Origin of the sequence: Pseudoalteromonas sp. A757 (genome assembly GCF_004103285.1) — a bacterium.
Lineage (GTDB): Bacteria > Pseudomonadota > Gammaproteobacteria > Enterobacterales > Alteromonadaceae > Pseudoalteromonas > Pseudoalteromonas galatheae.
Genome location: NZ_QNQN01000049.1, coordinates 1 through 51,176 on the forward strand (window position 1 = coordinate 1; position 51,176 = coordinate 51,176).

Below are 51,176 nucleotides of genomic sequence, written 5' to 3' on the forward strand. Positions count from 1 at the left end.
AGTGGCGTCCCCTAGGGGATTCGAACCCCTGTTACCGCCGTGAAAGGGCGGTGTCCTAGGCCTCTAGACGAAGGGGACACAATAATAAACAACTTCGCACTCGAGGCGTTGCCATTTGAATTATGTACTAGGACATATGCACTAACGATAAATTGGTGGAGCTAGACGGGATCGAACCGTCGACCTCTTGCATGCCATGCAAGCGCTCTCCCAGCTGAGCTATAGCCCCATAATAGTCAGACCTGAACTGCTAGCCTGTATCGCTGAGTGCGGGGCGCATTCTATGCAGGAGCAAAAATAAAGTCAACAACTTTTATGAAAGTTTTTTCTAACTGATTCATTTTAAATCAAGAAGCGTAGAATATAACCAAACGCCTCCCGTTTGCAAGCCTAACACCTTGAATTGGATTATTTATTACACAATTTAAAACGCATAGTTATCGCACCTCAGCCTTTTTGTTTTAAATCCAATTAGGTCAGAGTGATTTATGGCTCTTTTCTTTTTCTGCATGTTATCCAATCCCGCGTTATAGCATGCAAAGCTCAGCAACTTATTTTCCCCAAAATAAGGTGGCTTTTGGATCAAACATACAAGACCACTCTCTCCCTTCTATAATGAAGAACTTAAAGCGTTGAGCATAAAAACATCACACAGTATAGTTTTTTAAAGTTAAGTGTTGACTCTTTTCAAACTAAACCTATAATACCGCCCCACAACGGCAGACGTTGTAATACAAGTTGGGTTGTTAGCTCAGTTGGGAGAGCATCGCCCTTACAAGGCGAGGGTCACTGGTTCAAGTCCAGTACAACCCACCACTTTATTTTCTAGATAGAGTGGCCTATGCCTAAACAAGGCTAAGATCTCAGATTCAAATCCAGTATAAGAAACCACTTCACTTTCAGTACAATCGTTATTACTTTTTACATACTCAAAAACCACATCAAACTGAATAAACTTAAACCTGCCATAAAGTCCATAGAAACAACCTCGTTTTTCTCATTTATTAACTAATTAGTTACTCTTCTCAGCCTCCCAAATTTTTGTTATACCCTTAACTATTTTGCCGCTAACCTCAGTAAATAGTTGGAATAAGCTAAATAGACTAACCTACTAAAAATGAGTTAATTTTTGTTTTCAAAACTACACCTAAGTACTAGACTAGAAGCAAAGCCATTGCCTAAAAATTGTTTCTATGTCAGCTCCATCTATTCAAAATGCCAAAATGTTAATCGTTGAAGATCAACCATTAGCATTGAGCTATATGAAACAATCTTTAGAACAGTTAGATTTCAGAAATTTAAAATTTGCAGAGAGTGCAGACAGTGCAAAAGAGCTTTGTACCATCAATAAGTTTGATCTCATCGTATGCTCTTTTGGTTTAGCAAAAAAGCAAAATGGCTATCAATTTTATGAAGAATTACGCTCCAAACAGTTAATTCGCTCAAGTACCGCTTTTATTTTTATTTCTTCTGAAACTAGCCCCGAGTTAGTCCATAGTATTATCGAACTCCAGCCCGATGACTTTTTAGTTAAGCCCTTTTCAATAAAAGAACTACAAAACCGTATAGAACGAGTTTTAAAGCGTAAACAGGCATTAAGACACATAAACTTGCTTGTAGACGATAAAAACTACTCAAAGGCCTTAAAAGCGCTAGATTTAGAACTAGATAACAAAGATCATAACTACACTTCCCTACTTCTAAAGCTAAAAGGAGAACTTCTACTCAGGCTCAATCAATTAGAGGAAGCAAAGTCTTTTTACAAATCGGTTTTGGCTCTGCAAAAGTTTACCTGGGCAAAGCTAGGCTTGGTCGAGGCGCTCATTACCAACAATGAAGATGTTATCGCTCAAAAGATGTTGAAAACTTTAATAGAGCGACCGGAAACTCGTCTTCCCGCGCTCGATTTATTGAGCAAACTCGAAATAAAGCTTAACCAATATGAGAATGCCCAACAATTGTTAGAGCAAGCAATTGAAATGGCGCCCAGAAATATAAATAGACAACAGTCACTTGGTCGAGTTGCGCAAATCAATCACGACTATGAGGCCAGCTATAAAGCACATAAAGATATAGCAAGTTTCGCGCGTTACTCGATCCATGACAAACCAGAGGTATATTTGAATGCAGCACGCGCTGGGATAGACTTTGCTCTGAGTACCGATCAATCAGACCAAGTCACTCGTCTCACAAGGCAAACGCAACAATACTTGAGTGATTTAAAACAGCAATTTCCAAATGCACAAACCCAAGCGCAAATCGATGTACTCAACGCCCGTGTCCATTATCTAAAAGATGAGCATAAAAAAGCGAAACAACTGCTCGAACAATTAGAAGATGAGCCCGTTATTCGCTCGGTAGATTCCACTTTAGACAAAGCAAAAGCACTACATGAAGTGGGATTAAACCACAAGGCTCAAGAGCTGTTTAGCCAAGTAATTGCACACTGTGAGCGCCACAACTCAAGCGCAGATCCCGTCACAATGCACTATCTATATCAGCAACAGCAAGAGAAAAAAGAGATCACCATGGGTCCTAGAGAGCTAAATAACCATGCGGTTACTCAGTTTAACAAAGGTCATTATGAAACCGCTTTAGAGGCATTCACTCAAGCGTTTAGAATTATGCCTAAAAACTCAGGGATAGCACTGAATTTGCTACAATGTATGAGTGATAGTTGCGCTAAGTCAGGGAGTACTTTTAATTCCAATTTAGCAAAGCGGTGTACTACCTTGCTAAATCAGTCTGAGTTGGACAGTGAACAGCAGATCCGCTTCGGTAAACTCAAAGCGAAACTAAGTGAAATGAAACTCGACTTTGAGTAATCGATTATTTTATCGCAATTGGGCTATTTCTTTTCCATTGCAAGAGCATTAACGCAATAACGCAGTCCACTTGGCTCAGGGCCATCAGGGAATACGTGACCTAAGTGGCTATCACACACGTTACAAGTGATTTCAACGCGCGTCATTCCATGGCTCTTATCGCTATGATAAGCCACCGCTTCCACTGCTGCAGGCTGTGTAAACGAGGGCCAACCAGAGCCACTATCAAACTTTTCTTCAGCATCAAATAACAACTCGCCACAGCATACGCAGTAGTATTTACCAGGTTCAAAAAGCTGACAACTTTGTGAACTAAACGGTCGCTCAGTCCCCTTTTTCCTAGTGATTATATAAGCTTCTGGAGCAAGTTCTGATTGCCATTGCTGGTCCGACTTTTCAACTCTGCGAGGAGCAACAGGATTACCATTTCTGGCAAAGTTTAGTATATCTAACCACTTTAACATCTCAATTCTCTCTCTTGTTTACTTCTGTCTTTTGCTCTTCAACAGGAAGTGGCCAATCACCAAAAAAGCAACTTAGATAGCGGCTTTTAATTAAATATAAAAGTACCCAACTCACCAACACAATTTGTACGGCAATATAAGGAGAAAAACTATAATGGGTTTTCCCAGCTTGCAGGATCAACCACGCTAAATCGAGTACCGCTGTTAATATAAGTGGCAAACGCATATAACGCCAGACGGCAGCGAGCTTTGGAGAGCTTGTTGGCCGCCTAAGAGAAAACACAACGGTTGGTATGAGCGCGATACAAGCGATCCCTGTCGCGACAAAAAAGTGAAACTTAGACTCAAAGAATAGTGACATCAAATCCAAGTCTGGGCGTCTTGCAAGCGCAGAAAACACCCAAATAAGTAGCGGGCGGAGCAACACGACCAGCGCTAAATTAAAAGCGATTGGCGTACGATAAACGCCATATTTATCCCAGTATTCAGGGCCGTATCGTGTTACTGATTTCATTTTACTACTCGTATTTGTTTAACAGTGCGATCAGCGCCTCTTCATCAAACACCTCAACACCTAACTCCTGTGCCTTAGTGAGCTTAGAGCCTGCTTTTTCGCCGGCATAAACCGCATCTGTATTTTTCGACACGCTACCTGCGACCTTAGCGCCAAGTGCTTGCAACCTCGCTTTAGCATCGTTGCGGTTCAGTTGGCTCAAGGTTCCAGTCAACACATAAGTTAGCCCAGCTAAAGGTTGTGCATCCTCTGACGGTGCAGCCACATCTTGCCAAGTTACACCCACTTCAATCAATGCAGTTACCACTTCTTGATTGTGCTGCTCGGCAAAAAAGCTATGAATATGCTGCGCAACAACAACACCAACATCACTTACTTGCTGTAGAGTATCAATGGAGGCGGCCATCACTTTTTCAAGCGTCAGGAAGTGATTTGCCAAGTTTTGTGCTGTCGCTTCCCCAACTTCTCTTATTCCAAGCGAATACAAAAATTTAGCTAACGTTGTTTGCTTTGCTTCTTCAAGCGCCGCAACCAAGTTTTTAGCAGACTTAGGCCCCATACGTTCAAGAGACTCAAAATGACCCTGCTTTAGAATAAACAGATCGGCAGGGGTTTTGATAAGCCCTCGCTCAACTAACTGCTCAACTATTTTGTCGCCAAGACCATCTATGTCGAGGGCCTTTCTCGATGCAAAGTGCTTAATTGCTTCTTTACGTTGTGCACGGCACACTAAACCGCCAGTACAACGCGCAACCGCTTCTCCTTCAACGCGTTCAACATGAGAATCACACACCGGGCAGGTATCTGGAAACTCAATCTCTTTGGCTTCATCTGGGCGCCTATCTAACACGACCTGAGTTACCTGAGGGATCACATCCCCAGCTCGGCGTACAATAACGGTATCACCAATCTTTACACCTAAACGCGCAATTTCATCACCATTATGAAGCGTGGCATTCGATACCGTAACACCACCAACAAAAACAGGCTCTAAACGTGCAACGGGCGTGATAGCCCCAGTACGGCCGACCTGAAACTCAACATCAAGCAGCTGAGTGATCTCTTCTTGTGCAGGGAACTTAAATGCAATCGCCCAGCGCGGCGCGCGAGCAACAAAACCAAGCTGCTCTTGCTGCGCTTTATCATTCACTTTGATCACAACGCCGTCAATTTCATAGGGAAGCTCAGCACGGCGCGTCATGATATCTTGATAATAAGCCAAAGCTTGCTGCGCATTATCGACAAGCTTTGTCTCAGGGCTCATTGGCAAGCCCCAACCTTGTAATTGCTGTAGCTGCGCATAATGTTCGTTGGCCAGCTCACCGCCTTCAACCAAGCCCATAGAATAAGCATAAAACATCAACGGACGCTTAGCGGTAATTTTCGAGTCTAATTGGCGCAGACTTCCCGCTGCCGCATTTCTTGGGTTTGCAAAGGTCTTATCACCTTTCGCTTGTGCCGTTTCATTTAGCTTAATGAAACCCGCAGTATCCATAAAGACTTCACCACGCACTTCTACTTCATGCGGAATATGTTCTCCACGTAGTTTCAGCGGAATATTGCGAATGGTTTTGACATTCTCAGTGATGTTTTCCCCAACTTGACCGTCTCCCCTTGTCGCCGCTTGAACCAGTACACCATCGCGATACAAAATAGATACGGCCAAGCCATCTAACTTTGGTTCACAGCAAAAAGTAACATCTTTACTTGTCAGTAGGCGCTCTTTTAAACGGCGATTAAATGCCGTAAATTCACTCTCGTCGAAGGCATTATCAAGCGACAACATAGGTACTCTGTGTGTTACTTGCTCAAACTTGCTAAGCGCTTCACCACCCACTTTCTGCGATGGGGAATCAGGACTTTGTAACTCAGGATGCTGCTGCTCAAGCGTCATCAACTGGCGCATCACACGATCATATTCCGCATCAGGCACACTTGGGTTATCTAAAACATAATATTGGTAATTGTAATCTTCGAGTTGCTGCCTAAGGGCTGCAACTTGGCTTTCAATGTTGTCTGACATTTAAACCTCTAAACGTAAAAAGCCACCAGCAAATGCCAGTGGCTTAAAAATGACTCTAAGTAGCGATTAAGCGGCGAATTCACGCACTTTTTCAACATAACCACGCACGGCTTCAACCGTTAACGGTTCGCGGTCTTTATCAAGTACAGTTGCGCCAAACTCTTCAGCTAGTTTTTTCGATGCACTGTGAAGCATATTAAATGCAGCCAAGTTATCGCCTTCACAAGGTAAGGTCATAAATAGGCTAATGCCAGCGGTGCTAAATTGCTCCATGTTATCGATATCAAACGTACCTGGGTTGTACATGTTTACCAATCTAAATAACACAGGACCGTTTCCAGACGGCTCTAAATGGCGATTAAAGAAGCCCTCATCAGAATATTTAAATCCAAGGCTTAACACGGCAGGCAATAGCCTTGAACCAGCCATTTTCAGGCCTTCAGGCATGTCAACATGAAGAATAATAAAGTCTTGTGGCTCTATTGCTTTCTTTTCAGGCTCAGCCTCTTCAGATCCACTGCTCTCGGTTTGCACCTCAGTTTCAGGCTCTTCCGTCGCTATAATGCCCTCAGTCGCAGGCTCATCATCCACCGCACTAAAGGTCATCTCTCCAATTTCAGGTTCGTCAGGCTCTTTATCGTGATTCGGCGTTTGCTCTTTGAGTTCATTGGGCTCCTTTTTTGAAGCTTTATCGCTGTTCTTCTTACGAACAGACCAAAGTCCATGTATGAGTAACCCGCCTATGACCAACGCACTGATCACGATTAATGCCCATCTTAACTCTGTGGCCATTGCTCACCTTTTTTGTTGTTATGCCTGTGCCATTTGCACCGCTTGTTCTATATCTACGGCAACCATGCGCGATACCCCGGGTTCTGCCATGGTTACCCCCGTCAGTCTACCCGCCATTTCCATAGCGACCTTATTATGACTGATATAAATAAATTGCACTGTTTGCGACATTTCTTCAACCAAACGACAAAATCGTCCTACGTTTGCGTCATCAAGCGGTGCATCTACTTCATCCAGCATACAGAATGGGGCTGGATTAAGCCTGAATATTGAGAACACCAATGATAATGCGGTCAGCGCTTTTTCTCCACCACTTAACAGATGAATTGTCGAGTTTTTCTTACCAGGCGGCCTTGCCATGATAGAAACACCACTTTCAAGCAGGTCATCGCTAGTCAATTCCAGGTACGCATTTCCCCCGCCAAACACTTTAGGAAATAACTCGGCTAAATCTTCATTCACTTGATTAAAGGTGGCACTGAAGCGGGTTTTGGTCTCTTTATCAATTTTTCTGATCACCGCTTCTAACGTTTCTAACGCATTAGTGAGATCGTCCAGCTGTGTATCTAAATAGGTTTTGCGCGCCTTCGCTTCTTCAAACTCTTCAATTGCGGCTAAGTTCACAGCCCCTAACTTACCAAGATCATTACTCACTCGACTCAAATTAGCTTGATACTGACCCAAGTTTGCATCCTCAGGTAATTGTGCCAGCTCCGCTTTTAGTGTCCGACCAAGCTCCTGTAAGGGTTCAAGTGCCGCTTGTGCTTTAATCATCAAGCTTTGCTCTTCAAGTTTCACTTGTTGCAAAGACTCATTGAGTTTACTCACTTCGCCTTGTGCATCTTTTAATGCCGCTTGTTTTTGGGAGAGGTTTTCCTTAGCTTGGTTGAGCGTATCCAACATCGTTTGCTTTTGCGCTTTGGCTTCTAGATGTTGGACGAGCAATAATTCTATGTCTTTATGCGCCTCCGCGAGCGGCTCTTCACAAAGCAAAATATCTGCTTGCGTTTGCTCGATGCGCTGGTTTATTTCATCGCGACGATGTTGCAAGTGTTCCAACTTAGAATTGCTGAGCTGTAGTTCACTTTCTGCCTGCTGCGATGCAAGTTTTGTAGTATGAACTAATTGCTGCGCGTCTTGTAATGCGGCGCGCCGAGATTGACTATGTTGTTTAAACTCGGCCAACTTAGCCTCGGCCAGTTGTTGTTTTTGTTGTACTTTCGCTAGCAACTCATCACGTTGTAATTGCTGTTCAGTATCAAGTTCAAGTTGTTCAATGACCTCGCTTCGTTCTTGAGCAATGGCATCAAGCTGTTCTTGAATTTTTTGTCCTTGCTCACGCCAAGCGCTCAGATTCTCATCCAGCATTTCAATTTTGGTTTTATGGCTGGCGATTGCTTGTGCTTTTTCGTGAACGCATTGCTGTGTTTCTAATAAGTCAGCTTGTGTGTCTTCAAGGGCAATACGCTTTTGTGCTACAACCTGCTCAGCCTCTTCGGCGAGTTGTTGCAAATGAGGAAGCTGAGTATGGCATGACTGCAATTGGGCATAGCGTTTTAATGCGCCACTCTCTTCATTGCTTTTCGCCTTGGCCTTAAAGTTATCCCCCACAATAATGCCACTGACCGTCACGCCGAGAAGGAATTGTTCACACGATTGAAAGTCTGTAGATTCAGCACATAATTTTATTTTAGTTAAAAAGCTGGGGAACAGTCCTGAGCTTATTTTTGTCGCGACGGAATCAACGGGAACTTCGAGTTCAATGGGCCATAGCGTATTCATTTCGCTTTGCTCAACGACTAAATGCGTCAACCCAAGCAGTGCCGCTTCCACGCATTCTTCATACCCTGACTCAACAACAAGTTGCGATAACATAGTCGCAGCAGAAGCCTCCGACGCTTCATCTGCCCAGCGTGATAACGCTTTTATTTCAGATTGCACTTCTTGTAGCGCCTGAAGCGCTTTTTGAGCATGAGTCTGCGCCTGTAAGATTTCTTCTTTATTGGTTTGCTCTTGGCCTTGCAACTTACCAGCTTGGCTTTGTAATTTGGCCATCGCTTGAACTAGCTGATGATGTGCATCCTGAGCTTCAATCAAGTCACTTTCCAACATAGATGCGTGATGCGTATCAGCCTGTTCCAGCAGCTCAGCCTGACGCTTATCTACGTGCAGTTTAGCTTGCTGTTGTTGCGCTAATTGGCTTGCCCCTTGCTGTACCTGAGCATGTATTTGTTGGTACTGCTTCTGTGCGCCACTATACTGCGCTTCTAACTGAGCCAGCTCTGTGTCACTTTGCTCATTTGTGAGTTGAATTTCTTCCAGTTGCAATAGCGCAATTTCAAGTCGTTCAGAAACTTCAGCGACTTTTTCTGCGCTGCTCGCCACATACTCGGCTTGCTCGTCTTGCGCCTCAATTACTTCTTGCTGTTGTGATTTCAGTATTTGAGACTGCTCAATTAGCAGACGCTTTTTATCTGTTAGATTGACTTTCTGTTGCTCAAGCGTTGCCAACTGGGTTTCAATTCGGTGCACGCTATGTTGTGCTTGCTCATAGCCATCATTGAAATGCTTAATTTCATGTTCTAGCGTTGCCAAAATGCTGTCATGGCCACTGTGAGCTTCATTAAAAAATGCTAATTTCTCATTGAGTTTGGCAATTTCTTTGGCTTTGATTGCCTGCTTTTGCTCAAGGCTTTGCCATTTTAAAATTGCTATCCACGACTTTAGGTCTCGCTCTTGCGACTTTAAAGACTTATATTCGCTCGCCTGTTGTGCTTGAAGTGCCAGTTTATCTAGCTGACTCTGTAGCTCTTGCCTAACATCGAGCAAACGCTCCATGTTTTCGCGGGTACTCTTGATGCGAGTTTGGGTTTCTCGTCGACGCTCTTTATATTTTGAAATTCCGGCGGCTTCTTCTAAAAAAACTCTTAACTCTTGCGGCTTACTTTCAATCAAGCGCGAGATCATTCCTTGCTCAATGATTGCGTAACTGCGAGGACCTAGGCCAGTACCTAAAAAGATATCTGTGATATCGCGCTTACGGCACTTACTACCATTTAAAAAATAAAGAGATTGGCCATCGCGCGTTACTAAGCGCTTAATGGCAATTTGATTACGATCTGCAAACGTGCCGGGCAACCGGCCTTGAGTATTATCAAAAATCAGTTCTACAGAAGCTTGCGAGATAGGTTTACGTTTGGTTGAACCATTAAAAATAACGTCTGTCATGGCATCGCCACGGAGGTTTTTCGCAGAGCTTTCTCCCAGCACCCAGCGAACCGCATCAATAACATTAGACTTACCACAGCCGTTTGGCCCAACCACACATGTCATCTGGTCAGGAAACGGGATCTTGGTTGGCTCTACGAAAGATTTAAAGCCGGCCAGTTTGATGCTACTCAGTCGCATAGCTTATTATTGTTGTTCGCGGTTACTTTTGAGAATAAGACAATTCATTAGTAAGATCTATGCGTTAGCAATGACAGCGTTTAATATTATCCAGAATGATCCCAGTAGCCATCGCCACATTTAATGACTCAGCACCACCAAACGCAGGAATAGTCACCTTTTTATTGATGTGAGCCGCTATGGTATCGCTAATACCATGAGACTCGCTGCCCATTACCAACACGGCATTACGACTAAATTGACACTGATGCACACTTTCACCACCAAGGAATGCACCATAGCACTCGCCTTGATATTGCTTTAAAAAGGCCTCAAGATCGGTTCTCACCACATTAACACGCACAAATGAGCCCATGGTGGCACTGATCACTTTAGGGTTAAATTGATCGGCGCAGTTTTCGCTCACCACAAGCTGCGTCAATCCATACCAATCAGCAAGACGAATAATGGTACCGAGATTACCTGGGTCTGAGACTCCATCTAATGCTAACACTAACCCAGCAGTATTAATTTCTTCTGCCGGCGGCATTGCAACGACCGCTATCGCTGCATTATTTGACACTAAAGTGCTCACCTTACTCAGCACTTCCTCTTCTGCTTCGACACAGGCAATATTAACGAGTTTGGATTTATACTTTGTCATGAACTCATTGGTCGCGAACAGCTGTTCAACGGCCAACCCAGCATCAACTAACTCAATCACATTCTTCTCGCCTTGTACCAAATACAGGCCATGTTGTTTGCGATATTTTTTTTGCCCTAAAGCACGAAGTAGTTTTTGTTGATTCTTGGAGATCATGTGCACCTCAAAAGTTGGATTTATCATTATACCTGTTCAGTATCAGATAAAAAGCGTTTCCACGAGGCATTAAGCTAAGAAATTATGTTATCTTGTGCCGAATGACACACAAGGCATAGAGGTAATCATGTCACCTGAGCTAACGCTTATTTTACTCAATTTTATTCTCCTTTTTGTGGCCTACGTATTCGTTTACCCAAAGTTAAAAGAGAAAAGCCTCGCCAGTATCAGCAAACAAGATTTATTGGTTACTGCGGTTTCTTTAGTCGTGTCTGGAAGTTTGTACTATGGCAAGGGTATCGAATTTTCGTTAGTGTTTTTTGAGAGTAACTGGGTGGTGTTTACGATTGTCGCATTTAGCGTGATTGAAATCCCATTTCTACTGTGGTTTAAGCGTCGCTATAACATGAAGTTTGGAGAGTAATAGAGAGGTAACTACGCCTCTCTATTCGCTTATCACTCAGCTCGCTTTTCGCGACCGAGTAACGCCATTGCGGCTTCTTTCACATCTTTTTGCTCATAAAGCACTTGATAGATCTGCTCAGTGATAGGCATTTCAATACCAGTGCGTTTGGCAAGTAGATAAACTTCTTTGGTATTACGATAGCCTTCAACCACTTGACCAATACTCGACATCGCCTCATCGACCGACTTTCCCGAGCCAAGCGCAAGACCAAAGCGGCGATTACGCGACTGGTTATCCGTACAAGTGAGAATCAGATCACCAAGCCCTGCCATACCCATAAAGGTTTCAGAGCGCGCGCCTAACGCACACCCTAAACGACAAAGTTCAGCAAGTCCTCGAGTAATAAGCGCCGTTCTGGCATTCGCACCAAAACCAAAGCCGTCAGACATGCCCGCGCCAATTGCGATAACGTTTTTAACTGCGCCACCAAGCTGAATACCAATAAAGTCTTCATTGCTATAGACCCGAAACGAGCGGCCGCAATGTAACAGCTCAGCGAGCTCTTCACGAAACTTTGCACAAACCGAAGACACAGAAATAGCAGTGGGTAATCCCGCGGCCATTTCTTTTGCAAAAGTAGGTCCACTTAGCACCGCCAGCGGTACATTGTCACCCAACACATCCAGCGCAACTTCTTGCAATAGTCGCCCAGTATTTGGTTCAAGCCCCTTAGTTGCCCAAGCTACTTTTGCATTCTCAAGTAGCATAGGTTTAATCTTCTTCAAAGTGTCTGCGAACGCATGACTTGGCACAACCACCAAAATACGCTCGCTAGACTTAACAGCCGTTTCTAAATCGGCCTCAAGTTCAAGCGTGTTTGGAAACTGGATGTCAGGAAGATAACGTTGGTTTTTGCGCTCAGCTGCTAGCGCCTCAACGTGTTCGCTATTGCGTCCCCACAGTGTCACTTGATGACCATTTCGGGCGAAACAAATAGCAAGGGCGGTGCCATAAGACCCCGCCCCTAATACAGTTACAGCTGATTTTGCTGTACTCATCAATTATGCGTCAGCAGTTTGCTCAGGCTGTGCTTGAGCCGCACGTTGCTGCATATACTGAGCGAATAATGCGTCAAAGTTAACTGGCGCAAGGTTTAACTGCGGGAAAGTACCACGGTTAACTAGACTAGCTACCGCTTCACGCGCATAAGGGAATAGGATGTTAGGGCAGAATGCGCCTAGCATGTGTGCCATTTGCATTTCTTCAAGATCTGCAATGGCAAAGATACCAGCTTGTTGGATTTCACATAGGAATGCAGTTTCTTCACCAATCGTTGCCGTTACTGTTAGTGCTAGAACAACCTCAAATACGTTTTCATCAAGCTTTGCTGAACGCGTGTCCATGTCTAGCTTAACTTCTGGTGTCCACTCTTTCTGGAAGATACCTGGTGAGTTTGGCGTTTCAAACGATACATCTTTAGTGTAGATACGTTGAATGTTGAACTGAGCGCCTTCTTGTTGTTGTTCTGCTGCTTGGTTTTGTTCTGCCATGATAATTTCCTAAATTCTGTTGTGATCCTGCTAAATTCTTAGCAGTCATTATAAAAAGTAAGCTGAGCTAAAGCTCAATCAATCTTATGCTTGTAATAGCTTATCGAGTTCGCCTTGCGCTTCAAGCGCCATCATATCGTCGCAACCACCAATATGGCGCTCAGCGATAAAGATTTGTGGAACGGTATAGCTACCGTTGGCTTTTTCGATCATCTCGTCACGAAGCTCAGGCTGTGCGCCAATATCATACTCTGTGTATGTGACACCTTTTGCATCTAATAATGCTTTTGCGCGATGACAAAATGGACAATAGTCTTTGGTATAAATTACGACTTGGCTCATCATAGACCTCAGTTATTTTCCGTTAGAGATTGGTAAACCCGCACTTTGCCATGCGCCAATACCACCTGATAATACGAACACTTGCCCGAATCCAGCTTTGTGCATGTTATCAGCAACAGCAGATGCCGTCATACCTGTGTTACAGACCAATATAATGGGCTTAGATTTATGTTTTTCAAGACCAGCAAAATCTTTTTGCTTGAGTTTTTCCGCACTCACCTGCTCAGAACCTGCAATGTGACCTTGGTTAAACTCTTTTGCTGCACGCATATCGAGTACCTGACCATCTTGGCGGTTAACTAGCATGGTTAGCTGCTGAGGATTAATTTGTCTAATTTTCGAAAACTTACTCTTAAACCAACTACTCACTAACATCGCGGCTAACACAACCCAAATGATGCTAAGTACCGGATGGTTACCTAAAAACGCAACGTATTGTTCCATTAATTTATCAACCAAAAATTATTAAACGATAAAGTGGCAGCAAGTATACCTGCTTTATTCTCGACAAAACAGACTTGTTCAACATGAGCAAATATCAATCTCAAAGTTGATAATTCATCACTGTGGGGCTGAATATTCATACAAAAAAAGGTATTCTACTTGTCAGCAACCAGAGCAAACTTATAGTGACGCTGCAAAGCTCGGCATTGTAGCGCTTGTTATAAGATTTCAACATCGTGCCTAATTCAGGATTTCAGGAGCGCAAATGACAGCTAAGAAAAAGCCATTGGTATTAATGATTTTAGACGGTTGGGGCTATCGCGAAGAAAGCGAGAGCAATGCTATTTTAGCAGCCAATACCCCAGTATTAGATGAACTATGGCGCTCTGCTCCGCACACCTTGATTTCAGGTTCAGGTCTTGATGTTGGTCTGCCTGATGGGCAAATGGGGAATTCCGAAGTTGGCCACGTTAACCTCGGCGCGGGGCGTGTGGTTTATCAAGACTTCACGCGGATCACTAAAGCGATTGATGATGGTGAGTTTGAGCACAACCCAGCTCTGGTTGAGAACATAGACAAAGCAGTAGCAAAAGGTAAAGCCGTTCACCTGATGGGATTATTGAGCCCAGGTGGCGTTCACAGTCATGAAGACCACATAGTTGCGGCAATTAAATTAGCAGCTGAGCGCGGTGCAACCGTTTATTTGCACGCATTTTTGGATGGCCGCGATACACCACCTCGCAGCGCACAGGCGTCAATTGAAAAAATGGAAGCTTTGATGCAGTCACTCAATTGTGGCCGACTAGCGTCTATTATTGGTCGCTACTATGCTATGGACCGTGACAATCGTTGGGACCGCGTCGAGTCTGCATACAACCTGATGGTAAGTGGCGACGCTGATTTTACTTATAGTAATGGCGTTGAAGCGCTACAAGCAGCTTACGCGCGTGATGAAAACGATGAGTTTGTTAAAGCATCGGTGATCACCGAAGAAGGGCAACCAGCCGCTACTATCAATGATGGCGATACGGTTATCTTTATGAACTTCCGTGCAGACCGAGCGCGCCAAATGACCCGCGCTTTTGTTGATGCTGACTTTAACGGCTTCGAAAAACGTAAAGCACCGGACCTAAGTGCGTTTGTTATGATGACTGAGTACGCTGCCGACATCAAAGCCCCTATCGCTTTTGCGCCTGAAGCATTGGTTAACGTGCTAGGTGAATGGCTAGCTAAGCACAACAAAACTCAGCTGCGTATTTCAGAAACGGAAAAATATGCTCATGTCACTTTCTTCTTTAGCGGCGGTCGCGAAGATCTCTTTGAAGGTGAAAAACGTGAACTCATTCCTTCTCCACAGGTTGCCACTTACGACTTACAGCCAGAGATGAACTCAGAAATGCTAACTGATAAGTTAGTTGAAGCCATTCATAGCGGTGAATTTGACGTGATTATCTGTAACTACCCAAATGGTGACATGGTTGGGCACTCTGGTGTATTCGAAGCTGCTGTAAAAGCATGTGAAGCCGTTGATAAGTGTATCGGTCGTGTTGTTGCTGCGCTAAAAGAAAGCGGTGGCGAAGCTCTTATTACCGCTGATCACGGCAATGCAGAGCAAATGCTTAACCCTAAAACAGGTCAAGCTCATACCGCTCACACCAGCGAGCCTGTACCATTTATTTATGTAGGTCGTGATGCAGAGCCACAAGCAGGAAAAGCACTAAGCGATGTTGCACCAACAATGCTGCATTTACTCGGTATGGAGCAGCCTAGCGAGATGACTGGCACTCCAATTATGCGTTTAAAATAACGGCCTGCCTGTATGCCGTTAAAAACGACATTTCACTATGCTGCACTTTTCGGTGCAGCGTTACTCATGGCAACAGCGCCCGCTGTTGCCAACGAATCTAGAACCAAACAAGACTTAAACGAAGTCCAGCAACAGCTTAAAGCTAGCCAACAAGCATTAGAAAAGCAGCGCGGTGAAATTAATCGTCACGAAGCGAAGCTCAAAGCCTTTGAACTTGATATTGCCAAAAGTGCCAAAGCAATCGCACTCACAGAAGTAGGGATCAAAGAAAACCAAACTGAGCAGGCTGAACTTAAAAAGCAAGAAAGCACGCTGCTAAACGACAAGAAAAAATTTGAAAAGATCCTCGCGGCTCAGCTAAAAAGTGCCTACATGACAGGCTCTCATGATTATTCCAGAATGTTACTTAATCAAGAGCATGCCACAAAGCTAGAGCGCACCATTGCCTATTATGATTACCTAAATAAAGCACGGATTAAACAGCTCGAACAACTGAAATCTATCGGCAAAGAATTGGCGCAGACTCAAGCAGAGTTAGCACGAACACAAGCACGCTTAGAAGCGCTACAAAACCATCAGAACGAACGCTTGGAAGCGCTCAAAAAGGCGCAGCAAGAACGTCAAAACCAGCTTGCAAACCTAAATAACAAACTCAGTGAAACACGCTCTGCTATCGCATATTTAAAAGAAAATGAGCAAACCTTAATCCAAACCTTAGAAGAGCTTGCCAAGGCCCAGAGAGAAGCCGAAGTACGCTTAGATGGGTTAGCCAAACTCAAAGGCAAAATGAGTTTACCGACCAGAGGCCGAATTAAGCATAAATTCGGCCAAAGCAAGCATGCTGGAATGAATTGGAAGGGTGTTCTCATTGGTGCAAAAGAAGGTGCTGAAATTGCGAGTGTCGCTCCCGGTCAAGTCGTATATGCAGATTGGTTAAACGGCTTTGGCTGGGTTATTGTGCTCGACCATGGTCATGGTTTTATGAGCCTATATGGCCACGCACAAACGCTGCTTCGCGATGTTGGCGATCAAGTTCGCAGTGGTGAAGTGATCGCTTTGGTAGGACAAAGCGGCGGACAAAGAGATTCTGGTCTATACTTTGAGATACGGCATAAGGGAAGCGCTGTAGATCCGATAAAATGGTGCAGATCCAGTTAACTGAATAACCCGTGCTGCGCCTTGATGAGGAGCAGCACATGAATAGACAAACCCGGTTTTACGCGCTTGCAGCGCGCTATGTTGCATTATTAAGCTTCCTGCTTTTGTTAAGTTTTAGCGCTTTTAGTCACGCGTCGACACAAAAGTTTTCAGCTCAAGAAATCGATGAAATCCTGTATCATATTCACACCTATTACGTTGAAGACTTGCCTCTGAGCCGTTATAACGCAGGCAACCTGTCGAGCCTTTTTGATAATTTAGATCCCTACTCTAAATACCTCAACGAGGAAGACTTGGAATCCATCTTCAGTGCAGCAAATGGACGCTACACGGGGCTTGGTATCGAAGTCGAGGAACAAGATAATTACGTGATTATTTTAGATACTCTGCCCAATTCACCTGCGGATCAAGCCGGAATAGAGAGCGGTGATAAACTCCATGCAATCAATGGGGCTAATGTCGTGGGTAAGTCGATAGAAGAAGTATCTGCCCTACTCAAAGCTGCAAATAAAAATCTCATCAATTTAGTGGTATTAAGACAAGACGAGCTGGTTGCACTTGAGCTTAAACGTCAAGAGATAGTCATCGAAAGTGTCGCTAGTAAACTCTTAAATGACGGTACCGGTTTTTTAAGCGTCAACAGCTTTAATCACCACACCTATCATGATGTAGCAAGACAAATAAACCGACTACAAGTACAGTTAGGCAGTCCATTAAAAAAGCTGGTTATTGATTTACGTGACAATCCGGGTGGCACACTTAATAGTGCAGTGGCAATCTCAGATCTTTTTTTAGATAGTGGCACAATCGTCACAACCAAAGGTCGCTTCTATGACGCCAATCAGGCGTACATTGCAAAGCGAGGAGATATTTTAAATGGTGCGCCTATTTTGGTATTAATCAATAATCGTTCCGCTTCAGCGGCCGAGATCTTAGCCGCCGCACTTAAAGATAATAAACGTGCCTTAGTCGTTGGCTTACGCTCTTATGGTAAAGGCTCAGTTCAATCCTTGATCCCGATTGGCAATGGTACTACTGCATTAAAGTTAACGACAGCGAGATACTACACACCAGCAGGTACATCAATTGAAGGTAAAGGTATAGAGCCCGATGTATATTTTACCAAACAAGCGCTTTCCCTGCTCGATAAAAGCGCTATAATCACTGGTGAAGAATCAATCAAAACAACCGGTATTGAACAGCTAGCATCGCATTGGCCTAAGGCGCTGGCGTTAGTTCAATCACAGTAAATAAAAAGCGGTCCTGTAGGGCTGTAAACTATAATAATAATTTGTGTGCTAAAAAAAATAATCGGGATAATACTGGCGTGCATGACCTTTGCAGTGCCGGCAAAACAATTTGCCATTGTTATAGACGACATTGGCAATCACCAACGTGACTTAGAGTTACTGTCTTTACCGGGTGGGATCACTTTTTCGATCCTGCCCCACACGCCTTTTTCTCAACAATTTGCCTTTGCAGCCAGCCGCCAACAACGCGAGCTTTTATTACATGTGCCAATGCAGGCACAAGACTCGGAAAAGGCGCTTGGTCCGGGCGCATTAACCACCGATATGGAAAAATGGCAGTTGCAAATGACACTTGGCAACGCGCTGTCGACGCTGCCCCAAGTTAAAGGCGTAAACAATCACATGGGCTCAGCACTAACCGAACAAATAGAGCCAATGAAATGGACTATGGAAATATTAAAAAAGCGCGGATTATACTTTTTAGATAGTCGCACCACTAGCCACAGCCAAGCCCAATATGCAGCCAACCTTTACGGCGTGAAAAACGTCGCTCGACAGGTCTTTCTAGACAATGACATATCCACAGAGGCACTTAACGAGCAGTGGCAGCATATGCTTAAACTACTTGATAATCATGAGCATGTGATTATTATTGCACACCCATATAAGGAAACTGCCGCATTTCTTGCAACCAAGTTAGCAGAACTTGAAAGTACTGATGCCAAACTGGTTCCGGTGTCTCAACTGATTGAACAAAAATACGTACGACTTGCAGAAATTGCAGAGCAACCTGCTATTTCCGGACAATTACGACTCCAAGAATAAAGGCTAACAATGATTATCATCAGACCGTTTCAAAGCGGCGAAGAAGCCGCGCTACACAAGCTTATGTTTGACACAATACGCTCGGTAAATATACAGCATTACTCCGATAAGCAAGTTAATGCGTGGGCACATAGCGACATTGCCGAGAAAGGCTGGCAAGACCGATTAAGGAGCAATCAACCCCTTGTCGCCGTGCTAAATGGTAAAATTGTTGGCTTTGCCGATATCCAAGCCGACGGTCTTATTGATCACTTTTTTTGCCATGCCGAACATCAAGGCCAAGGCATAGGTAAAGCACTTATGCTCGCACTTTTAGAACACAGCAAAACAACCAACACAATGCGCTTATTTTCCCATGTTAGCAAAACGGCTAAACCTTTCTTTGAACATTTTGGTTTCCGAGTGATAAAGGAGCAACAAGTGAGCGTTCGTGGTGAAGTGTTAACCAATTACCTAATGGAAAAGGATATGCCCGCCTGCTAGCAGACATACGGGCTACCTTCCCTAGTCAATGGGCGCAAACTGCGTTGGTAAAGCACTAAATTGCAAAGATGGATTTTGCTTCATCCACTTTTTCTTATTAGGGATTTGGATCTTAAACTCATCATCGGTTACAAACTTTTGGGTTTTACCTGTTGCATCCACAAACTGAATTGATGCAGGTTCGGTAAATGTAAACTCTAGTTCATCAAAGCTTGGAGCAAACCAAGACAAGCTACCAGCCATCAACTCAACAAAAGCGTCCATGTCCTCTAAAAGGATGAACAAATCGCGATACATAACCTGCTGCTTAGTCAACGGCGCTATATCCGTATTGACCATAATCGCAACGGCGTCTTTTTCTTGATTGATTACTAAGTTGACTTTATCTGCGCGTGACTGTGATAAAATAGGTAAATCAATATTGCCGTCTTTATCTATGATACCGTTGGCAATGATCTTGCCATCTTGCTCCAACCAAAGTTTAACATCCTCTAACGCGATATCAGGCTCCTTCACTTCCACTGTAAATTTAGACAAGATATATTGCGACTGCGCTTTGTTGACAATTAAATCTAGAATTTGATTAATTTCTCCATATTCAACACTTCGCTCTGCAGCAAAAACAGAATTACAAAGCAAGCTCACGACAGCACCTAACATCAACAGTTTTTTCATTGGGTTATCCTTTTAATTTTTATATTCATAAGAAGCCCACTGCAAAAAATAGTTCAAAACTTGATCTCAATTCCATACATCCCGAACAGATCAGGCTAAACTCAAAATAAGCATATGGATTGAAAAGGAGTAACAGATGACCCAAACCGTAGCTGATTTAATGACCCCAGATCCTTTTGCAGTAATTGCTGAAAATACCTTGCAAGATGCGCATAATTTAATGAAAGAAAAAAACGTTCGTCACATCCCAGTAATTGACGAAGCGGGAGTCTTGGTTGGTATGCTCACGCAAAAAATTATGATCGCCAAGGTAATGGGGATAATGGCAACCTACGGCGCAAATGCGCTTGCAAGAAAAGAAAAGCAAACAAAAGTACGAGATATTATGGCGACCGATTTTGCGAGCGTGCGGCCGGGTCAATCATTACAAGATGTGGTGCGCTTTTTTGTCGATAATCGCCATGGCTGTATGCCTGTGGTGGACGAACAAAACAAATTGGTTGGAATACTGACTTCATCAGACTTTGTGCGGCTCGCAGCGGCACTATTGTCTTAAACGTGGTAATAAACCGAGTGTATTCCGCGGAATACACTCAGCTAACCACATGATTACGCTTTTTCTTGAAGCGTTCTCGCTACGGTTCTCATGCCTAAGGTCGTTGCACCTGCAGCCCATTGACCACCTGCGCTATTTTGGAAAGAAGCTGCAAGGTCGATATGTACCCAACCTTGACCTTCGTTTGGTACAAAGCGAGATAGGAAGCCTGCAGCATTCGATGCACCACCAAAGCCGCCACCTTTTTGTGCTCGGCTGTTAGCTGTATCCGCATAAGGCGATGGACAGTTATTTTGGTGCCACTTTTCAAGAGGTAACGGCCACGCGGCTTCAAATTCGTCACTCGCGTACTGCTGTACATCGCCGACAAGTGCTTTATCTAAGCCAAATAGTGCATTGTACTCTTGACCTACCGCAACGAGCGCAGCGCCCGTTAACGTAGCAGCATCAATGATAAGCTCAGCGCCTGTTTCACCGGCAGCCATCAACCCATCAGCCAATACTAAACGTCCTTCAGCATCGGTATTCACGATTTCCACTGTGGTGCCATTTTTGTAGGTAAGAATATCACCTAACTTATAGGCATGGCCTGAGATAAGGTTCTCAGCACAACATAGGAACAACTTAACACGACGGTCAAAACCACGTTGAATAGCCAGCGCTAAACCAGCCGTTACGGTTGCCGCCCCGCCCATATCACACTTCATCGTAAGCATACCTTCGCTTGGCTTAATCGAGTAACCACCTGAGTCAAACGTGATCCCTTTACCCACAAGTGCAGCGCTAACTGGAGCGTCATCATTACCCGTCGGATTGTAGTCAAGCTCAAGCAGTACTGGTGGACGCTCACTGCCGCGCCCAACTTCATGAATACCGATCCATTGCTGCTCTAACAACGCGTCGCCTTTAATGATTTGATAACTAACATGCTCAGGTGCCAATGACTGAATAAACTCAGCCGCTTTTCCAGCAAGGCTTTCAGGGTAAATGTCTTCGGCCGTACCGTTGATCATCTGACGCATCCATGTTGCCGACGCTTTTAGTGCATCAAGCTCTTTTAGATCTGATTGGTCGTTGTCAACAAACACCACACCATCTAATGCTTTTGGTGACACAAATCCTTGATAAAAAGCCCATTGAGATTCAGTACACCACAAGTCACCCTCTAGATGAACTTGCTTAATCCCTTGTTGTGCGATGCTACGAGCCGCTTTCTGAATATTCTTCAGCGTTTCGTCTTGTTGTAAATGGATAAAAGCACCGTCCTTTTCAAACGACAATGCAGCACCAGCAGATAAATACTCTGGTTTAGCGTCTTCACTCAGTCGTACAATAAATTTCTCTGACATTCTCTTTTCACTCTTGTGCTTGTAAGTGTGGTTAAGTGTACACTAGCCACTAAATACACCCAACCTAAAGCGACCAATGAAGTTTTCTAGGCAATTACAACAAGCAACCTTGCTCAAACGATATAAACGCTTTCTTGTCGACTTACGCGCCCCAAGTGGTGACGAATTCACCGTACACTGCGCCAATACTGGTAGAATGACCAATTGTGCAGACCCGGGATTTACAGCCTATTATTCCACCAGCGATAACCCTAAGCGAAAGTACATTCATTCGTTGGAGCTGACGCAAGATAATGATGGTCATTTTATTTGTGTAAATACAGCGGTGGCCAATAAAGTGTCTGTTGAGGCCATTGAGCAAGGAAGAATAACGCAATTGCAAGGCTACAAAACACTTCAAACTGAGGTGAAATATGGGGCTGAAAATAGCCGAATTGATATTTTGTTGAGCAACCTCGAAAATGGACAATCCTCGCAATTCTGCTACGTTGAAGTAAAGTCGGTGACGTTGCTCGAGCAACAGCAAGGTTTTTTCCCTGATGCTGAAACCTTAAGAGGTCAAAAACATCTTAGAGAATTAATCCACATTAAACAGCAAGGTCACCGTGCGGTATTACTGTTTGCCGCGCTCCATACAGGGATTAATTGCGTCAAACCAGCCAGTCATATAGATCAAAGATATGCAGCGTTAGTGAAAGAAGCAATTTCTCATGGGGTAGAAATCATTGCTTACCGAGCGCATATTGACGACAACCAAGTACAATTAATTGAAGAAATTCCTTTTGATTACGCTTGACTTTTTTCATGTCGCCCACATATAGCCGTGATAGTTTTCTCCCCCAAAATAGTTAAACATTGAAAAAGTGGCTGACATTTGCAGCAAAAAAGTGTTTGCTAAGGGGTAAAGATTTTGCTATTTATACCCGCCGGCGAAAGCTGGGGTTATGTATTAAGGATTTAGGAGAATGGTATGCCAGACCAGAAAAAACTAGGGTTATTGGCTCAAGCCGGTGTAGAACCTTATCAAGAAAAGCCAGGCGAAGAATACATGAATGAAGCACAACGTGCTCATTTCAAAGCGATATTAGAAGCATGGCGTGCCGATCTACGTAATGAAGTAGACCGTACTAAGACACACATGCAAGACGAAGCGGCAAACTTTCCTGATCCTGTGGACCGTGCAGCGCAAGAAGAAGAGTTTTCTCTTGAACTGCGTACTCGCGACCGCGAGCGTAAGCTAATCAAGAAAATTGAGAAAACACTTCAACTTATCGAAGATGATGACTTCGGCTTTTGTGAGTCGTGCGGTATTGAAATCGGCATTCGCCGTTTAGAAGCGCGTCCAACAGCTGATCTTTGCGTTGATTGTAAATCTCTCGCAGAAATCAAAGAAAAACAACAAGGCAGAGGATAATCTCAGCCCTGTGTCCCCAAGCTTAAAGCAAACTGGGAGCTATCGCGGTCGATTTGCTCCCTCGCCTTCCGGTCCACTTCATTTCGGCTCTCTTGTAGCCGCCCTGAGTAGCTATTTAGACGCAAAAGCTAATCAAGGTAAATGGCTCGTTCGCATCGAAGACATAGACACACCGCGTGTAGTTATGGGTGCTGCCGACAATATATTAACCACACTTGAAGCATACGGCCTTTACTGGGATGAAAAGGTTGTCTATCAATCACAGCGCCATGCCCTATACCAAGCCTATTTGACGACACTAAAATCAGACTCCCTTGTGTATCCATGTCAATGTACAAGAAAGCAAATTAAAGCAATGGGTGGCTTTTACAATAACCATTGCCGAGCTTTAGCGCTAAGTTGGCAAGATAACGCTTTGCGCCTACAGCAGCGCTGTCCAGTTACTGAATTTAATGATGCAATACAAGGCATGGTTGTCATTCCCTCAGCAATTGCGCATGAAGATTACATCGTTAAACGCCGCGACGGCTTATTTGCTTATCAATTGGTGGTGGTAGTTGACGACATAGAGCAAAAGATTAGTCATATCGTGCGTGGTGCCGATCTGCTAGAACCCACAGCAAGACAAATTAGTTTATTTCGACAGCTCAATCAGCCATTACCTGAGTACGCTCACGTGCCTCTGGCTGTCGCAGAGCCCGGATTTAAGTTATCTAAGCAAAATCATGCTCCAGCTATTGATAACCGCAACCCGCTACCAACCCTTTATGCCGCGCTGCGTTATTTGCATGTGCCGGTTGATTCTCTCCATAATTATCAAGATGTTGACGCATTACTGACTCACGCTATTGATATTTTTAGTCTTGATCACGTTCCTAAAGTACAGGAAATTCAACTAGACTCTCTAGAAAATGGCGATTTTGCTTTTCGTCCACTGTTTTCAAGTACTTCAATTTAGTCTCATTTGAGTATATGATAGCGAGCCTTAAATGCGACCTGTTTTAAGACAAAAGCAGTGGTTCACAACGACTAGAATAGAAAACTTGATTGCTCAGGAGACGAGTTATTATTTCCAAGCTTGTAAACTTTTGCCGCCAGTTTGTAACTGGAAAAGGCGATGAGACGGTGAAAATGGCCAGCCCGACACCTGCGATAATTCCTCGCAGCGAGCATGGTATATCTCGTAAACAATTTAGCCCTAACGCTATCAAAGTGCTCTATCGCTTAAAAGACGGTGGCTATGATGCCTACCTAGTTGGTGGTTGTATCCGCGATATCATGCTAGGAATAGAGCCTAAAGACTTTGATGTCGTTACCAATGCAACACCTGAACAAATCAAAAAGCTTTTCCGTAACTGTCGCTTAATAGGTCGTCGTTTCCGCCTTGCGCACATTGTTTTTGGACGGGAAATTATTGAAGTTGCCACCATGCGTGGCCATCACCAAAGTGATGACTCTTGTGCCACGACAAGTCAAGCCAGCGAACACGGGCAGCTATTACGCGACAATGTCTACGGCAGTATTGAAGAAGATGCCGAGCGCCGCGACTTTACTATCAATGCGCTATATTATTCGATCAATGACTTTACTCTACGCGACTTTGCGGGTGGTGTTGCTGACATTAAAGCGCGTAAAATTGAGTTGATTGGCGATCCTGAAACTCGCTATCGCGAAGATCCGGTACGCATGCTCAGAGCCATCCGCTTTGCAACCAAACTAGATATGGAGATTGCTACCCCGACCCGCACTCCGATTAAAGCACTAGCGCCGTTACTTGGACATATTCCAGCTGCACGCTTGTTCGAAGAAACGCTAAAGCTATTTTTAAATGGTAAAGCGGAAGAAAATTTTCTTCAGATGCGTGAATACGGCTTATTTGCGCAGTTATTCCCAGCGCTCGATAAAATACTAGCACAGCCTGACAATGACTTTGAGCGTCGCTTTATTCAGCAAATGTTTGCCAATACGGATAGCCGTATCAATGCGGATAAAAAAGTAACCCCTGCATTTATCTATGCAGCGCTTTTATGGTTCCCTATTTTAGCTAAGAGCGAAGCGCTTGTGGCCGAAGGTATGAATGAATATGATGCCTTTATGCAAGCCATTAATCACGTCCTTGCTGAAAATGCTAAACATGTTGCGGTACCTAAACGCTTTACTTTAGGTGCCCGAGATATCTGGCATATTCAACAACGCCTAGATAAACGTTCAGGCCAGCGTGCATATCGCCTAAGCTTGCAGCCGAGATTCAAAGCCGCATATGATTTCCTATTATTGCGTGTTGAAAGTGGTGAGCAAGAGCAAGAAGAACTTGCAGCTTGGTGGACTGACTACCTCAAGAATGACGTCACCGGCCAAAAAGACATGGTTCGCAACTTAGGTAACCAAAGCAAACCTAAGCGTCGTTATAATAGACGTAAGCCAAAAAGAAAACCGAAAGAAGATTAAATGAATATTGCGTACATTGGATTGGGTGCAAACCTATCCGAGCCGATGGCACAAATACAGCGAGCACTCGATGTGCTCGCCGCCCATCCAGACCTCTCGCTTGTCCAGCACTCTAGCCTGTATGGCTCAAAACCTATGGGCCCTCAAGATCAACCTGATTATGTGAATGCCGTAGCAAAACTAGCAACATCATTAACAGCAGAGTCTTTACTCGATGTATTGCAACAAATAGAGCTTGAACATGGTCGTGTACGCAAAGCCGAGCGCTGGGGACCGCGCACGCTCGATTTAGATATTCTGCTTTTTAATACCGACACCATTCACAGTGATAGGCTTACGGTGCCACACTACGGCTTGAAAGAAAGAGAATTTGTCGTCTATCCACTATTAGAGATAGCGCCAGAACTCAAATTACCTGATGGCACTGAGCTTGGCTCTTTATCACAGCACTTACCACTTAACGGATTAGCAATCCTCTAATAAACCAATTCAAGGGGTTTACCATGGCAAAAATTTCCGTCTCAACACTTGCCAAAATGAAGCGTGAAGGAACAAAAATAACCGCTCTCACCGCTTACGATGCAAGTTTTGCAAAGTTATTTCACGACAATGGCGTAGATGTCATCTTAGTAGGTGATTCTCTGGGTATGGTTTTACAAGGTGGTGAAGACACTTTAGCCGTTACCACGGATGACATTGCCTATCATACCCGTTGTGTACGAGCTGGTAGTAAAGAGCTATTCGTTATCGCCGATATGCCTTTTATGAGCTACTCAGATCCACAGTCAGCCTGTCAGAATGCGGCTACCTTGATGCGCTCTGGTGCAAACATGGTAAAGCTGGAAGGTGGTGAATGGCTCTACGACAGCATTGCACTGCTTACCCAACAAGGGATCCCAGTTTGTGGCCATTTAGGGTTAACACCACAATCAGTGCACGTGTTTGGTGGCTTTAAAATTCAAGGTCGTGAAGAAGCACAGGCACAAAAGATGATAGCCGATGCACAAGCGTTAGAACGTGCTGGTGCACAAATGATCGTGATTGAATGTGTGCCTTCGGCATTGGCTAAACGCATTACCGATGCCGTGACAATTCCGGTTATTGGTATTGGCGCAGGTAAAGAGACCGATGGCCAAATTTTGGTTATGCATGACTTGGTTGGTATTTCCGCAGGCTATATTCCTAAATTTTCTAAGAACTTCCTGCTAGAAACTGGCAACATGCCAGATGCGGTGAAAAAGTTTTGTGCAGACGTGCAATCAGGTGACTTCCCGGGTCCTGATCACGAATTTAATTAAATTTGCGATGAGTGATGCTTATCGCTGAGTCTGATCCAAGCATTTTGTTTGGGTTGGTATTGTTATTATTAGTTAGAGTACAACATGCAATCAGTTACTGAGATTAAATCGTTACGAAGCCAGATTAAAGCTTGGCGCCAACAAGGGTTGAGCATTGCCTTCGTACCAACGATGGGCAACCTTCACCGTGGTCATTTTTCTTTAGTAGAAAAAGCGAAAACCCTAGCGGATAAAGTCGTTGTCAGTATCTTTGTAAATCCAATGCAATTTGGTGCGAACGAAGACCTCGACAGCTACCCACGTACGCTCGATCAAGATAAGCAGGGCCTTGCAGAATTAGAAACCGATATTGTGTTTACGCCTACCGTTGAGACCATATATCCTAACGGCCTAAATGCGCAAAGTTTTGTTGATGTACCAGGAGTATCAGAAGGACATTGTGGTGGCACACGCCCAGGACACTTTCGTGGCGTTGCAACGGTTGTCACTAAACTGTTTAACTTAGTACAACCTGATTTTGCCTGCTTTGGTGAAAAAGACTTTCAACAGTTACAGGTCATCAAAACAATGGTGAAAGACTTGTCTATTCCTGTTGAAGTGATTGGTGTTGCGACTCAAAGAGAAGTTTCTGGACTGGCGATGAGCTCACGTAATGGTTACCTCTCTGAATCTGAAAAAGATACTGCTAAAGTACTTTTTCAAGCGCTAAAAGCAGCAGCTGGCGCTATAGAGAATGGCGAAAAAGATTTTTCGAAGGTAACAAAAAATGCAACAGAAATGCTGCATAATGCCGGATTAAAGTTGGATTATTTTAACATTTGTCAAAAAGATAGCTTGAAACCTGCTACACTCGAAGATAATCAACTCGTCATTCTTGCCGCAGCTTTTCTCGGCAAAGTCAGACTGATTGATAATATTCAAGTCACGGTCTAAGGAATAATAATGAAAATTGCGTTCGCCTTATTAGTATTTTCTACCACCCTATTGGGGTGCAGTAACTCTATCTCACCTGAGTTGAACCAGTGTGCACAGCAGAATTATCAATGCGAACGCAGCTGTGAGATGCAAAACACACCAGAGACAATGTCTTTACAGATATGCACTGATAAATGTATTGAGCAGTATAATGCCTGCAAAGTACAGGCTGAAAAAATTACCGAGAGCAAACGATAGTTTGCTCTTATTTTAGCAACCAGCTCCCTTGCGATCCCTTTAAATACAAATACTTCCCAACTCCCACCATTATTTTTTATTCTCTCATTTGGAATATTTTGCGATATAATAAACTGGTCTGATGAGATAGACCTACAACACCAACTTAAGTTGGCTCACGACTTGATTTCTTAAACAATGCAAGCAGTGAGTACTAACTTTTCTTAATAACTTGTTATTTCTGGTTTTTATTCTAATCTCTAAGACAAAAGTAACACGATTGTTGAGCTCGGTATCAGCACTTTTAATGCGTGTTACAGACACGACTCTTTGCAAAGAAAATGGGAATCAATATGAAAAAGTCAGCAATTGCTTTAGCGATAGCGCTTGGGACAGTGAGTTTTCACAGCGCCGCTGAAATCAGAATTAATGGTTTTGCTTCCATTATTGGTGGTCAAACGCTAGATAGTGACGACACACTATATGGCTATGACAATGATTTTGATATGGAGAATCGTAGCTTATTCGCCCTACAACTTTCCGCCGATCTACAAGAAAGTCTAACTGCCACAGCACAGATCGTGGGCCGTGGTCAGAATGACTTTGATGCCGAGTTTGAATGGGCATACTTAACTTATGCGATTTCAGATGCTTCACAGATAAGCGCAGGTAAAATGCGTATACCATTCTATCGCTACTCTGACTTTTTAGATGTGGGCTATGCATACCGCTGGGTTAAACCACCTCAATCTGTATATAACCTAAGCTTTAGCACCTATAACGGATTGAGTTATATCCATAACTCAACATTAGGGGAGTGGGAAAGCACTGTACAGCTAGCATTAGGCAGCGTAGATGACGACATTGTTGCTATTACCTACTCAGATGAAGCTGAGTTAAACAACACAGTAGGCATAAACTGGACACTAAGCAGAGATTGGTTCAGTATGCGTGCGGCCTACTTTGCTACCGAAGCGAGCATTAGCGCAGCTAATAGCCCTGAACTATCGGGATTATTGGCAGGGTTGACTGGCTATGGGCTAACTCAACAAGCGGATGATATTGCTGTCGATAAAGATGATGCTTACTTTGCCGCGATTGGTATTGCTATCGACTACAACGATGTCTTGTTCGACGCAGAATACACCCAGTTTGAAGTGGATAACAGTATACTTGCTAAACAACAGCAGTATTACGCTTCACTCGGTTACCGTATTGATGCATGGACTGTCCACCTAACCTACGAACACAATGAAGACAAGAATGAGAACGACGAGTTTAACTCTGTCCCACTCACCATCACCGCTCCAAATGGCGTAACCATTCCCGTCACGACCGATCCAACCAATCCAAATGCACCTTATTTAAGAACTCTTGTTAATGGTGCGCTTGCAGGCGCTCGTGCAGAGTCTGAAACATGGAGTATTGGTGCACGTTATGACTTCCATCCATCAGCAGCATTCAAAATTGAACTAAACCAATTCGATAACACGTTGACAGATCAAAAAGTTGAGCTGTTGAGCTTCGGTATCGATTTAGTATTCTAACGGAGGCTAATATGATTAAAAAAATACTGAGCTTAGGGCTACTGTTAGCCAGCCAGGTAGCTTTAGCAGATATTGCTGTTATCGTGAACTCAGCCAATGCATCTGCTGTTGATGACGGTACTATCAAAAAGTTATTCCTAGGTAAAAGCAAATCATTTGCCGATGGTAATAGTGCGACCCCTGTGAATCAGGATGGTAATGCTGTATTTGACGAGTTTAACGACAAAGTGATTGGTAAATCTAGCTCTCAGCTAAATGCCCATTGGTCTAAATTAGTATTCACTGGTAAGGGAACACCTCCGAAGAAGCTAGATAGCGATCAAGCAGTAATCGATTTTGTTTCGAGCAATGCAGACGCAATTGGTTATATTGACGCAAGCAAAGTAACCGATGCCGTCAAAGTGATAGGTAAATACTAGGGCCTTTGACCTTTGCTGTTTGATTTTTGTTCTTCTGAGTGGGTTTTGGTCGCGACGCTCGACTTGCCGTCTAGTGATCTAGGTAAAAGTTGAGCAACAATGAACAAAGCGCACTCAGGTGAAACCAAAGGGCAGCGCTTGATTGGTATTTTCACTGTGTTCTCGCCTGACTCACATAGAATGACTATGCTACGCAGGCTCTGCCTTGTATAAATACCAATCAAACTGCTGCAAAAGCAAACTTGAAAGATAAACAGACCCTAATATTCCTTATCAAATAAAAACAGCCACTTAATGTGGCTGTTTTTATTTATCGTTTAAAAATTAAAGCATTAGACTCTAAATTTTGAGGTTGCATCTTTCAAGTTATCGGACAATACATGAAGATTCTCAGCAACGTCTTGTACTTCATTCAACGCTTGCATTGTGTCTTGGAAAGACTGGTGCATAGATGTCACATTGTTTACCACCATCGCAGCTACCGAGGTCTGCTCTTCCGTTGCCGCAGCAATTTGACCATTCATGCTATTTATTGACAAGATTTGTGCTGCTATCTGCTCAATCGACTGTCCGGTTTGTGCTGCAGCTTCCGCGTTATTAATTGCCATACTGCTTGCACTTGTCATTGCTTTCACCGCTTGGTTTGCCGCTTCTGTTAACACATTTAAAAGTTCTCTTATCTCATTGGTCGACTTTGCTGTTCTTGAGGCTAATTCGCGGACTTCATCAGCAACCACAGCAAAACCTCGACCTTGCTCACCAGCACGAGCCGCCTCAATCGCAGCATTTAAAGCAAGTAAATTGGTTTGCTCTGCAATTGATGTGATCACATTTAAGATTTGCGTCACGTTCTGTGTATCATCAGCTAGCTTATTGATCGTCTCTGCTGCATGATTAATTTCTTCACTTAACGCTTGTGATTCGTTAACTGACACCTGAATTTGGCGCTTACTCTGCTCAACTTCTTGTTCGGCCAGCTGGGCAGCATCTGATGCCTGTGACGCCGAGTGAGAGATATCACCCACACTTAACCGCATTTCTTCCATAGATTGACGTACCACTTCCGCGTCATGCGTTTGTTGCTTAGTTGCCCCTTCAGCTTTTTCCATGCCCTGAACAAGACGGCTTGAGTCTTTCATCAAAGGCTCGACGACACTCATGACCTCGACAACCGCCCCTTTTAGTAAAGCAACAAACTCATTGAAGTTTATGGATACTTGGCCAATTTCATCGTGAGAGCGCACATTGAGCGTGGTGGACAAAGAACCCTGCCCTTGCGCTAGCAGTTTCAGATTTTGCGCCGCATCCTTAGCGGAGTTGCCAATACCTCTTGCAATCACAACCGCTAAGAAAACCAGAACAAGTAAAGAAATAACAGCCACAATCAGCATTATCGTGAGCGCATTTGCTGAACGTGCTTCAGTGTTTTGTAGCAGTTCGACAAAGCGGTCGTCCGCGTTTGCTTTCGCCTTGGTAAAATCTGCGACTAGGCCTTCGTAGATTTCAGTTTTCTTTTTGGCATCTTCTTGAATACGGGAAAAGTCAGCTGTACCATCAATCATTCCCCCTGCAATTTGTTGCGCAATTTTGCCGTACTGCACAAGCTCGTCGCTATTATCTGAAGGCATAAAGCCGCTTTGTACCGACTCAATTTTTTGCAGGTTCGCTTGAATTTGCTGCTGATATTCTTTTGCTTTATCTAGCAACTCTGCATCCCCGAAGGTTACAGCTTGAGTGAATAGCTCATCTAAATTCTGCAGCTTATTTGCATTTTCTGTGGCGAGGTTAAGAATTTTATATGTCTGCTCCTCTAATTCATTTAATGCCCTTTGATTAGAGCTAATAGCGTTGTAATTAACAAACACGATAACCACAAAAGCGACAACCGCAACGAGCGTAATGGCGTGGATCTTTTTGGTAATACTAAGATCAGCAAAAGCAGTACCTAGACTCATATATACACCTTTTGAAGTAAGACGAGTTCATTATCGACTGATTTATTATAAATTTTAACTAAATATAGAATATTTCCAGCTTTTTTGCCGTTTTAGGATGAAGATTTAAACAAATTATTCAATCTGGGAACATGATGATGTAGTAACAAAAAATGCCGCTCAATGAGCGGCATCAATAACAACAAGTAATTAGCGAGTTGAATAATAGATTAGAGTAAACCTAACTTTTTCAATTCGCGTGTCGCCATTTCGCTAGAAAGAGGAACGTAACCATCTTTCTCAACGATCTTTTGACCTTCTTTAGACAATACCATCTTCAAGAATTCAGCTTCGATAGGTGCTAATTCTTTATTAGGGTGCTTGTTTACATATAGGTATAGGAAGCGAGACAGTGGGTATTTACCCTGTGCCACATTTTCTAATGTTGCATCAACGTAGTTTGTGCCTTTTTTCGCTAGTGGTACGGTACGTACGCCTGACGTTTTATAACCGATACCAGAGTAACCAATCGCATTCACTGAAGACGAGATAGACTGTACCACAGACGCAGAACCTGGCTGCTCGTTAACATTATTGCGGAAGTCACCTTTACACAGTGCTTTTTTCTTGAAGTAACCATAAGTACCAGATACAGAGTTACGACCATAAAGCTGGATATCTTTTGCAGCCCAATCCCCCGTCAGGCCAATGTCACTCCAGCGATTTGCTTGTGCTGATGCTCCACACTTGCGCGTTGAAGAGAAGATTGAATCAACCTGTTCAATTGTTAAGCCTTCGATTGGGTTATCTTTGTGTACAAATACTGCTAGGGCATCAATTGCGACACGAACTTCTGTCGGCTTATAACCGTAGCGCTTTTCAAAAGCCTCGATTTCTTTTGACTTCATCTTACGGCTCATTGGACCGAAGTTTGCCGTTGCTTCCGTTAGAGCTGGTGGCGCAGTTGAGGAACCAGCAGCCTGGATCTGGATGTTTACGTTAGGGTATATTCTTTTGTATTCTTCAGCCCAAAACGTCATCATATTGGCAAGCGTATCAGAACCTACAGAAGAGAAGTTTCCTGAGATACCGCTAGTTTTATTGTACTCTGGTAACTTTTCGTCTAAAGCAGATACTTGAGTAGAAACTAATGTAGTAATAGCCACACCCATTGCGGCAACTAAGCTTTTAAATTTCATTGGGGTCACTCCAGTTGTTGGTCCCAGTTATTTTACGCAGCTCATTGTGCAGCGATAAAATGACAATAAAATTACTCTTAAATTACACTTTTATGACTTTCATCATTTGTCATAAAAATTCGCTTTTGTTTTGGGAAAGCAAACCAAAAATGAGAACCTTCACCCACTTTACTTTCAATATGTAAAGCCGAGTCATGGCGAGACAATACGTGTTTAGTAATTGCCAAACCAAGGCCTGACCCGCCCGTTTTCCGACTACGCGCTTTATCCACACGGTAGAAACGTTCCGTTAGACGGTTTATATGTTCAGGCGCAATACCATCACCATTATCGACGACACTAAACGTCGGCAAGTCATTTTCTAAATACCAACGTACATGAATGTGCCCACCAGGCTTGGTATAATGGACAGCATTGAAAATTAAGTTCGAGAATGCGCTACGCAACTCATCCCCAGCTCCCTTGATATCCAAAGTCGCATCAATATCAAAAACGAGCTCATGACCTTTTTCCTGATTAAGTGACTTGGCTTCAGTATGAATAAGCTCAAGCATGGCAGGAATATTCACGGCTTTATCATTGTCTTGTTTTCTCGCCCCTTCAATTCGAGATAAAGAAAGAAGTTGATTTACCAGACTATCCATCCGTTTACACTGATCTATCATAGTGCCATGTGCCTTAGCCCACATCGCGGGAGGTGGCATATTATCGCTATCCATCATCTCTAGATAACCAGCCATAACGGTTAGCGGCGTCCTTAACTCATGAGATACGTTTGCGACAAAGTCTTTGCGCATCTGCTCCAATTGCTTTAGTCGACTAACATCACGCGCCACTAGCATAAGTTGTTCGGCATAAGGCATTACACGTATTTCGAGCACTTGCTCATGACCAAGCCCAGTCTCTAGCTCTAACGCTTCATCAAAACGATGTTCATGCATGTATTTTACAAATTTGGGATCTCGGATAAGGTTATCCAGCCTCTGCCCATGATCTGTAGGCCATTGCAAACCCAGCACTTTCAACGCTAGCTGATTACACCACACGATACTGAGATCTTGTTGCAGTACAACTACCGCATCTGGGATGGCTTCAGCCCCCTCTCGAAAGCGTCGGATCAGCTCAGCGAGTTCATTGCGCTTTTTACGATTACGTTGCTGAAGCTGATAGATCCCTTCAAATACTTGTTCCCAAGCGCCCTTACCTTCAGGTGGGTTAAAACTTCGCTGATTGAGTAACCAATCACTCAAGCGATAGAGTTGTTTGTAATGCCAAACTAATAAGACGAAAGCACCGATGAACATAAACAGAAAAGGTGCACTGACTAAATAGCCAATTAAGGCTAATGGTAAGAAATACAAAAACAGGCGTCTCGTTAACGCCTGTTTATCAATCACTCGATACATAGACTAAATCCACTTGGGAGCCAAATAATTTAGCTCCTCTTGGAATACTAATTACAGTTTACTCGAAAAGCGGTAACCTGCACCACGCACGGTTTGCACTAAGCGATCATGACCGAGCGGTGCGATAGCTTTTCGTAGGCGACGGATATGAACGTCTACTGTGCGGTCTTCAACGTACACGTTAGTACCCCATACGTGATCTAATAACTGTTCACGGCTATAAACTCGTTCAGGGTGTGTCATGAAGAAATGTAATAAACGAAACTCTGTCGGCCCCATATCCAATTCGGTGCCCGCAGATGTAACTCGGTGAGAGATTGGATCCAGACGTAATCCGTGCACCTCTATCGCTTCTTCCAGCGACGTAGGTGAAACTCGACGCATAACCGCTTTGATCCGAGCCATGAGCTCTTTAGGAGAGAAAGGTTTTGTCACATAATCGTCCGCACCAACCTCTAATCCTTTAACTTTGTCTTCCTCTTCACCTCTTGCCGTTAGCATGATGATTGGGATCTGACGGGTGTATTCACTTTGCTTAAACTTTTTAGCAATTTGAATACCACTACCTCCTGGCAGCATCCAATCTAGCAGCACCATATCGGGATAAGGTTCTACCATAGCAGCTACTGCTGAGTCATAGTCTTCAGCTTCAATTGCTTGAAAACCATTTTGCTCTAGTACGAACACCAACATTTCTCTGATAGGTGCTTCATCATCAACTACAAGTACTTTACGTGACATTCCCAATGTTCTCTCGTTACCGACGTTGTTGATGTCATTATTATGACTAACTGTGACATTTTTATGAAAGTGTAACGTGTAAACGCAAAACAAGCCAAAAAAAATCTCTTTTTTGGCTACACAGGGAATACCTTACTTATTTATAATCAACTGATTTTAAATATATTTTATGCTAAAACGTTTATCTTAAAATAGTGTTTTCGAAATATGGACTACGACCTCCGAGTCGCACTACAAAAGCTACGCTGCAATTCACCGCAAAATCAGTATGCTTTTTGTAAATAGGCATACGTCTTTGTAAATTAAAAGTCATATCTCAATGTGACCGCCATCGTGTTATGATCTTCGTTGTTATCCAATGAAAATTTTGAATACCAAAGATACATACGAGCTTGTTTACTCAAACTTTTTTCCACACCTACTGAAGCTGCATTGCCAGAGTCTTTCAGCTTACCGGCAGCCCCATCCGAGTCTTGATACTGGGCAAGTAAGGTATATGACTCAATCTGGTAAGCAGCGCTCACCATGAAACTATCTACTTCCTCATCGCTATCTATCGCTTCATTCTGTTGATACATACCACCGAGCTTAAAGTCCCCCAGCTTTCCTTGTACCGTCACGCGATTAATATCTTGCCCAGCGACTTTATTGTCATGGGCAACAGCAACATATACATTGGTTTTTTTGAGTTTGCTATCACCGTAACTTGCCGACAAAGATAGTCCATCTTCGCCGTTTTGCTTGCTGTTGTCTTCGGCAATGTAACTCACCGTAAATTGTAAATGATTAATAGCCGGAGTCGTATATTGCACAGTGTCACCAAGGCGATTTTCACCAACAAAGAACGAATTAATATCACCAGAAAAGTCATTCATTAAGTCCACTTTACCTTGCGACTTTTTCATCGGTGTATCATCACGGCCGATCAGGAGCTGACCATAACTCCCTTTAACCCCAAGATACTGAGAGCGAGCTGTAAGGTTATCACCTGACTTACCATCTTTGTCTTGATCTGTGATCTCGACTTGGAATTCATATTTATAAAAGACCTCAAGCCCGTCCTGCAGCTTTGTCGACCCCTTTAACCCCATACGAGAGTTATAGCTTTCAATTGAAGTATCGCTGTCACCATCTTTATCAGAATTTTGCACCCCGACATGAGCTCTACCGTATAGAGATACAGCTTCGTTTGCATAACTACAAACACTCACAGAGCAAAGGCTTAGGGCAACAAATGGTAGGTATTTCATTTTCATCTTTGATCACCTTGGATAGTATTTGGGCGCAGTACAACAAGGTTTGAGATGCTGAGGCCAGACAGAGAGGCCGTAGCGAACAGATCTCGTATTTTTAAAGTTAGACACTTTTAGCTGGAGATCAAGGAACGAACTTCGGGATCAGTATTTTATTAACTGATAGGGATCATCTATAATCAGGATCAGATTTTTACTAACAAGATCGACCCAGAGATCATTTTCTTACTAACTAATTGCAGCTCAATGTCGGATCGGGTTGGTATAAGAATGATCTAAGAGAGGCTAACTTATTGATCTGATGTTTTGAAATATGTCTACTTAGTCAAACAATGATCTTTGTTAGTAAAGATCTGATCCCTATTTACCTCGCTAGTAATACCAGTTGTATTAAGTAAATGATCTATCTTGAAGCGGGGAAATAGCTTTAGTAGCAAGGCAAAAATTTTGCTATTTAGTTGTTCTAAATGAGAAATTTTTAACGAAGCTAATATGCTATTTCACCCTTCAAATTGATTAGAGAATTAATTCAATTGGTATAAAATGGCGATCTAAGTATATTTTCACCCAGTAAGCCCTAGGTTTCTAATCAAGGATCAAATACAAAAAAGCCTCTATTTCAGAGGCTTTTTGAAGTATCAAAGTGCAGTGCACAATTTTACTTAGTCAAATTTTGATCCGGTAAGTTATTTCACTTTAGGATCTAACTCACCTGTTAGATATCTCAAGTGCATATCATCAAGTGAAATTGGTTTGATCTTAGCAGCTTGGCCTGCTGTACCGAACGCTTCATAACGCGCAACACAGATCTCAGTCATTGCTTTCGTTGCTTCCGCTAAGAATTTGCGTGGATCGAAATTGCTTGGGTTTTGCGCAAGGTGGCGACGAATCGCACCTGTTGATGCTAAACGCAGATCGGTATCGATATTGACTTTACGAACACCGAATTTAATACCTTCAACAATTTGCTCAACCGGTACACCGTAAGTCTCAGGGATTTCGCCACCAAATTCATTGATGATTGCTAACCAGTCCTGCGGCACTGAAGACGAACCATGCATTACTAAGTGAGTATCAGGAATACGAGCGTGGATTTCTTTGATGCGGTTAATTGCTAAGATATCGCCCGTTGGTGGACGAGTAAACTTATAAGCACCGTGTGATGTACCACATGCAATAGCAAGCGCATCTACATTGGTTTTCTTGACGAAATCTGCTGCTTCTTCCGGATCTGTCAGTAGCTGATCTTCTGTTAATTTACCTTCAGCGCCAATACCGTCCTCTTCACCAGCTTCACCGGTTTCTAGAGAACCAAGCACACCTAGCTCACCCTCAACAGACACGCCACAGGCGTGCGCCATTTCAACAGTACGACGAGTAACGTCCACATTATACTCGTAGCTTGAAGGCGTTTTACCGTCTTCCATTAGAGAGCCGTCCATCATGACTGATGAGAAACCAAGTTGAATAGAGCGCTGACATACAGCAGGTGAAGTACCATGATCTTGGTGCATTACAACTGGAATATGAGGCCATTCTTCTACAGCCGCTAAAATCATGTGGCGAATAAATGGTGCACCAGCATATTTGCGTGCACCAGCAGAGCCTTGCACGATAACCGGACTATTTGTCTTGTCCGCAGCTTCCATGATCGCACGCATTTGCTCTTGGTTATTCACGTTAAATGCCGGAACGCCATAACCATGCTCAGCTGCATGATCGAGAAGTTGACGCATACTGATTAAAGCCATATTGCTTTTCTCCAATTGTTGATAGCCACCGCTATCGGTTTGAACGGATAATATGTTTACACCAGCCTACACTGATGAGGTTAACCACTTTATTTATTGGCTAACCGGACGCTACGCGTCGTCAAGCAAACATCAAGTATGTGAGAGAGTGATGTTTACCTGATATTAAGAGGCAGCTTAACGCTACCTCAATCAATTTTAGTCTCTAGCTCGCTGCTCAAGCACAGCGACCGCAGGAAGTGTTTTGCCTTCTAAGAATTCAAGGAAAGCACCACCACCTGTAGAAATATAAGAGATATCTTGCTCAACACCATACTTGTCGATAGCAGCTAACGTATCGCCACCACCAGCAATTGAGAATGCTGACGACTTAGCGATGGCATTGGCAATCGCTTCAGTACCATTACCAAATTGGTCAAATTCAAATACGCCCACAGGGCCATTCCAAACCACAGTGCCAGCACTCGCAATGATCTCTGCAAGTTGAGTTGCAGTATCAGGACCGATGTCGAAGATCATGTCTTCGTCTGACACTTCGCTTACATCTTTAATCGTCGCAACTGCAGATTCTGAAAACTCATTACCTACAACCACATCAGTCGGAACAGGAATATCTCCGTCATTCGCTCTGGCAGCAGCCACTAGCTTGTTCGCTTCAGGGATCAAATCCGCTTCGTACAGCGACTTACCAACAGGGTTACCCGCTGCAGCAATGAAGGTATTAGCAATACCGCCACCAGTCACGAGTTGGTCAACAACCTTAGACAATGAATCAAGCACGGTTAGTTTAGTTGATACTTTAGAGCCGCCAACGATGGCCACCAAAGGACGAGCTGGGTTATCTAGTGCTTTACCAAGCGCGTCGAGTTCAGCTGCAAGCAATGGACCTGCACATGCCACCTCTGCGTACAAGCCAACACCATGTGTTGAAGCCTGTGCGCGGTGCGCAGTACCAAAGGCATCCATCACGTAGACATCACAAAGCGCTGCCAGTTTTTTCGCGAGTACTTCATCGTCTTTCTTCTCGCCAACGTTAAAACGCACGTTTTCGAATACGATAACTTCATTGTCTTGTACATCCACGCCGTCTAGATAGTCAGTCACTAAACGTACATCTTGAGATAACGCATCATTAAGATAATCCACAACCGGCTGCATGGAGTATTGTGCATCATATTCTCCCTCGGTTGGACGACCAAGGTGAGACATCACCATCACTTTAGCACCTTTTTCTAGCGCTAATTTGATACTAGGTAGTGCAGCACGGATCCGCGCGTCCGACGCGACTTTGCCATCTTTAATTGGCACATTTAGGTCTTCGCGGATCAACACACGCTTGCCGTTTAAATCTAAATCCGCCATCTTAATGACTGACATTGGACATCTCCTTAAAGAACGATACATTTTGTTATCTACAAGGCAGCAATCGTTTGCTACCTCGGTTTGAATTATTGTTTTAATTTTGTGCAGACAATTTGATTATAACAGCGTCTGAAACAAATGATTAGCCACGCATCATCACGCAAGCGGTATCAAGCATACGATTAGCAAAACCCCACTCGTTATCACACCAAACTAGCAGCTTAACTAAGCGCTTGTGACTCACTCGAGTTTGCGTACCATCGATAATACAAGAATGTGGATCGTGATTAAAATCAACCGACACTAGCGGCTCTTCAGTGTAGCTCAGTACCCCTTCTAAACGACCACCAGCGGCCTGTTTTAGAACCGAGTTTACCGCATCAATTGTGACATTTTCATTGAGCGTCACACTCAGATCCATCGCCGTTACATTGATTGTTGGCACCCGTACCGCGATCGCCTCAAAACGACCTTGGAACTTAGGTAAAATACGCTCAATACCGCGAGCAAGCTTAGTATCAACAGGGATGATGGATTGGCTTGCCGCGCGCGTGCGCCGTAAATCACTGTGATAAGCATCAATCACTTGTTGATCATGCATAGAAGCGTGAATAGTCGTAATAGCGCCAGACTCAACACCAAACTTATCGTCTAGCACTTTAATTACCGGAACAATACAGTTCGTTGTGCATGAGCCGTTAGACACAATTGTGTGCTCAGGTGACAGTATCTCTTCGTTGATACCAAAGATCACCGTCGCATCAACATCAGCATCCGCGGGATGTGAAAATAATACTTTCTTTGCCCCTGCCTGAATATGCGCAAGTGCATGCTGACGAGAATGATAGACGCCTGTGCAATCAAGCACCACATCAACATCTAGCGCGCGCCAAGGCAGGTGACTTGGATCCGGCTCTGAAAATAACTGGATCTTATCCTCAGCTACTTCCAAAAAAGATTCTGTTAACGAAACTGGAAAAGCAAAACGCCCATGTGAGGTATCGTATTTTAGAAGATGCGCGATCCCTTTAGGATCCGCCAACTCATTGATGGCTACAATTTGTATTTCGTGGTGACGACCCGACTCATAGAGTGCTCTTACGATATTACGCCCTATTCGACCAAAGCCATTAATTGCAAGCTTGATTGTCATTAAATTGAAAATCCATGAAGTCGCAAGTACGAAAGTTCCCCTTCGTTTTGATGGCGCTATTGTAATCGACCTGAGTGAAATGTGTAAGGGGCTAGGGCAATTTTTTAATGCAAATTGCATTTAATTAAATAAGCTAATTTAACGTGGGAAAATTTCTTGATAATCAGACAAAAAACTTCTACTTATTTGTTATAAATGAAAAAACTCTAACACCGATCGCATGATATTTAACTCTTCAAATTGATTGAGGAGTTAACTTAATTAGTATTACTCAAGTTAAATCCGCAATTTTACATTTACCGCCAGCACAAATGGCCTGAGATTGCGCCAACAGTAGCTCCGCTGTCGCTAAAGCATCGCTGAGCGCATCATGCAATTGATGAGGAGGTAAACCATAACGCATTCTACAAGCGTTTAGGGTTAATGCATCTTGCGCCAACGGATAGCCTTGCTTTAATACACGACGCTTGTCTATCTGCATAGTATCTAATAGCAAGGCAGGTCTTACATTTAGTTCAAAGCGCTGAAATGCTGCCTTAAGAAACGCCCAATCCATCTGTACATTATGACATACCAACACTTTACCGTGGAGCGCGCGCTGAAGCGCCAGCAACAAAGTTTGTAAGGATTCACCCTCAGCCAATCGACTACTACTAATACCGTGGAAAACTGGACTTTGTGCAAGCGATTGCACCTCACTGTTCAAATGATACTGCGCATCTTTCACTTGGATCCGCATATTTTTAATCGGCAACCAACCAGCCGACACAATTTCATGGCGCTTAGGATCAAGCCCGGTGAGCTCAAGATCTAGCACCACTAACTCGGCTTGCGCAAACGGCAGATGTTTATAGCGCCATTTAGCAATAGAGTGAGAAAACCAATTCATTGCTTATAAACTCCCTCGAGCAAACTTAAACGCACTCGCCTGCTGTGCTTGTTTTACTAAATAAAATGCTTCTTTGAGTTGATGCCGTTCTAGAGAAGAGAGGTTTTCTGGGTTAATACAATTTCCTGGTAATCCTTCACGGTTGATTTGAGTCTTTAGCCGCAATTGTGTTAAGAACCGCCAACAGTCTTTTAAATTGTCGATATCCGACTTAGCAAGTAATGGGCTTTTAGTCAGTGTCTCTAGGCGCTCTAATGTGTTAGCCCTTGCAACCCCAACCTTTAGCGCATACAACCTAACCACATCGTTGATAATAGCAACCCCACGTTTTTTAAGATCTAAATACTTATGTTTGCTCTTGTCTTTTTCCAGTTTAAATTGTTGAAAGATCCCGATCGGTACCGAATTTGCGTTGATGTCTGTCGCCATTGCCGCATAAAACAGCTCGTTTCGACTGATCTGATCCAAAGATTGGCGAAGAGTCGCATAGAGATCGCTGGCGCCATCAATAAAACGCATATCAAAGTAGATCTTGCAATTAAGCATCGCTTTTGGCGTAGGAGACAAGATCCAATTGCTAAATTTGGCGGTCCACTGGGCAACTGTGCCACGGCAATCTATATTACTAGCCATGATATTTCCCGGGCAAGATTGAATACCGCACTCGTTGAGTTGCTCACAGACAAACGCGCCTAAAGCAGCAAAGTAACTGCGATCGTTTTCGCTGATATTGTCTGGTAGCAATAAACCATTGTCCTGATCTGAATGTAAGGTCTGCTCTTCCCGTGCCTGAGAGCCAAAACAGATCCACGCAAAGCGGCAAGGCGCGGCGCCATGTTGCTGTTGATATAAATAGATTAATCTTGATGTTAGTGCATCAGTGAGGCCGCTTAGTAGTTTGCCAATCAATGAAATATCTTCGATATGATAGGAAAATTGGCGTAATAGATCCGGGATCTCCTGAGCACAGCTTTTGATAGCCAAAAGGTTTTGTGCTTTGTAGATCCTGCCGATAAGCTGCACTGGATCACTTTTTTGCTGTCTCAGCAGATCGGTGCTGGTCAGCATGCCCAGTGGTTTATATGCTTCATTTAACACAGGCAAATGATGAATATTGTGCTTAAGCATTAAATGCAGGGCCGAAAACACACGGTTGTTTTCAAAAATATGTTTTGGCTTTTCCGTCATGATCTCAGCAAGTGGAGCACTGGGATCTTTGTCTTGCGCTAGAACTCGATTGCGCAGATCTCTATCCGTCACAACACCAACCAAGCGCGCTTGCTCCGTGACCATAATTGATGAAACACGATGCTGGCTCATCAATTTGGCAGCGTCACGAATACTCGCTGTTGGCGCGATAGTAACCGCATCTTTAGTCATTAGTTCAGATATTTTCCGCTCTGACCAAGTTTCGCTCTGCTGTTTATAACGAGAAGAAAGTAGTCGGTTGGCATGTGCTCTAACAAAGTATTGTTCAAACGATTTGTATTCTCGACGTAAAAAGTCAAAGTTCTGCTCATTGAGAATATAGACCAAACCATCTTTTTGAACTTCGATGCGATTTTGAATGGCATCACCAGTTAATAAAGAAGGATAACCAAAGTAGTCTCCCTCACTCATACGACCAATGACTTCGTCTTTAGCTGAGATCAGATCAACCACACCAGAGCGCAGCAAATATAGATTTGGCTTGCCATCTTGAAGCCAATCTTGTTGATTCGTCTGACTAAGATAAATAATTTCGATGTGTTTAGAAAAGTAGTTGGCAGCCGCTTCGGGCAATTCAGAAAACGGGGCTTGTTTATAAACAAATTGAAAGACATCTTGAATTTCTGGCGTCATACCTAACTGTCCTTTTAATCGTCTACAATTTTGCACTATCAAAAACAAATTTGCCCAGCACGCTGGCTGGGCAAATTCGATTAGCATTGCTTAGTGTGCGTGAGCAGCGCTAGATCCTTTCGGATTACGGATCCCATCAACCATCACTTTGACTTCTTCAGGTGTATCCGCAGTCACCTTCATAACCAGTGCAGCTACAACGAAGTTCACTAGCATACCTACAATACCGATCCCCTCAGGAGAAATCCCAAACAACCAGTTTGCAGGGGCATTTAGCTCAGGGCTGACAAACTTAAAGTAAATAATATAAGCCGCAGTGAAGCCTATACCCGTTACCATGCCGGCAATCGCACCTTCTTTATTCATGCGCTTAGAGAATATCCCCATGATAATTGCAGGGAAGAAACTCGCCGCAGCCAATCCGAAGGCAAATGCAACTACCGATGCAACAAACCCTGGCGGGTTTATGCCAAAATATGCTGAGATCCCAATCGCTACCATCGCAGCTAAACGCGCAGCCAGCAATTCTTGTTTATCGTTGATATCCGGCTTAATGGTACGCTTCAGCAAGTCATGTGATACCGATGTTGAAATAACCAATAGCAAGCCAGCGGTTGTCGATAGCGCCGCAGCAATGCCACCTGCAGCGACCAATGCAATCACCCATGCAGGTAGATTCGCAATTTCTGGATTTGCTAATACCATAATATCGCGGTCGATCTTCACCTCGTTTGCACTTGCTGGATCATCAATCTTGCCCGCAGAGTACTGCATTTTGCCATCACCATTCTTATCGTTGAACACGATTAGGCCTGTTCTTTCCCAGTTTTTCACCCACTGTGGTGCTTCTTCATAAACCGTACCACTACCATCTTTACCGTTAATCGTGTCGATCATATTCACACGAGCGAACGATGCAACAGCCGGTGCTGTTGTATACACGATAGCGATAAATACTAAAGTCCAAGCGGCTGAAATACGTGTGTCTTTTACTCTAGGAACGGTAAAGAAGCGAACGATTACATGTGGTAGGCCAGCAGTACCAACCATAAGTGCAGCGGTAATCGCAAACACATCAACCATACTCTTAGAGCCTTCGGTGTACTGCGCAAAACCGAGCTCGGTACTAAGTCCATCTAGCTTGTCGAGTAGATAAGTGCCCGAACCATCAGCCAACGTTGCGCCAAAACCGGTTTGTGGTAGCAAATGGCCTGTCATCATCAGTGAAATGAAAATAGCAGGAACTAAATAAGCAAAGACAAGTACACAATATTGAGCGACCTGCGTATAAGTGATCCCCTTCATACCGCCAAGTACCGCGTAGAAGAATACAATCACCATTCCGATGTAAACGCCCGTTTCGATATCCACTTCGAGGAAACGAGAAAACACCACACCAACACCACGCATTTGACCAGCAATATAGGTAAAACAGATGAAGATAGCACACAAAATCGCAACCACACGTGCAACCTGAGAATAGTAACGATCACCGATAAAATCAGGTACCGTGAACTTACCAAATTTACGCAAATAAGGTGCTAAACACAGAGCAAGTAATACATAACCGCCAGTCCACCCCATAAGGTAAACACCGCCGTCGTAACCAGCGAAGGAAATAATCCCCGCCATTGAAATAAAGGACGCTGCACTCATCCAATCTGCAGCAGTTGCCATACCGTTTGCAACAGGAGGTACGCCGCCGCCAGCAACATAGAATTCATTCGTGGACCCAGCTCTCGCCCAGATAGCGATACCGATATAGAGCGCAAAACTAAGGCCGACGATAATAAAAGTTAAAATTTGAACATCCATCGATTAGCCCCTCACTCGTCCACGCCGTATTTTTTGTCTAATGCATTCATTTTTGAAACGTAGACAAAAATTAACGCAACAAAAGTATAAATTGCGCCTTGCTGAGAAAACCAAAATCCGAGTTTAAATCCAAAAAAACGAACTTCGTTGAGCACATCAACTAACAGAATGCCAAATCCAAATGAGACGACAAACCAAATAGCGAGTAGCTTAAACATCAAGGCGAGATTTTCTGACCAATATGCTTTCGCTTGTTCTTCACTTTTAAAAGCCATTTTAAATCTCCTATCACCCGCTCCAACATAGAGCAAGTTGTGTTAATAGACCTTAATGAGAGTAGCAACGGCTTGGTAAGTTGAAATTGAGACCTTAGTCGTAACGGCAAGTTAACGTTTACGTAAACTGTAGGTGTATAGTATTCATAAGAATTAAAAAGTCTTTACAAACAAAAGGATAAGTCAAAGCAGGTTGGATGAAGATGTATTTTCAATGAGTAGATACGACAGTAAGACATTAGTCTAACTTGAATGGTGAATGAACGCCCTTACTTACCAAATAAAAACCTAACACTTTGATTGTTAATAAGATTAAAAGCTCAAATAAAATTATACAGTAAACTAGACTATGGGTGCCATTTGTTTGCTAAAGTATGACGGTATAAACAACAAAAACTATAACAAACACTATGACTGCCATTTTACTCCTCGTTGCCGCTGCTTATATTGGTGTACTTTTTTGGCTCGCCAACTGGGGAGATAAAACGACCCCCCGCGCACTCAAAATTAGTCATCATCCGTTTGTTTATGCTTTTTCCTTGGGGATTTATTGTACTTCTTGGACTTACTACGGTTCGGTAGGTACTGCGGCCACCAGTAGCTGGCATTACTTCCCCATTCTTTTAGGCCCCATTTTACTGTTTTTGTTCGGTCAGGGGTTTTTACGTAAACTCATATTGGTCAGTAAAAAGCAGAATATCACCACCATTGCTGACTTCATTTCAGCACGATACGGTAAACGCCAAACTACGGCCGTCATGGTAACGATGATAGCCCTATTGGCTACCATTCCGTATATTGCACTTCAGCTCAAAGCCTTGAGTAGTAGCTTCTTGTTATTACAGCAGGACGAGCAAGTGTCTGGCACTGCGCTCGCATTAGCTGGCACTTTAATCATGGCATTATTTGCGATTTTCTTTGGCACAAGAAAGGTGGATGTGACTGAGTATCGCTCAGGGTTGATGTTGGCTGTTGCTTTTGAGTCTATCGTTAAACTGCTCGCGCTCGGTATTGTAGCCGTGCTTGCATGGCAATCCTTAACTCAGGTTCCCGACTCATTTGAAGCATTGAGCGAACATTGGCAATCCTTTGACTTCTTTAACTTCAATTTTGTTGGACAAACGCTCATGGCAGCGGCTGCCATCGTCTGTTTGCCACGACAATTTCACGTTGTGGTGGTAGATAACCACAACACTTCACACTTAAAAACCGCACGCTGGGCATTTACACTTTACCTGTTATTGATAGCGGCCATGATCATACCGATCGCTACCGCCGCTATCCATCCCGACATTGGCTATGGTGCCGCACCAGATAGTTTCGTACTCGCTTTACCTATTATGATGGAGCATCCAATCCTCGCTACATTTGTATTTATCGGCGGTTTATCAGCGGCAACGGCCATGATAGTCGTTGCAACACTGACACTCAGTACAATGTTATCAAACGATGTAGTATTGCCTTTGTTGTTCAAGCGTAAATTTAAAAAGAACATTCTAAACAGCAGTTTTAAGAGTCAAATACTCTTAGTTCGGCGCTTTGTTATCGCCGCAATCTTATTACTTTCATATATGTACCAACAATGGTTTGGCCATGGTGAGGCACTCGCGAATATGGGATTAGTCGCCTTCTCATTAGTTACTCAGCTACTGCCTGCGATTGTCGGTGGGCTTTATTGGCGCAAAGGCCATGCGTATGGTGTATATGCCGGACTCATCGCGGGCTTTATCTGTTGGATGCTATTTCTTATGTTTCCAATTTTGGAAGCTGGTGGATTACTTGATTATGAAATGCGTCAGACCCTTATCACCCGAGGAACTTTACTTGCACTGCTCGCTAACATTAGCTGCTATATTAGCTTCTCTATCGGTGCACAGGAGCGCCTAATCGACCGTATTCAGGCTGCAGCATTCGTAAACCCTAAAGATCAGGCTGCACTATCTAAACGCTTGAATAAACAAGTTCGTGCTACCGTGTATGACTTTAAAGTGTTGCTACAAACCTTCTTGGGGGTTCAGCGCAGTCAGCAATTGCTTGGGCACTATGCTCAAAATAATATTTTAGAAGATAATGACGCGTACCCAGCTCCTGAATTTATCTCATTCTGTGAGCGTGCACTCACGGGAGTGCTCGGAGCTTCATCAGCCCAAGCTCTGATCCGTACCGTATCCTCTGGTCGCCAAATGGCATTTGAAGAGGTAGTTAACTTTTTTGATGAAACCACACAAGCACTGCAGTTCAACCAAAACCTACTTTATACCTCATTAGAAAATTTAAGCCATGGAATTTCGGTTGTTGATAAAGATCTAAAACTTGTTGCATGGAACAGGCGTTATCACGAGATGTTCGCCTACCCAGACGGTTTCTTAGAAGTTGGACAACCGATAGAGGAAGTGATCCGCTTTAACGCCGAACGCGGTGAATGCGGACCTGGTGAAATTGATAAACACGTCGATAAACGAGTTCAACATCTGAAAAATGGTACTCCTCACCACTTTATTCGCCACCGTCGTGATGGCCAAGTATTTGAGATGACGGGAAACCCGCTGCCTGAAGGCGGGTTTGTGACGAGTTTTTCAGATATTACCACACATATTGCGACGCAAAACGCACTGGAAGAAATCAATATGGATCTAGAGAACCGTATTGAGGCCAGAACCCAAGAGATCCGCACCATTAACATGGATCTTAAAGCGGAAATAGCCAATCGTCACGAAACAGAGCAGGCACTAATGGCCGCTAAAAAAGAAGCAGAACAAGCAAATGAGAGTAAAACCCGCTTCTTAGCGCTTGCCAGTCATGATATTTTGCAACCACTCAATGCCGCACGTCTGTACCTAGCAGCGATTGATAGCAACAATTTAATAAGTAAAGATCAGGGTAACTTTGAAAAACTCACCGATAGCCTAGACTCTACTGTACACCTGATGAGTGCGCTTTTGGATATTGCAAAACTTGAGCAAGGTGCAATGAAGCCCACTCCTAGGCACTTCAACATTGACGATATCTTACTACCACTGGCAAATGAGTATGCCATCATTTCAAAAGAGAAAGGTCTCGAACTTAAGGTGAGAAGCTCCCACAGCATTGTACACAGCGACACCACTTACCTGCGCCGGATCATTCAAAATCTGGTTTCCAATGCCGTTAAATATACCGACAGTGGCAAAGTGCTTATCGCCTGTCGACGCCGTAAACATAGTTTGAGGCTTGAAGTATGGGATACCGGCCCTGGTATTTCAAACCATGAGCAAAATAAGATCTTTAACGATTTTTATCGTATTCAAGCTGGCGATAATAAAGGTATTGGACTTGGGCTTGGTGTTGTGAAACGCCTATGCGATCTATTATCCATCACGATTTCAGTGAACTCGGTTGTCAATCAAGGCAGCCGCTTTGCCATAGATATACCCTATGGCAATGTGGATTTACTCCAAGTAAAAGAAGATATTAGCCAAAAGCCGCAAAACAAAACTCAACTTAATGTCATCGCGGTTGATGACGACCCGAAAAATTTAGAAGCCATGGCGAGCCTGCTAGATAAATGGCATTGCCACTACCAGCTGTTTTATAAGGTAGAGGACGCACTTGCTTACGCAAAACATAACTCCGCACCAGATGTTATTTTAATGGATTATCAACTTAACGATAACTGTGACGGGATCTCTTTGATCAAATCGCTACGCACCGCGTGGCAAGATACGATTCCAGCTATTTTAATTACCGCTGTGAGGGATGAAGAAGTAAAAGTCGCCGCTAAAAGTGAGCAGATCCATTACCTGTCTAAGCCAGTAAAGCCAGCGAAACTCAAGGCTCTGCTCAACCATGGGCGGTGAGCGCACAGACAGTTGCTGAATACCATAGCAATTGCAAAGTTTTTTGTCAGTAAGCGTTTATCTCACTGCCAATTCGCAGTATTCTGAAAGTTCGTTTAGATGAATTGGAATGAGGAAATGAGTTACGTACTAACGACAGAGTGTAAAGATGATATAGGACTGATCGCGAAGATAACAAGCCTTTGTCATGAGCACGACCTAAACATCACGCGCAATAATGAGTTTGTAGATAAAGAAGGACAGCGTTTCTTTATGCGTACAGAGCTCACAGGCACACCCAGTGATAACTTTCTAGCACAACTTCGTCAGTCATTACCAACTGGTGCCAAGTTAAACCTATACGGGCAAGAGCGAACAAAAGTGGTGCTACTTGCGACGAAGGAAGCACACTGCTTAGGCGGTGTGTTGCTTAAACAATATGAACAAGCATTCAATATTGAAGTGCAAGCAGTTATCGCAAACTATGATACGTTGGAACCCCTTGTTAAAGGTTTTGGTATTCCTTTTCATCTGGTATCACATGAAGGGTTGAGTAGAGCTGAGCATGACAGTGCAATGGCTGATTTAATCGAACAATATGATCCCGATATTGTTGGCTTGGCAAAGTATATGCGGATCTTAACACCGGAATTTGTCTCGCGCTTTGACGGGAAAATTATTAATATCCATCACTCATTCTTGCCCGCCTTTATCGGTGCAAAACCCTACCATCAGGCATTTGAGCGTGGTGTGAAAATTATTGGTGCTACCGCTCACTTTGTTAATGATGAATTAGATGAAGGACCTATTATTGCCCAAAATGTCACACAAGTTAGCCATGCTCAAAATGCTGAAGAAATGGCAAGAATCGGTAGAGACATTGAAAAAACAGTATTTTGTAACGCGTTGCAATTAGCCTGCGAGCATAAGCTTTTCATTAACGGCAATAAAACTGTCGTCTTTTCATAATCAGGATTAGAAACGCTGTTTAGCAGCATGGGAATTAAGCGCATGGATGCGTGAAGAAATTATACCAACTAGCTTAGTTAACTCCAGCTTGGGATAAGAATTTAAAAACAAGTGAACTATAAGCCTGTTCCAAGATCAGATCTTTCGACCAAAAAAGAAAGTGAGCTATTAAGGAACAGGCACGAATAAGTTAGTTGAGTGGTTTAGCGATACCGATGATTTTACGAGGTTTTCTAAATTCCAAACAAAAAAAACCATCGCATTGCTGCAACGGGTTTGACGTACATGGATGTACTAATGTCGATTAGAACCATGGATGAATGCTGTTAATCGACCTTTAATAAGGCCCTGGCTCGCTACGAACTAGGATGTTTAATTCTTTTTGTTTGAGAAGCCCAACAGCTCGGCGGGTAAACCACCTCCGACCACGCTGCTCAGTGCAGGTGCTGTGGTGGGAGCGAGCTTGCCTCGCGATGTGTTGATTGCTTGTGATATGTTTTCAAATCCCACATAGCAAAAAACCCGTCGCATTGCTGCAACGGGTTTCTCTAATAAGGCCCTGACGATGTTCTACTTTCACATGGGAAGCCCACACTATCATCGACGCTGTTTTGTTTCACTTCTGAGTTCGGCATGGGGTCAGGTGGTTCCAAAACGCTATGGTCATCAGGAAATTCTGTTCATTAATGAAGTATCCTTCATTAATATAAATCTGGAAAAAGCTTATTAAATTCTTCTGTCTACTTCAGTCTATTAACTTCTGTCGCTTATAAACCACTTTGGCGTTGTATGGTTAAGCCTCTCGGGTAATTAGTACGAGTTAG

At 43.6% G+C, this 51,176-nt stretch carries 44 protein-coding genes, 3 tRNA genes and 1 rRNA gene; 21 read left to right on the forward strand and 27 right to left on the reverse strand.

What is annotated here, in order from left to right; genetic code table 11:
• Positions 1-2: 2 nt before the first annotated feature.
• Positions 3-78, reverse strand: a tRNA-Glu gene (locus tag DRB05_RS01155).
• A gap of 75 nt (positions 79-153) precedes the next feature.
• A tRNA-Ala gene (locus tag DRB05_RS01160) sits at positions 154-229 on the reverse strand.
• 511 nt (positions 230-740) lie between these two features.
• On the opposite strand from DRB05_RS01160, the gene DRB05_RS01165 reads away from it, so the two are divergent.
• Positions 741-816 (forward strand) — tRNA-Val (locus tag DRB05_RS01165).
• A gap of 377 nt (positions 817-1,193) precedes the next feature.
• A complete protein-coding gene (locus DRB05_RS01170) occupies positions 1,194-2,825 on the forward strand; it encodes a response regulator (RefSeq protein ID WP_128725309.1) in 1,632 nt (543 codons plus the stop codon).
• 23 nt (positions 2,826-2,848) lie between these two features.
• On the opposite strand, the gene msrB is transcribed toward DRB05_RS01170, so the two are convergent.
• The 6 genes from msrB to DRB05_RS01200 all read right to left on the reverse strand — a co-directional run bounded on the left by msrB (position 2,849) and on the right by DRB05_RS01200 (position 10,825).
• Positions 2,849-3,289, reverse strand: a complete 441-nt coding sequence (msrB, locus tag DRB05_RS01175) for a peptide-methionine (R)-S-oxide reductase MsrB (protein ID WP_128725310.1) — start codon at positions 3,287-3,289, stop codon at positions 2,849-2,851.
• A gap of 1 nt (position 3,290) precedes the next feature.
• Positions 3,291-3,803, reverse strand: a complete 513-nt coding sequence (locus DRB05_RS01180) for a DUF2919 domain-containing protein (protein WP_045990300.1) — start codon at positions 3,801-3,803, stop codon at positions 3,291-3,293.
• A gap of 4 nt (positions 3,804-3,807) precedes the next feature.
• Positions 3,808-5,826 (reverse strand): NAD-dependent DNA ligase LigA, encoded by a 2,019-nt coding sequence (gene ligA / locus DRB05_RS01185; protein ID WP_128725311.1) that lies wholly within the window; start codon positions 5,824-5,826, stop codon positions 3,808-3,810.
• A 66-nt stretch (positions 5,827-5,892) separates the two neighbouring features.
• A complete protein-coding gene (gene zipA, locus DRB05_RS01190) occupies positions 5,893-6,618 on the reverse strand; it encodes a cell division protein ZipA (RefSeq protein WP_128725312.1) in 726 nt (241 codons plus the stop codon).
• 18 nt (positions 6,619-6,636) lie between these two features.
• On the reverse strand, positions 6,637-10,026 hold the full coding sequence (locus DRB05_RS01195) for an AAA family ATPase (RefSeq protein WP_128725313.1): 3,390 nt from the start codon (positions 10,024-10,026) through the stop codon (positions 6,637-6,639).
• Positions 10,027-10,090: 64 nt separating this feature from the next.
• The gene (locus DRB05_RS01200; protein WP_193554549.1) at positions 10,091-10,825 is read right to left on the reverse strand and encodes an RNA methyltransferase; all 735 of its coding nucleotides are present in this window, start codon (positions 10,823-10,825) and stop codon (positions 10,091-10,093) included.
• A gap of 127 nt (positions 10,826-10,952) precedes the next feature.
• Here DRB05_RS01200 and DRB05_RS01205 point away from each other — a divergent pair, with 127 nt between their 5' ends.
• Positions 10,953-11,249, forward strand: a complete 297-nt coding sequence (locus tag DRB05_RS01205; protein ID WP_128725315.1) for a hypothetical protein — start codon at positions 10,953-10,955, stop codon at positions 11,247-11,249.
• Between the two features lie 32 nt (positions 11,250-11,281).
• On the opposite strand, the gene gpsA is transcribed toward DRB05_RS01205, so the two are convergent.
• The 4 genes from gpsA to DRB05_RS01225 form a co-directional block, all read right to left on the reverse strand.
• A complete protein-coding gene (gene gpsA / locus DRB05_RS01210) occupies positions 11,282-12,289 on the reverse strand; it encodes an NAD(P)H-dependent glycerol-3-phosphate dehydrogenase (protein ID WP_128725316.1) in 1,008 nt (335 codons plus the stop codon).
• Between the two features lie 3 nt (positions 12,290-12,292).
• Positions 12,293-12,781, reverse strand: a complete 489-nt coding sequence (gene secB, locus DRB05_RS01215; protein ID WP_128725317.1) for a protein-export chaperone SecB — start codon at positions 12,779-12,781, stop codon at positions 12,293-12,295.
• A gap of 84 nt (positions 12,782-12,865) precedes the next feature.
• Positions 12,866-13,123 carry a glutaredoxin 3 gene (gene grxC, locus DRB05_RS01220; RefSeq protein ID WP_128725343.1) on the reverse strand — a complete coding sequence of 86 codons (258 nt, stop codon included), beginning with the start codon at positions 13,121-13,123 and terminating at the stop codon, positions 12,866-12,868.
• 12 nt (positions 13,124-13,135) lie between these two features.
• Positions 13,136-13,567, reverse strand: coding sequence for a rhodanese-like domain-containing protein (locus DRB05_RS01225; RefSeq protein ID WP_128725318.1), 432 nt, complete (start codon positions 13,565-13,567; stop codon positions 13,136-13,138).
• Positions 13,568-13,832: 265 nt separating this feature from the next.
• Here DRB05_RS01225 and gpmM point away from each other — a divergent pair, with 265 nt between their 5' ends.
• The 5 genes from gpmM to DRB05_RS01250 all read left to right on the forward strand — a co-directional run bounded on the left by gpmM (position 13,833) and on the right by DRB05_RS01250 (position 19,090).
• The gene (gene gpmM / locus DRB05_RS01230) at positions 13,833-15,374 is read left to right on the forward strand and encodes a 2,3-bisphosphoglycerate-independent phosphoglycerate mutase (protein WP_128725319.1); all 1,542 of its coding nucleotides are present in this window, start codon (positions 13,833-13,835) and stop codon (positions 15,372-15,374) included.
• Positions 15,375-15,386: 12 nt separating this feature from the next.
• On the forward strand, positions 15,387-16,532 hold the full coding sequence (locus DRB05_RS01235; protein WP_128725320.1) for a peptidoglycan DD-metalloendopeptidase family protein: 1,146 nt from the start codon (positions 15,387-15,389) through the stop codon (positions 16,530-16,532).
• Between the two features lie 38 nt (positions 16,533-16,570).
• The gene (locus DRB05_RS01240; RefSeq protein WP_128725321.1) at positions 16,571-17,782 is read left to right on the forward strand and encodes a S41 family peptidase; all 1,212 of its coding nucleotides are present in this window, start codon (positions 16,571-16,573) and stop codon (positions 17,780-17,782) included.
• 81 nt (positions 17,783-17,863) lie between these two features.
• Positions 17,864-18,607: a divergent polysaccharide deacetylase family protein gene (locus tag DRB05_RS01245; RefSeq protein WP_128725322.1), complete on the forward strand. Its 744-nt coding sequence runs from the start codon at positions 17,864-17,866 to the stop codon at positions 18,605-18,607.
• Positions 18,608-18,616: 9 nt separating this feature from the next.
• The gene (locus tag DRB05_RS01250) at positions 18,617-19,090 is read left to right on the forward strand and encodes a GNAT family N-acetyltransferase (RefSeq protein WP_128725323.1); all 474 of its coding nucleotides are present in this window, start codon (positions 18,617-18,619) and stop codon (positions 19,088-19,090) included.
• A gap of 21 nt (positions 19,091-19,111) precedes the next feature.
• On the opposite strand, the gene DRB05_RS01255 is transcribed toward DRB05_RS01250, so the two are convergent.
• On the reverse strand, positions 19,112-19,765 hold the full coding sequence (locus DRB05_RS01255) for a DUF2987 domain-containing protein (RefSeq protein WP_128725324.1): 654 nt from the start codon (positions 19,763-19,765) through the stop codon (positions 19,112-19,114).
• A 136-nt stretch (positions 19,766-19,901) separates the two neighbouring features.
• On the opposite strand from DRB05_RS01255, the gene DRB05_RS01260 reads away from it, so the two are divergent.
• Entirely contained in the window at positions 19,902-20,321 is a 420-nt protein-coding gene (locus DRB05_RS01260) for a CBS domain-containing protein (RefSeq protein ID WP_128725325.1), read from the forward strand.
• Positions 20,322-20,374: 53 nt separating this feature from the next.
• Here the strand turns inward: DRB05_RS01260 and pepB are convergent, their stop codons facing one another.
• Positions 20,375-21,670: an aminopeptidase PepB gene (pepB, locus tag DRB05_RS01265; protein WP_128725326.1), complete on the reverse strand. Its 1,296-nt coding sequence runs from the start codon at positions 21,668-21,670 to the stop codon at positions 20,375-20,377.
• 76 nt (positions 21,671-21,746) lie between these two features.
• Here pepB and sfsA point away from each other — a divergent pair, with 76 nt between their 5' ends.
• From sfsA to DRB05_RS01315, 10 genes are all read left to right on the forward strand, one after another.
• Entirely contained in the window at positions 21,747-22,466 is a 720-nt protein-coding gene (sfsA, locus tag DRB05_RS01270; RefSeq protein WP_128725327.1) for a DNA/RNA nuclease SfsA, read from the forward strand.
• 174 nt (positions 22,467-22,640) lie between these two features.
• A complete protein-coding gene (gene dksA / locus DRB05_RS01275) occupies positions 22,641-23,084 on the forward strand; it encodes an RNA polymerase-binding protein DksA (protein WP_017216564.1) in 444 nt (147 codons plus the stop codon).
• Positions 23,085-23,094: 10 nt separating this feature from the next.
• Positions 23,095-24,042 (forward strand): tRNA glutamyl-Q(34) synthetase GluQRS, encoded by a 948-nt coding sequence (gene gluQRS, locus DRB05_RS01280; RefSeq protein ID WP_128725328.1) that lies wholly within the window; start codon positions 23,095-23,097, stop codon positions 24,040-24,042.
• 173 nt (positions 24,043-24,215) lie between these two features.
• Positions 24,216-25,532, forward strand: a complete 1,317-nt coding sequence (gene pcnB, locus DRB05_RS01285) for a polynucleotide adenylyltransferase PcnB (RefSeq protein WP_128725344.1) — start codon at positions 24,216-24,218, stop codon at positions 25,530-25,532.
• Positions 25,533-26,012 (forward strand): 2-amino-4-hydroxy-6-hydroxymethyldihydropteridine diphosphokinase, encoded by a 480-nt coding sequence (folK, locus tag DRB05_RS01290; RefSeq protein WP_128725329.1) that lies wholly within the window; start codon positions 25,533-25,535, stop codon positions 26,010-26,012.
• Positions 26,013-26,035: 23 nt separating this feature from the next.
• A complete protein-coding gene (gene panB / locus DRB05_RS01295; protein WP_128725330.1) occupies positions 26,036-26,830 on the forward strand; it encodes a 3-methyl-2-oxobutanoate hydroxymethyltransferase in 795 nt (264 codons plus the stop codon).
• Positions 26,831-26,914: 84 nt separating this feature from the next.
• Positions 26,915-27,763, forward strand: a complete 849-nt coding sequence (gene panC / locus DRB05_RS01300) for a pantoate--beta-alanine ligase (RefSeq protein WP_128725331.1) — start codon at positions 26,915-26,917, stop codon at positions 27,761-27,763.
• A 9-nt stretch (positions 27,764-27,772) separates the two neighbouring features.
• The gene (locus DRB05_RS01305; protein ID WP_039491465.1) at positions 27,773-28,003 is read left to right on the forward strand and encodes a hypothetical protein; all 231 of its coding nucleotides are present in this window, start codon (positions 27,773-27,775) and stop codon (positions 28,001-28,003) included.
• A 332-nt stretch (positions 28,004-28,335) separates the two neighbouring features.
• Positions 28,336-29,529 (forward strand): porin, encoded by a 1,194-nt coding sequence (locus tag DRB05_RS01310; RefSeq protein WP_128725332.1) that lies wholly within the window; start codon positions 28,336-28,338, stop codon positions 29,527-29,529.
• Between the two features lie 11 nt (positions 29,530-29,540).
• Complete coding sequence (locus DRB05_RS01315) at positions 29,541-29,948, forward strand: phosphate ABC transporter substrate-binding protein (protein ID WP_128725333.1); 408 nt, start codon at positions 29,541-29,543, stop codon at positions 29,946-29,948.
• A gap of 332 nt (positions 29,949-30,280) precedes the next feature.
• On the opposite strand, the gene DRB05_RS01325 is transcribed toward DRB05_RS01315, so the two are convergent.
• From DRB05_RS01325 to DRB05_RS01380, 12 genes are all read right to left on the reverse strand, one after another.
• Positions 30,281-31,903, reverse strand: a complete 1,623-nt coding sequence (locus tag DRB05_RS01325; RefSeq protein WP_128725334.1) for a HAMP domain-containing methyl-accepting chemotaxis protein — start codon at positions 31,901-31,903, stop codon at positions 30,281-30,283.
• Between the two features lie 209 nt (positions 31,904-32,112).
• The gene (locus DRB05_RS01330; protein WP_128725335.1) at positions 32,113-33,081 is read right to left on the reverse strand and encodes a phosphate ABC transporter substrate-binding protein; all 969 of its coding nucleotides are present in this window, start codon (positions 33,079-33,081) and stop codon (positions 32,113-32,115) included.
• A 77-nt stretch (positions 33,082-33,158) separates the two neighbouring features.
• Positions 33,159-34,487: a phosphate regulon sensor histidine kinase PhoR gene (gene phoR / locus DRB05_RS01335; RefSeq protein WP_128725336.1), complete on the reverse strand. Its 1,329-nt coding sequence runs from the start codon at positions 34,485-34,487 to the stop codon at positions 33,159-33,161.
• A 51-nt stretch (positions 34,488-34,538) separates the two neighbouring features.
• Positions 34,539-35,228: a phosphate regulon transcriptional regulator PhoB gene (gene phoB, locus DRB05_RS01340; protein WP_010378755.1), complete on the reverse strand. Its 690-nt coding sequence runs from the start codon at positions 35,226-35,228 to the stop codon at positions 34,539-34,541.
• Positions 35,229-35,530: 302 nt separating this feature from the next.
• Positions 35,531-36,484: a porin gene (locus DRB05_RS01345; protein ID WP_128725337.1), complete on the reverse strand. Its 954-nt coding sequence runs from the start codon at positions 36,482-36,484 to the stop codon at positions 35,531-35,533.
• A 683-nt stretch (positions 36,485-37,167) separates the two neighbouring features.
• Positions 37,168-38,232, reverse strand: coding sequence for a class II fructose-bisphosphate aldolase (gene fba / locus DRB05_RS01350; RefSeq protein WP_010607559.1), 1,065 nt, complete (start codon positions 38,230-38,232; stop codon positions 37,168-37,170).
• 198 nt (positions 38,233-38,430) lie between these two features.
• Complete coding sequence (locus DRB05_RS01355; protein ID WP_128725338.1) at positions 38,431-39,609, reverse strand: phosphoglycerate kinase; 1,179 nt, start codon at positions 39,607-39,609, stop codon at positions 38,431-38,433.
• Between the two features lie 127 nt (positions 39,610-39,736).
• Positions 39,737-40,747 carry an erythrose-4-phosphate dehydrogenase gene (gene epd / locus DRB05_RS01360; RefSeq protein WP_017216577.1) on the reverse strand — a complete coding sequence of 337 codons (1,011 nt, stop codon included), beginning with the start codon at positions 40,745-40,747 and terminating at the stop codon, positions 39,737-39,739.
• A 271-nt stretch (positions 40,748-41,018) separates the two neighbouring features.
• Positions 41,019-41,636 (reverse strand): 3'-5' exonuclease, encoded by a 618-nt coding sequence (locus tag DRB05_RS01365; protein WP_128725339.1) that lies wholly within the window; start codon positions 41,634-41,636, stop codon positions 41,019-41,021.
• A 3-nt stretch (positions 41,637-41,639) separates the two neighbouring features.
• Positions 41,640-43,478, reverse strand: a complete 1,839-nt coding sequence (locus DRB05_RS01370; RefSeq protein WP_128725340.1) for a DUF294 nucleotidyltransferase-like domain-containing protein — start codon at positions 43,476-43,478, stop codon at positions 41,640-41,642.
• A gap of 90 nt (positions 43,479-43,568) precedes the next feature.
• On the reverse strand, positions 43,569-45,293 hold the full coding sequence (locus DRB05_RS01375; RefSeq protein ID WP_010607554.1) for a sodium:solute symporter family protein: 1,725 nt from the start codon (positions 45,291-45,293) through the stop codon (positions 43,569-43,571).
• 11 nt (positions 45,294-45,304) lie between these two features.
• Positions 45,305-45,568 carry a DUF4212 domain-containing protein gene (locus DRB05_RS01380; RefSeq protein WP_010607553.1) on the reverse strand — a complete coding sequence of 88 codons (264 nt, stop codon included), beginning with the start codon at positions 45,566-45,568 and terminating at the stop codon, positions 45,305-45,307.
• A 410-nt stretch (positions 45,569-45,978) separates the two neighbouring features.
• Between DRB05_RS01380 and DRB05_RS01385 the strand changes: the two genes are divergently transcribed.
• Together DRB05_RS01385 and purU are read left to right on the forward strand one after the other, a co-directional pair.
• Positions 45,979-49,404 carry a PAS-domain containing protein gene (locus DRB05_RS01385; RefSeq protein ID WP_128725341.1) on the forward strand — a complete coding sequence of 1,142 codons (3,426 nt, stop codon included), beginning with the start codon at positions 45,979-45,981 and terminating at the stop codon, positions 49,402-49,404.
• Positions 49,405-49,521: 117 nt separating this feature from the next.
• Positions 49,522-50,352: a formyltetrahydrofolate deformylase gene (gene purU, locus DRB05_RS01390; RefSeq protein WP_128725342.1), complete on the forward strand. Its 831-nt coding sequence runs from the start codon at positions 49,522-49,524 to the stop codon at positions 50,350-50,352.
• A 557-nt stretch (positions 50,353-50,909) separates the two neighbouring features.
• Here the strand turns inward: purU and rrf are convergent.
• Positions 50,910-51,023, reverse strand: a 5S ribosomal RNA gene (rrf, locus tag DRB05_RS01395).
• Between the last annotated feature and the right edge of the window lie 153 nt (positions 51,024-51,176).

Coding starts and splice junctions, on each gene's coding strand:
- DRB05_RS01170 (WP_128725309.1), top strand. CDS start 1,194: ATGTCAGCTCCATCTATTCAAAATGCCAAAATGTTAATCGTTGAAGAT.
- msrB (WP_128725310.1), bottom strand. CDS start 3,289: ATGTTAAAGTGGTTAGATATACTAAACTTTGCCAGAAATGGTAATCCT.
- DRB05_RS01180 (WP_045990300.1), bottom strand. CDS start 3,803: ATGAAATCAGTAACACGATACGGCCCTGAATACTGGGATAAATATGGC.
- ligA (WP_128725311.1), bottom strand. CDS start 5,826: ATGTCAGACAACATTGAAAGCCAAGTTGCAGCCCTTAGGCAGCAACTC.
- zipA (WP_128725312.1), bottom strand. CDS start 6,618: ATGGCCACAGAGTTAAGATGGGCATTAATCGTGATCAGTGCGTTGGTC.
- DRB05_RS01195 (WP_128725313.1), bottom strand. CDS start 10,026: ATGCGACTGAGTAGCATCAAACTGGCCGGCTTTAAATCTTTCGTAGAG.
- DRB05_RS01200 (WP_193554549.1), bottom strand. CDS start 10,825: ATGATCTCCAAGAATCAACAAAAACTACTTCGTGCTTTAGGGCAAAAA.
- DRB05_RS01205 (WP_128725315.1), top strand. CDS start 10,953: ATGTCACCTGAGCTAACGCTTATTTTACTCAATTTTATTCTCCTTTTT.
- gpsA (WP_128725316.1), bottom strand. CDS start 12,289: ATGAGTACAGCAAAATCAGCTGTAACTGTATTAGGGGCGGGGTCTTAT.
- secB (WP_128725317.1), bottom strand. CDS start 12,781: ATGGCAGAACAAAACCAAGCAGCAGAACAACAACAAGAAGGCGCTCAG.
- grxC (WP_128725343.1), bottom strand. CDS start 13,123: ATGAGCCAAGTCGTAATTTATACCAAAGACTATTGTCCATTTTGTCAT.
- DRB05_RS01225 (WP_128725318.1), bottom strand. CDS start 13,567: ATGGAACAATACGTTGCGTTTTTAGGTAACCATCCGGTACTTAGCATC.
- gpmM (WP_128725319.1), top strand. CDS start 13,833: ATGACAGCTAAGAAAAAGCCATTGGTATTAATGATTTTAGACGGTTGG.
- DRB05_RS01235 (WP_128725320.1), top strand. CDS start 15,387: ATGCCGTTAAAAACGACATTTCACTATGCTGCACTTTTCGGTGCAGCG.
- DRB05_RS01240 (WP_128725321.1), top strand. CDS start 16,571: ATGAATAGACAAACCCGGTTTTACGCGCTTGCAGCGCGCTATGTTGCA.
- DRB05_RS01245 (WP_128725322.1), top strand. CDS start 17,864: ATGACCTTTGCAGTGCCGGCAAAACAATTTGCCATTGTTATAGACGAC.
- DRB05_RS01250 (WP_128725323.1), top strand. CDS start 18,617: ATGATTATCATCAGACCGTTTCAAAGCGGCGAAGAAGCCGCGCTACAC.
- DRB05_RS01255 (WP_128725324.1), bottom strand. CDS start 19,765: ATGAAAAAACTGTTGATGTTAGGTGCTGTCGTGAGCTTGCTTTGTAAT.
- DRB05_RS01260 (WP_128725325.1), top strand. CDS start 19,902: ATGACCCAAACCGTAGCTGATTTAATGACCCCAGATCCTTTTGCAGTA.
- pepB (WP_128725326.1), bottom strand. CDS start 21,670: ATGTCAGAGAAATTTATTGTACGACTGAGTGAAGACGCTAAACCAGAG.
- sfsA (WP_128725327.1), top strand. CDS start 21,747: ATGAAGTTTTCTAGGCAATTACAACAAGCAACCTTGCTCAAACGATAT.
- dksA (WP_017216564.1), top strand. CDS start 22,641: ATGCCAGACCAGAAAAAACTAGGGTTATTGGCTCAAGCCGGTGTAGAA.
- pcnB (WP_128725344.1), top strand. CDS start 24,216: ATGGCCAGCCCGACACCTGCGATAATTCCTCGCAGCGAGCATGGTATA.
- folK (WP_128725329.1), top strand. CDS start 25,533: ATGAATATTGCGTACATTGGATTGGGTGCAAACCTATCCGAGCCGATG.
- panB (WP_128725330.1), top strand. CDS start 26,036: ATGGCAAAAATTTCCGTCTCAACACTTGCCAAAATGAAGCGTGAAGGA.
- panC (WP_128725331.1), top strand. CDS start 26,915: ATGCAATCAGTTACTGAGATTAAATCGTTACGAAGCCAGATTAAAGCT.
- DRB05_RS01305 (WP_039491465.1), top strand. CDS start 27,773: ATGAAAATTGCGTTCGCCTTATTAGTATTTTCTACCACCCTATTGGGG.
- DRB05_RS01310 (WP_128725332.1), top strand. CDS start 28,336: ATGAAAAAGTCAGCAATTGCTTTAGCGATAGCGCTTGGGACAGTGAGT.
- DRB05_RS01315 (WP_128725333.1), top strand. CDS start 29,541: ATGATTAAAAAAATACTGAGCTTAGGGCTACTGTTAGCCAGCCAGGTA.
- DRB05_RS01325 (WP_128725334.1), bottom strand. CDS start 31,903: ATGAGTCTAGGTACTGCTTTTGCTGATCTTAGTATTACCAAAAAGATC.
- DRB05_RS01330 (WP_128725335.1), bottom strand. CDS start 33,081: ATGAAATTTAAAAGCTTAGTTGCCGCAATGGGTGTGGCTATTACTACA.
- phoR (WP_128725336.1), bottom strand. CDS start 34,487: ATGTATCGAGTGATTGATAAACAGGCGTTAACGAGACGCCTGTTTTTG.
- phoB (WP_010378755.1), bottom strand. CDS start 35,228: ATGTCACGTAAAGTACTTGTAGTTGATGATGAAGCACCTATCAGAGAA.
- DRB05_RS01345 (WP_128725337.1), bottom strand. CDS start 36,484: ATGAAAATGAAATACCTACCATTTGTTGCCCTAAGCCTTTGCTCTGTG.
- fba (WP_010607559.1), bottom strand. CDS start 38,232: ATGGCTTTAATCAGTATGCGTCAACTTCTCGATCATGCAGCTGAGCAT.
- DRB05_RS01355 (WP_128725338.1), bottom strand. CDS start 39,609: ATGTCAGTCATTAAGATGGCGGATTTAGATTTAAACGGCAAGCGTGTG.
- epd (WP_017216577.1), bottom strand. CDS start 40,747: ATGACAATCAAGCTTGCAATTAATGGCTTTGGTCGAATAGGGCGTAAT.
- DRB05_RS01365 (WP_128725339.1), bottom strand. CDS start 41,636: ATGAATTGGTTTTCTCACTCTATTGCTAAATGGCGCTATAAACATCTG.
- DRB05_RS01370 (WP_128725340.1), bottom strand. CDS start 43,478: ATGACGCCAGAAATTCAAGATGTCTTTCAATTTGTTTATAAACAAGCC.
- DRB05_RS01375 (WP_010607554.1), bottom strand. CDS start 45,293: ATGGATGTTCAAATTTTAACTTTTATTATCGTCGGCCTTAGTTTTGCG.
- DRB05_RS01380 (WP_010607553.1), bottom strand. CDS start 45,568: ATGGCTTTTAAAAGTGAAGAACAAGCGAAAGCATATTGGTCAGAAAAT.
- DRB05_RS01385 (WP_128725341.1), top strand. CDS start 45,979: ATGACTGCCATTTTACTCCTCGTTGCCGCTGCTTATATTGGTGTACTT.
- purU (WP_128725342.1), top strand. CDS start 49,522: ATGAGTTACGTACTAACGACAGAGTGTAAAGATGATATAGGACTGATC.